Raw genomic sequence first — 56,308 nt, forward strand, 5'->3', positions numbered from 1 at the left:
TGCCGCGTCACCGGGGTGCGCAGGCGTGGCAGGTTCTCGGCCATTTCGCGGAAGTGCTGCAGGCGCTCGTAGCAGAGCGCCATTTCCCCGCTGTTGCTGTTGTACCAGGCGTCCGGTGCGCCGCAGCTGACCAGCTGGATCGTCAGTGGACGCGGCGGGCGGAACAGGCGGAACACCTCGTCCACCATCCGTTGCAGATGATCGCCGTCACGTAGCAGGGCGATCAGCGGCAGCGTCGCATCGCGGTCCACTGCCGGCGCGTCGTAGTTCAGACGCAGCGCGGCGCGGTGCTGGATCGACGAATGCCGTCGCGCGTGGCGAATCCACTCGAACGCCTTGCTGGCCTGCTGGAACTCCTGGTCGCAGTACACGGCACGTTCGTAGGGCAGCCCGGTCAGGGGTGGCAGCCAGTCCAGGCGCGCCATGTCGCTGCCGTAGAGCAGGCAGGCGATGTTGTAGTAGCGCTGTTCGTCCAGCGGATGGCTGTCCCAGGCCAGCACCTGGTCCGGCGGCGGCTTGGGGGTCTGCCATTCCAGGCGCCAGTAATCGGCGATGTCCAGCAGGCGCGCGTCCACCTCGTCGCGCGGCAGCTTCGCGTAAAGGCGGAACAGCAGGATGAAGCCGAGCTGGTCCGCCGCGTCCTCCTCGCGTCCGAGCACCGGAAGGTCGTACTCGGCGATCAGCATGTGCCCCATCTCGTGCATCACGCTGAATTCGGCGTTGGCCAGCACGAAGCGCGCGACGTTGGGCGGGAGCGGCTGCGGCGTCGGGTCAGCGAAAAGGAGGTTGGCGCAGAGCAGCAACAGCAACGCGAGGTACGAGCAGTGCATCCGGGGATGCCCGGAGAGCGGGGACGCTACGACAGTGACGGCGTACAAGGCGGGCATGGCGGCCACCGCGAGCGAGAGGCGCCTGACTTGACTCTAGCAGCCGCACCGCGCGGGCTGCGGGGCGTTTTGTCGGAAGTCCGTGCAGCGCTCGTTTGAGCCCTCTGCCCTGCAGGTTCGCGAGCAAGAACTGGGCGTCCCCCTCGCTCCTGCAGCTCGCCGGAGTGCCCAGTGGGCTTTTTGCAGGAGCGAGCTTGCTCGCGAACCGCCCTGCGCCCAATCGTCACCCACAAAAAAGCCCATCGCGAGATGGGCTTTCTTGTGGGTGAAAAACCGTCAGTCCTTGCGGCGCTTGAGCTGGTCCTGCAACTGCGTCGGCAGGCCGCGGATGATCAGCATGTCGCGCTCCTCGTCGTACTCCACCTTGCTGCCCAGCAGGTGCGCCTCGAAGCTGATCGACAACCCCTCGGCACGGCCGGTGAAGCGGCGGAACTGGTTGAGGGTGCGCTTGTCCGCCGGGAWYTCYGGCGACAGGCCGTAATCCTTGTTGCGGATGTAGTCGTAGAAGGCGCGCGGCGCCTGGTCGTCCATCAGYTCGGAGAGYGCGTCCAGGGCCATCGGCTCGCCGATCTTCGCCTGGCTGGTGGCGTAGTCCACCAGTACGTCGGTCTTCTCGCGGGCCTGCTCTTCGGGCAGGTCTTCGCTTTCCACGAAGTCGCTGAAGGCCTTGAGCAGGGTGCGAGTCTCGCTCGGCCCGTCGACGCCCTCGGTGCAGCCGATGAAGTCGCGGAAGTAGTCCGAGACCTTCTTGCCGCCCTTGCCCTTGATGAACGAGATGTACTGCTTGGACGTCCTGTTGTTGCGCCACTCGGAAATATTGATCCGCGCAGCCATGTGCAACTGGCCCAGGTCCAGATGGCGCGACGGGGTGACTTCCAGCGCCTCGGTGACCGCCACGCCTTCGCTGTGGTGCAGCAGGGCGATGGACAGGTAATCGGTCATGCCCTGCTGGTAATGGCAGAACAGCACGTGGCCGCCGGTGGAGAGGTTGGACTCCTCCATCAGCGTCTTCAGGTGTTCCACCGCCTGCTTGGAGAAGGCGACGAAGTCCTTGCCGTTGTCCAGGTACTCGCCCAGCCAACCGCTGAACGGGTAGGCGCCGGACTCGCCCTGGAACAGGCCCCAGGCCTTGTTCGGCTTGGCGTTGTAGCTCTCGTTGAGGTCGGCCATCAGGTTCTCGATGGCCTGGGAGTCGCCCAGCTCGGCATCGCGCGCATGCAGCGTCGCGGGGTTGCCGTCGGGCTTCTTGTCGATCAGGTGGACGATGGCGTGGCGAATCGGCATGGCGGACCCGGATGTTCAGTGCCGGCGCCGCCGCACGCATCGAAGCGGCGGCAGGGCGGGCGGATTGGAAAACGCCAGAGTTTACCCGACAAGGCGCCGGGATGCGCGACGCCGATCAGTCCGCCGCCGGTGCCAGCCCCTCGTCGCGCTCGCGCCGATTGCGGCGCAGCTGGCGCAGGCGGCGGATCACGTAGTTCAGGTGCAGGTGCAGCTCGTACAGCTCGTTGTAGTAGGACAGCGGCACCTCGACCTTGGCCAGCTCGGCTTCCAGTTGTTCCAGGCGTTCGATTTCGGTGCTCAGCTCGGCGCTGCCGGTACGTTCGTCCAGGCGCCGGTCGATTTCGCGCAGGTAACGGTACCAACGGTAGATGCGCGCGCGGATGCGCCAGCGGTACAGCGGGCCGATGGATTTGAGCAGCGGGATAAGGATGGCGATGAAGGGAATCAGCAGGATGATGTAGCGGTCCGCCAGCGAGGCGATGCGGAACGGCAGGAAGCGCTGCAGCAGCGGCGGTCCGCTCTTGTAATAGCGCTCGGCGTCTTCCTGCAGCGCCAGGGTGCGCGGCTCGGCGCTGGGGAAGGCGCCGGCCGGGTCCAGCAGGGTGCCGCTCTTCATCACGGCTCGCGCGGCCTCCAGGATCAGCGGAGTGAGCGCCGGGTGGAAGTCGCCATTGACCACCAGAGTGGCAACCGGCGAAAGCGTAGCGAGGTCCTGGTCGGGCACGTTCTGCGCGAGATTCAGCAGGCCCTCGCTGACATCGACGCGCTTGAGAAAGGGAATCCGCGCCTCGTACGCGTGGGCACGGCGAAAGCCGGTGAGCGTGAGCTCGGGGCTGGCCGCCAGGCGCTGCACCAGCGGGTTCTCCGCCGGGCCGACGAAGAAGGCCGCGTCCAGCTGGCCGGCCAGCAGTTCGTTGGCCACCGCGTTGCCGCCGCGCGCCTGCCAGCCTGCCGGCAGGGGCTCGGTGGGAATCTCGTTGGCCTTGAGGATGGCCTGGGTCACCGCTTCGGTGCCGCTGCCTTCGCCACCGATGGCGACGCGCAGGGCGAGCAGGTCGGCCAGGCGGTCGATCTTTGCCTCGCGGCGCTGGAACAGCCATAGCGGCTCCTGGAACATCGCGCCGAGGGTTTGCAGGTGCTCGCGCTGCTTGGGCTCAAGCTGCTGCTCCTGGCCGCTCTGCACCAGTGCCAGGTCCACACCGCTCTTGCCGTCCAGCAGCTTGCCCAGGTTCTCCCGCGAGCCGGCAGTGCGCACCAGTTGCAGGTCGAAGCCCTGTTTGGCCAGTTCCTCCTTCAGGCGCTGGCCGAACACCGCGTAGCCGCCGCCCGGTGCACCGGTGGCCAGGGTCGCGCTCATCGGCGGCGGCGGGGCGACGAAGTAGAAGACGGCGGCGACCAGTGCGGCCAGCACCGGCACCAGCCAGAGGTTGGCGCGGACCAGGATGGCGAGGTCCTTGAGCATGTTCAGAAGGCGTTGCATGGGAAGTCCTTGTGACGACGTGCTGTCCTGAAAAGATAGCCAGCCTGTGCGGCGGCGGCCGGCGAATACGCCCTCGATGGAGCTTGAACCGCTATCATCCCCAGCTTCGAAATACGGCTGCGGACTTCACGGCATGCGCATTCTCCATACCTCCGACTGGCACCTGGGCCAGCATTTCATGGGCAAGAGCCGCGAGGCCGAGCACCAGGCGTTCTGCTCCTGGCTGATCGAGCAGGTGCGCGAGCAGGCCGTGGATGCGGTGATCATCGCCGGTGACATATTCGACACCGGCGCGCCGCCCAGTTATGCCCGCGAACAGTACAACCGCTTCATCGTTGAGCTGCGGGACACTGGCGCGCGCCTGGTGGTATTGGGTGGAAACCACGACTCGGTGGCGATGCTGGAGGAGTCCCGCGACCTGCTCGCTTGCCTCGATACGCAGGTGATCGCCGCGGTCGGCACCGACCTCGAGCGCCAGTTGCTGGTGCTGCCGCAACGTGACGGCCAGCCCGGCGCGATTCTCTGCGCGATCCCCTTCATTCGCCCACGCGACGTGCTCACCAGCCAGGCCGGGCAGAGTGCGCAGGACAAGCAACTGGCGCTGCAGCAGGCGATCCAGGCGCACTACCACGAGCTGTTCGAGCGCGCCGAGGCGCAGCGCGACGCCCTCGGCCGGCACCTGCCGATCATCGCCACCGGCCATCTCACCACCGTGGGCGCGAGCGCCAGCGAGTCGGTGCGGGAAATCTACGTCGGTACCCTGGAAGCCTTTCCCACCAGCGCCTTCCCGGCGGCGGACTACATCGCCCTTGGCCACATCCACCGGCCGCAGAAGGTCGGCGGCCTGGAACACATCCGCTACAGCGGATCGCCCATTGCGCTGAGCTTCGACGAGGCCACACAGGGCAAGGAAGTACTGCTGGTGGACCTGGATGACAGTGGCCTGCGCAGCGTCACCGCGCTGCCGGTGCCGCGCTTCCAGCCGCTGAAATCGGTGACCGGCAGCCTTGCCGAACTGCCCGCCGAACTGGCCCGCGTCGCCCGTGAAGGCAGTGCGGAGCAACCCGTCTGGTTGGAAGTCATGGTGCACACCGATGACTACTTGACCGATATCCAGCTACGCGTCGAGAAGCTTTGCGAAGAGTTGCCGGTGATCGTCCTGCGCACCCGCCGCGAGCGCGGCACCGCGCAGGCGGCGCTGTTCAGCGAAGCGAAGGAAACCCTCGACGAGCTGAGCCCCGAGGATGTGTTTCGCCAGCGGCTGGACGCCGAGGAACTGGACGCACCGCTGCGCGAACGGCTGACCGGGCTCTACCGACAGGTCGTCGCCGACCTGCAGGAGGAGCGCTCGTGAGAATCCTCAGCCTGCGTCTGAAGAACCTCAATTCGCTGAAGGGCGAATGGAAGATCGATTTCACTGCCGAACCTTTCGCCGGCAACGGCCTGTTCGCCATCACCGGGCCGACCGGAGCGGGCAAGACTACCTTGCTCGATGCCATCTGCCTGGCGCTGTACCACCGTACGCCACGCATGAGCGTGCTGTCGCAGAGCGGCAACGAGCTGATGACCCGGCATACCGCCGACTGTCTCGCCGAAGTCGAGTTCGACGTGAAGGGACAGCCCTATCGCGCCTTCTGGAGCCAGCGTCGCGCCCGCGACAAGGCCGAGGGCGCGCTGCAGGCGCCGAAGGTGGAGTTGGTGCGCATCGACCGCGCCACCGGCGCGGGGCAGATCCTCACCGACAAGATCAACGACAAGCTCAAGCAGACCGAGACCCTCACCGGCCTCGACTTCGAACGCTTCACCAAATCCATGCTGCTGGCCCAGGGCGGGTTCGCCGCCTTCCTCGAGGCCAACGCCAACCAGCGCGCGGAGTTGCTGGAGGAACTGACCGGGACGGAAATCTACGGCCTGATTTCCCAGCGCGTCTTCGAGCGCACCCGTGAGGTTCGCGGAGCGCTGGACCAACTGCGCGCCCGCGCCGATGGCTTTGAACTGCTCAGCGCCGAACAGCGCAGCGAGCTGGAGCTGCAGGGCCGCGATGCTGCGGTGCAGGAAGCGGCTTTGCAGGCGCAGCAGTCGGCCCTCCAGGCGCAGCGTCGCTGGCGCGAAGACCTCAGCCGCGCGCAGCAGCAGGTCGAGCAGGCCGGCGCAAAAGAATCCGCTGCCCGCGAGGCGCTGGAGCAGGCGCGACCCGATCTGCAGCGCCTGGCGGACAGCGAGCCCGCTGCGCGTCTGCAGCCATTGCACCAGGCCTGGCGAAGCACCCGGGAGAATGTCGAACAGGGCCGCACGGCGCTGGAGGACAACCTCGCTCAGCAGGCGCTCCGGCGCGAAGAGATCGCCCAGGCGTTGTGGGCGGCGAACCAATATGCTCAGCAGGCGCTGGATGCCTGCGAGGGCGAGCGCAAGGCCCTTGGCGAGCAGCGGCAGGAGCTGCAGGCGCGCCTGGCGCAGTACCCGCAGCGAGCGAAGCTCGGTGAGCTGCTCGGCGGCTGGCGGGCACAGTTCGCCCAGCGTTCGCGCCTGGCCCAGGCCATTGCCGACTTGCAGCGGCAGGCGCAGACGGCCGACCAGGCATTGCAGAGCGCGACGACACAGCGGCAGACCCTGCAAGGCAACGTCGCTTTCATGCAACAGCAGGTCGAGTCGGCAGGCGCACAGGAGGGCCAGCATCAGCAGCAGCTCTCGGCGTTGCTGGGTGGAGCTACCGACGGTGAGCTGCGTGAGCGGCTGCAGCAAGGGCAATTGTACAGCCGTGGGCTGGACCGCCTGGAGCAACTGGCCCGGGCCCGCGCCGAGGCCGCCGCGCAACTGGCGCGCTGCCAGCCGGAGCTGGAGGCGCTGCACCAGCGCAAGGCCGAGCGCGAAACGGTTATCGTCGCGTTGCGCGAGCGTTATCAGACGACCAAGCAGCAGGTTGCCGACAAGGAAAAGCTCCTGCAGCAGGAACAGCGCATTCACCAGCTGGAGCACCTGCGTGCGCAGTTGCAGCCCGGCGAGGCGTGCCCATTGTGCGGCTCACAGGAACACCCGGCGGTGGCGGCCTACCAGGCGCTGGATGTGTCCTCGACACAGGCGGCGCTGGAGCAGGCGCGCCAGCAATTGGCCGAGCTGGAAAGCGAGGGCATTGCCCTGCGTGGCGAGCTGGCCGGGCTGGACGCACAACTGCAGCAGGGACAGCGCCAGCTGGACGACGCGCGAGCCGCGCTGGCACAGCATCAGCAGGCATGGCAGCAGCAGTGCACGGAGCAAGGAATCGCGCTGGACGACGACCAGCAGCTCCGCGCCGAACGTGAGCGCCACGAGGCCGCGCTGACGGCATTGCAGCAGCAGCTGAAAACCCTGGAAGAGCACCGGCACCAGCTCCAGCAGGCACAACAGCAACGCCAGCGCGCCGAGCGCGATCACGCCGAGGCCGTGCAGCAACTGGCGCTGTTCGACCAGCAACAGACTCATGAACGCCAGCGCCAGGAAGAGCGCGCGCAGCAGCTCGCGACCCAGCGCGCGGACCTGTTACAGCAGGACCAGGCGTTGGCCGCCACACTCGGCGAGCTGGGCTACAGCGTGCCGGAAGACGGCGAGCAGTGGCTGACCGAGCGCTCGGCTGAGTGGCAGCAATGGCAGCAGGACCAGCAGCGCAGCCAGGAACTGGCAGCGGCTGAGCGTGATGCCGAACAGGCTGCCCGCATGGCGCAACAGCTCGCAGCGCAATGGCAGCAGCGCTGGCAGGCCGCCGGCTTCGATGCGCGCCAGCCGCTGGTGATACAGGCGGCGCCGCAGCAGGCTCTGATGCAGGCGGAGGAGCAACTGGCCGCCGCACAGCGCCAGGCCGACGCCTTGCAGGGCCGTGAGCAGTCGCTGAGCGAGCGGCAGGAGCAGGAGCAGGCACGTCTCGCCGAGCACCTGGCAAGCTGGCAGCAGGCACTGGCGGCGAGCCCCTTTGCCGACGAGTCGACCTATCTTGCCGCGCTGCTGGACGATGCCCAGCGCAGCGAACTCAGCCAACTGCGCCAGCGCCTGGAAACGGCAATTACCGAAGCCGTCACCCTGCGTGCCGCTGCTGCGCAGGATGTCGAGCGCTTGCAGGCAGAACCCCACGGCGAACTGCCGCTGGAGGAACTCGACCTGCAATTGCAGGCGCTCGCTGCGCAGTTGCGCGAGCTGGGTCAGCGCCAGGGCGAAATCCGCGCCCAGTTGCAGGGCGACGACAACCGTCGCGCCAGCCAGCAGAGCCTGTTCGCGGATATCGCGCGGCAGGAGGAGGAGCACGACCTCTGGCAGCGCCTCAACAGCCTGATCGGCGCCTCCGACGGCGCGCGTTACCGGCGCTTCGCCCAGGGCCTCACCCTCGATCACCTGGTGCACCTTGCCAACCGCCAGTTGCAGCGCCTGCATGGACGCTACCAACTGGCGCGGCGCAGCGATGGCGAGCTGGAGCTGGAGGTGGTGGATACCTGGCAGGGCGACACGGCGCGCGACTGCAAGACGCTGTCCGGGGGCGAGAGCTTCCTGGTCAGCCTCGCGCTGGCGCTGGCGCTGTCCGACCTGGTCAGCCACAAGACCAGCATCGACTCGCTGTTCCTCGACGAAGGTTTCGGCACCCTCGATGGCGAGACCCTGGAGGTCGCGCTGGATGCCCTCGACAGCCTCAACGCCACGGGCAAGACCATTGGCGTGATCAGCCACGTCGAGGCACTGAAGGAGCGCATTCCGGTGCAGCTCAAGGTGCACAAGGGCGTTGGCATGGGCTACAGCCAGCTCGACCAGCAGTTCCGATTCGACCCGGAGAAAGCCTGATGGGCCTCTCCGTGCGCCACTGCGAAGAAGGGGATCTGCCTGACTGGATCGAGCTGCGCCTGCAACTCTGGCCGGGCGATCATGCAGACGCGTTCGTTGCGGAGGCGCGGGACATTCTCGCGCAGCCGCAACGCTACGGCGCCTGGCTGGCCCGCGACGAAAAGGGCAGGGCGCTGGGGCTGGCGGAGGCCTCGGTGCGCAGCGATTACGTGAACGGCACGGAAGGCTCGCCGGTGTTGTTTCTGGAGGGCATCTACGTCCGTGAAGACGCCCGCCGGCAAGGCGTGGCGCGGGCTCTGGTGGGTGTGGTGCAGGCTTGGGGCGGCACGCTCGGCTGCGTGGATTTCGCTTCCGATGCGGCGCTCGACAATGCCGACAGCCATGCCCTTCATCTCGCCTTGGGCTTCGTCGAAACCGAGCGTGTCGTGTACTTCAGAAAGCCGCTGCGGGGTTGATCCACATCAGGCGGAACGCGAGCGCGGCACTGCGGTCAACTTGCAATCGACGTCAGGCGAGATAGGCTCAAGACCGCGTAAGTCAGCCGCTCCCGCCTGGGTCGGCATCCACAGGTATCGTGATCTTTCGTAGAGGTGATTGGTGATGAAGAAATCCGCATCGGCTCCGAAGAAACCCGCAGCGGCCAAACCCGCCGCGAAGCCGGCTGCGAAAGCGGCCAGCAAACCTGCCGCAAAACCGGCCGCTGCCAAGCCGGCCGCCAAGCCCGCTGCCAGCAAACCCGCTGCCGCGAAGACGGCTGCTGCCAAGCCTGCCGCCGCAAAACCGGCTGCTGCCAAGGCCGTCCCGCGCCGTGCGCCCGCGCTGGCCACGCCGTCTGACCTGAGCAAGAACGCTACCCGCGATTTGTCTGCGGCGCTCAATCGCCTGCTGGCGGACGTCTTCGCGCTCTACCTGAAGACCAAGAACTTCCACTGGCACGTGAGCGGTCCGCACTTCCGCGACTACCACCTGCTGCTGGATGACCACGCCACCGAGATCTTCGCGATGACCGACGCGATTGCCGAGCGCAACCGCAAGATCGGCGGCAACACCATCCGCTCCATCGGTCACATCGCGCGCCTCAAGCGCATCCTCGACAACGATGCCGAGTTCGTGCAACCGCTGGACATGCTGGCCGAGCTGCAGGAGGACAACAAATCGCTGACCTCCTACATGCGCGAGGTCCATGGCCTGTGCGACGAGTACCACGACATCGCCACTGCCAGCCTGATCGAGAACTGGATCGACGAGACCGAGCAGCGCACCTGGTTCCTCTTCGAGACCAGTCGCCGTGGTGATAACACCGGGCACTGATCGGTACGACAAGAAATACCAAGGCCGCCTTCGGGCGGCCTTGTTCTTTGTGGGAGCGAGCTTGCTCGCGAACCGAGTCACATCGGGCTCACCGGCAGGATTGTTCGCGAGCAAGCTCGCTCCTACAGGTCAGGGCTGGCTCTGCCAGAAGGTCGAGAATTCCTCGAAGGGGTAACGTGTGCCGTCGTAGCTGACGGTTTTTCGCACTGTCTTAGGTGCGCCGACATCGTCGCCTTCCTGTTCGCGCTGCACCTTCGCACTGACGATCAGGTCGGCGTAGCCATGGTGGCTTTCATTGCCCATGGCCAGGGTGAGTTGCGAGCGTTCGATCACCGTGCGCCGATCACTGCAAGTCTGGCCCTCCAACGTCGTCCACTGCCGCAGGTAGGTGCGGAAGACTTCCTTGAGCTTGGCGCCCTGCGGCGCGTAGAGGCTGAAGTCGTCGTAGGACCAGGCGTCCGGGCAGCTCGCGCCGCGCGCCACGCTGCCAATGACCAGGCCGAAACCGCGCACATCCGGCGCCAGGCGATAGCGGGCGGTGTCGAGCCACAGGCTGGAGCTGTCGATCTCCACCATGGCGTCCTCGCCGATGCTGTCGTCGACGCGCGTCACCAGCTTGCCGCTGGCCGTGTCGAACTGGCCGACCAGCAGGTTCAGGTTGCGCTCGCCGGGCTCGCTCTTGTCGTCCGCCGTGCTGTAGGCGACTGCGACCACTTCGAGCTTTGGATCATCCGGCCAGGCCTTGCAGGCAGCAGCGACCACCGGCGTTGCCGCACCGGACTCCGGTGCCTGCCAGCCCTGCTGGCCGAGCAGCCCGGCCAGGGTCTGCAGGGTGGCGCCGTCGCAGGGCTGTGCGGTGCGCTCCGCTGCGCCAACGCTACCGGCAAGTACCAGCAGCGCGGCGCAGGTCCATTTCCCTATGGGGTACATCAGTGGCTCCTTGTGCGGGTGGAGGATCAGCGACCTTCGCTGTCCTTCCACTTGTTCATCAGGGTGTTGGAAACCTGGCTTTCGTCGAGCAGCTTCTTCGCCGTCTCCACGCCGGCCACCGGCAGGCCGGCAGGGTCGAGCAGGCCGATCTGCACCAGCACGCTGGCCTGGTCCCAGTAGATGTGTTCGTGGCACAGCTTGTCGCCGCGGAAGCGGATCACGCCGAGCATGGGGATTTCCACGTACTTGCCGGTAGGCGGCACGCCGGGGAGCATCCAGTCGATCTCGGTGGAGTGGGTGAAGCACATGACGAATTCGTCCACCACCTGCAGCGCGCCGACGGTGCGGGAGATCGGCACCAGTTTCATGTCCGGCGGATTGCCGTGGACGAAATGGTTGCGGTAGAAGCGCGCCAGTTCGTCCTGGCCGACGCCGCCGGTCATGGTGGGAATGTGGTTGACGTAGGGTTGGGCGACCATGGTTGCCATGGTGGCGGGCACGTCGCGGGCGGCGAATTCGTGGTGGATGTGGTCTTCCCAGAGTTTCGACAGGTCGAAGTCCGGGCCGATCTCGCGCTTGAGCGCGCCGATGCTGCGCTCGTGGGCCATCAGCGCGGCGGGCTTGTCGAAGTGCATGCCGTTGGGGCGGGCGAAGGCGTGGTCGACGCCGGGGTAGCTGTAGATCTCCGCCTTCGGCAGTTTGCCCAGCACCTCGCCGATGGCCGCGCGGGCGTTGGCGTCGCAATACACGTCCTGCTCGGCGAAGTGCAGCACCAGGCGACCCCGGATGTTCTGCGCCTCGTCCAGCATGTGCTCGATGCCCATGCCGTAGTAGCCGACCGAGCAAGCCGCGTCGGTGCGCGCGGCGGTGAGGTAGGCGAGCTTGCCGCCCAGGCAGAAGCCGACGTAGCCGATGCCGCGATCTTCCACTTCCGGCAGTGCGCGCAGGGCGTCCATGGCGGCGGCGATGTCGTCCACGCCCTTGTCCACGTCGAAGCGCTGGAACAGGCCGATGGCCTGGCCGAACTCGGCCTCGCTGTAGCCCAGTTCGAGGTTGGGCTGCAGGCGCCAGAACAGGTCGGGTACCAGGGCGACGTAGCCTTCCTCGGCGTAGTTGTCGGCGATGCTGCGCATGTTGGCGTTGACGCCGAAGATCTCCTGGCCGATCACCACGCCGGGGCCACGCCCGCTGGCCGGTACCGCGAGATAACCGCTGAAGCTGCCGCTGCCGTCACGCGCGGCGATGCTGATGCTCTTGCCCATGTTCCTTGTCTCCCAGGCTCGTTGTTGTGTTGTTCTGGCGCGGCATAGGGTGCGTGCTGGCGCGCCTTCTGCCAAGTGGCCGATGGTGCGATGGCGGTTGACAGCATGCCGCTGCGGGACCACAACTCGGGTTCGGATCTCGCGTTCCCATGCAAAGGAGGACACCCACGATGCTGCTGCGCGCCCAGGCTTCGACCCTGCTGATCATCGACATCCAGGAACGCCTGTTCCCGGCCATTCACGCCAACGAGTCGGTGCTGGAACACAGCGCCTGGTTGCTGGCCATTGCGCGGCGGCTGGGCGTGCCGGTGCTGGCCACCGAGCAGTATCCGCAAGGGCTCGGGCCGACGCTGCCGGCGCTGCGCGACGAGCTGAGCGAGGGCGAAGTGCTGGAAAAGATCGCCTTCTCCGCCGTCACCGATCCCGGCCTGTTGCAGATGCCCGGCGGCGATCGCCGGCAGTTCGTGGTGTGCGGCACCGAGGCGCATGTCTGTGTGCTGCAGACGGTCCTCGGCCTGTTGGCGGAAGATCGCGAAGTGTTCGTGGTGGAGGAGGCGCTCGGCTCGCGTCGTCCGCAGGACAAGGCGCTGGCGCTGGAGCGCATGCGTCAGGCCGGCGCGGTGGTCGTCTCGCGGGAGATGGTCGCCTTCGAGTGGATGGAGCGTGCGGGCACCGAGTCCTTCCGCGAGATCAGCAGGCAGTTCATCCGCTGACCTCTTTCAACGGCTGACGAACAGGCGGTCGCCAAGGAAGTCGAGGAACACCCGCAGCTTGAGCGGCATGCGCCGGCCTGCCGGCCACAGCGCGTGGAAGCTGCCCTGGTGCGCGGTGTGCTCGGCGAGCACCTGCACCAGCCTGCCGTCGTTCAGCGCACCGCGCACGGCGAAGTCGGGCAGGCAGGCGATGCCCATGCCCTGGCAGGCGACGTTGATCAGCATGTCGGCGGTATTGCAGATCAGGCCGCCCTCCAGGCGCGGCTCCGACTCACCCGGCGCAAGGTTCAGAGGCCAGCGCTGCACCAGCCCGCTGCTGGGATAGCGGTAATGCAGGCACAGGTGCTGGTTCAGGTCGGCCGGCCGGCGAGGCGTACCGTATTGGCGCAGGTAGCCCGGCGCGGCTACCAGCAGCAGGCTGAAATCGCCCAGCTTGCGCGCCTTGAGCCGTGAGTCGCGTAGTTCGCCACCGCGTACTACCAGGTCGAAACCTTCCTCGATGACGTCGACCAGGCGGTCGGTGAAGTCGATGTCCAGCTGGATGCGCGGATAGCAGCGCAGGAACTCCGGCAGCACCTGGGGCAGCAGGCCGGCCACCAGCGGCATGCTGATCTTCAGCCGACCACGGGCCTGCTGGGTGGACAGCGCCAGTTCCTGCTCTGCCGCCTCCAGCTCGTCGAGGATGCGCCGGCAGCGTTCGAGGAACAGCTGCCCCTCGTTGCTCAGGCTGAGGCTGCGCGTACTGCGATGGAACAGGCGCACGCCCAGGCGATCCTCCAGGCGCGCAATGCTCTTGCCCACCGCCGAGGCGGAGAGGCCGAGCAGTCGCGCGGCCTGGGCGAAGCTCAGGGTGTCGGCGACCTGAAGGAAGACCCGGAGCCCGTTGAGGCTGTCCATGTGGATGTATCCGTGTGGGCAGGCGGCCATTGTGCCGCTTGGCAGGGTATGAATTGCGGACAGAGGTGTCCGTTATGTTCGGAATCCTAGCCTGTTTTTCCGCAATGCCGGGTTGTTTAGGGTGCAGCGGGTCTTCTTCGGATCATCACGGACCCACCATGAATCCCTCCCACGACACTCGACAAGACGGCAATGACGTTTCGCGCTGGTTGCTGTTGCTCGCCGCCAGCCTGACGGCGGTGCTGATTCCCCTGTGCTTCACCGGCCCGGCCGTGGTGTTGCCGGCCATTGCCCATGAACTGGGCGGTTCGGCGGTGGCGCTGAACTGGATCGTCAACGGCTACGTACTCGCCTACGGCGCGGCGATGATGGCGGCGGGCAGCCTGGCCGACGTCTACGGGCGCAAGCGCATCTGGCTGGTCGGCCTGGCGCTGTTCTGCGCGACTACCCTGGCAATTCCCCTGGCACCTTCGGTGGTGGCCATCGATGGGCTGCGCCTGCTGCAGGGCGCCGGTGGTTCGGCAGCTTTTGCCGCCGCCATGGCGGCGCTCGCGCAGGAGTTCGACGGGCCGATCCGCACGCGGGTATTCAGCCTGCTGGGGACGACCTTCGGCGTTGGCCTGGCCTTCGGCCCATTGCTGGCCGGCTGGCTCACCGATGGGCCGGGCTGGCGCTGGGTGTTTCTGGTGCCGGCAGTCTGTGCGCTGGCTTCGGTGCCGGTAGTCGTGCACTTCTGCCGCGAGACCCGCGACCCACAGGCGCGTGGCCTGGACTGGCCCGGTGCGCTGAGCTTCACCGCCGCGCTCGGCCTGTTCACCTACGGTCTGTTGCTGGCACCGGAACAGGGTTGGAGCAGCATTGCGGTGATCGTCACGCTGGCGGCGAGTGCCGTGCTCCTGGCGACGTTCATCGCCATCGAGCGTCGTGTCCGGCGGCCACTGCTGGACCTCTCGCTGTTCAACCACTGGCGTTTCGTCGGCGTGCAACTGTTGGGTGCGTCGCCGGCCTTTGCCTACGTGGTGCTGATCGTGCTGTTGCCGGGACGCTTCATCGGCGTTGAGGGGCAGGGCGCGCTGCAGGCCGGCTGGACCATGCTGGCACTGTCGGCGCCGCTGTTGGTGGTGCCCTTCGTCGCAGCGCTTCTGGCAAAGCACTTCAGCGCTGGCAGCCTGTCGGCAATCGGCCTGCTGATCGTCGCGGGCGGGCTGCTCTGGCTGGCGCGCAACCTGGCTGAAGGCGTCGCGCCGGATGCGCCGCTGCTGATGATCGGCATCGGTATCGGCCTGCCCTGGGGGTTGATGGACGGGTTGGCAGTGAGTGTCGTGGAGCGCGAGCGCGCAGGCATGGCGACCGGCATCTTCAACACGGTGCGGGTGTCCGCCGATGCAGTGGCGATCGCGGTGGTCGGTGCCTTGCTGGCAACCTTGATCGCCGCGCAGCTGGAGCCGCTGGGATTGGCCCCGGCGGAGCGCCTGATGAGCGCCAACCAGTTGGCCATCGGCAACCTGGCGGCGGTGGTCGAGCAGCTTCCGCAAGTGCCGGTGGAGCAACTGCGCAGCGATTACACGGCAGTGTTCAGCCGCGTGCTGGAGTTGCTCGCCGGGATCACGTTCATTGTGGCGGGGCTGGTGTTCGTGCTGCTGGGCCGCGAGCGCATACCGGCCATGGCGGCCGAGGCCTGACGGACCACGCCGTGCGCTGGCTGACGGCGGATAACGCGTGCCGCGTTATGCGCCCTACGGCGAAGTTCGGCGGTGCTCCGGCTCCAGGAAGGTCCAGGCGACGAAGCGGCTCTGCTTCTGGCCCTGGGCCATGTCCACGGTGCGAATCGTGATGGCCCCGGCCTTCTTCAGGGCGCGGCGGAAGTCGTCGAGGTTGCCGGCCTTGGACACCAGGGAGCTGAACCAACGCACCTGCTGGCCGACTGTCGCGCTTTCCGTCGCCAGCTTGCGCAGGAAGGCGATTTCGCCGCCTTCGCACCACAGCTCGTTGCTCTGCCCGCCGAAGTTCAGCTTGGGCAGTTGGCGTGATGGGTCGAGCTTGCCGAGGTTCTTCCATTTGCGCCGGCTGCCGCTGCTGGCCTCTTCCGGTGAGGAGTGGAAGGGCGGGTTGCAGAGGGTCGCGGCAAAGCGCTCATCGGCGGCCAGCAGCCCCTGGAAGATGTGTTTCGGATCGTGCTGCTGGCGCAGTTCGATGGCCTCGCCCAGGCCGGGATTGCCATTGACGATGGCGCGGGCCGAGGCCAGGGCGGCCGGCTCGATGTCCGAGCCGAGGAAGCTCCAGCCGTAGTCGCGGTGGCCGATCAGCGGGTAGATGCAGTTGGCGCCGACGCCGATATCCAGCACGCGCACGTTCGGCCCGCGCGGCACGCTGCCCGCGTTGTCCTCGGCGAGCAGGTCGGCGAGGTAGTGCACATAGTCGGCGCGGCCGGGAATCGGCGGGCAGAGGAAGCCGGCGGGGATGTCCCACTGGTCGATGCCGTACTGCGCCTTGAGCAGCGCGCGGTTGAACACGCGCACGGCCTCCGGGTTGGCGAAGTCGATGCTCGGCTTGCCGTAGGGGTTGGTGATGACGAAGCGGCCCAGCTCCGGGCAACCCTCGATCAGCGCCGGGAAGTCGTAGTGCCCCTGGTGGCGGTTGCGCGGGTGCAGCAGGTTCGGCCGCTTCGCGGCAGGGTCGCGCAGGGGCTCGGGTTTGGCGGCAGGGCGTTTCGGCGGTTTCGGCATGGCAGGCGTGGGGCTGGAAAGCGGAGGGCGATTTTCCCACAGATGCGCTCGCCGCGCCTCAGCCGATCAGCAGGCTGCCCAGGCGGTCGAACAGCAGGCAGCACAGCAGCAGCGGAATCGGCAGGCCGAGCGCCGTACCGAGCATGTAGGGCCCGAACCCGATGCCGGAGAGGGCCAGGCTGTAGTTCAGCGTCGGCGAGGTGATGAAGGCGTGGCGCAGGAGAAACACGCTGGTCGCCGGGCGCTGGTCGAGGTGGCTGAAGATGGCGCGGGTCATCTTGTTGTTCAGTAGCCGCAGGCCATTGCCGCCCACGGCGCGCACGATGAGGAAGGTGAATCCGCAGGAAAACAGGGCGGCGGCATAGGTGGTCAAGCCGCCCCAGAGCTTGCCCATGGCCAGCACGGCGGCGGCGAGGAACAGCAGGCCGGGGATGTGCAACAGGTTGCCCAGGGCGAACAGGCCGACGAACAGCAGCAGGCCGCGCAGGCGGTTGTCGGCCAGTTCGTTGCGCAGGTAATCGAGGCTGAATTCCTCGTGCAGGCCGCTGGCGCGGTAGAGCAGGACCAGCACCACGGCGAAGGCCAGCAGCAGGATCAGTCGGCGAAAGCGCCAGAGGGCGGGCGGGACGGCAAGCATGATGGCGGCTCAGGGGTACTGCAGGATGTCCTTGATCTTAGGCAGGTGCGCGGCAATCCAGCGCGGATCGATGGCGCCCCAGTCGCGGATGCGGTAGTGGCCGGCGTTGTTGCGCTCGCCGTCGTGCTGCTCGAAGGCGCAGTCGATGTCCAGGTCGGCCAGCGCAGCCAGGGTGTCCTGGGCGGTGCGCCGGGGCATGCCGGTGGCTTCCATCAGCGCCGGGACGCTGGTGGCGGTGCCGCTGTCGATCAGCCAGGCGACGTACAGGCGGCGGTAGAAACTGCTCTTGGTCTTGCTCACTTCCATCGTGACGTTTCCTTGGTGATCTTGTAGTTGGCGGCTACAGCGGCAGCAGCCAGGGTACCAGCACAACGCTGACGATCATCACCAGAATGGTGAAGGGTACGCCAACCTTGACGAAATCTCCGAAGCGATAGCGGCCGGGGCCGAGCACCAGAGTATTGACCGGCGAAGAGATCGGCGTCATGAAGGCGGCCGACGCGGCCAGCGCGACGATCATCGCGAATGACTCGGGCGAGGCGCCCAGCGCCTTGGCCGTGGCGATGGCGACCGGGGCCATGAGCACGGCGGTGGCGGTGTTGGAGATGAACAGGCCGATCATCGCGGTGAGTGCGAACAGGCTGGCGAGGATTGCGTAGGGGCCTGCACCGCCCAGCGCGCCCACCAGCCCATTGACCGCCAGGGTGATGCCGCCGGTCTTCTGCAGCGCCAGGGCGAAGGGCAGCATGCCGACGATCAGCAGCAGGCTCTGCCAGTGGATGGCGCGGTAGGCGCTGTCCATGTCGATACAGCGGAAGGCGCCCATCAGCAGGCAGGCGATCAGCGCGGCCATGACGTTGGGCACCAGGCCGCTGACCATCAGGATCACCATCACCGCCAGGCTGAACAGCGCGTGGGGCGCCTGGCTGGCGGCGGGCGCCGCCTCGTCGACTTCGGCCGGCAGGCTGAGCACCAGGAAGTCGCGGCTGCGCGCCTGCAGCTGGCGGATTTCCTTCCAGTCGCCGATCACCAGCAGGGTGTCGCCGACCTTCAGCTTGGCCTCCAGCAGTCCTTCCACCAGCGCCTCGCGGTTGCGCCGCAGGCCGACCACGTTGAGACCGAACTGGCTGCGGAACTCCAGGTCGCGCACGCTCCTGCCCAGCAACCCGGACTCCGGCGGCAGGGTGACTTCGGCCATACCCACCTCGTGGGCACGTTCGGTGAAATAGTCGCCCTGCAGGCTCAGCGGCTCCAGGCCGTATTCGTGGTACATGCCGAGCAGGTCGTTGCGTTCGCCGGAAATATCCACCAGCAACACGTCACCGGCGTGCAGCACGATGTTGGCGCTGGGCGTCAGGATCTTCAGGCGGAAGTGCACCATGCGCTCGATGGCTACTACGTTGGTCCCGGCGCGGGCGCGCAGCTCCACGTCGGCCAGGCTCATGCCCACCAGTTGCGAGTCGGCGCGGATGCGCAGGCGGCGCTCGCGACCGGCCAGCTGGTAGTCGCGGATCAGGTCGCTGAGGGTGCGGCGCTTGACGCTCTGCTTGTCGTCGCCGGCGTCATCGCCCAGCCAGCGCCGCGCCACCAGCATGTAGCCGACGCCGAGCACCAGCACGACCAGGCCGAACGGCGTGAAGCTGAAGAAGCTGAAACCTTTCGAACCTTCACGCACCAGCTCGCTGTGCACGACCACGTTGGGTGCGGTGGCGACCAGCGTGAGCATGCCGCTGATCAGCCCGGCGAAGCTCAGCGGCATCATCAGCCGGCGCGGCGACACGTGCAGGCGCGCGGCGATGCTCAGCACCACGGGAATGAAGATGGCGACCACGCCGGTTGAACTCATCACCGAACCGAGGCCGGCAACGGCGAGCATCAGCAGTACCAGCAGGCGCGTCTCGCTGGAGCCGGCGCGGCGGGTCAGCCATTCGCCGATGCGGTAGGCCACGCCGGTGCGCACCAGGCCTTCGCCGATGACGAACAGCGCGGCGATCAGGATGACGTTGGGATCGGCGAAGCCGGCCAGCGACTCCTGCACGCTGAGCACACCGGACAACGGCAGGGCGACCATCACCAGCAGGGCGACCACGTCCATCCGCGGGCGGTTGGCGACGAACAGCCCGACCGCGCTGGCGAGGAGGGCGAGGACCCAGATCAGTTGCAGACTCATGCGCTTCCCTAGCTTTATTTCGGCGCGCCATTGTGCCCGTTGTGGCAGGCACGTTGCGTTGATCCGATGCAGCTTAGCGAAGCGTGACGCCCCGCGCGCGGGGCGTTCGCCGGGTCATGGCAGGCGCGAAACCGGGGTGATCTGCTGCGGATCGGTGCGCAACTCGATCAGCGCCGGCTTGCCGCTGGCCTGGGCACGCTCGAAGGCGGCGGCGAAGTCCTCGGTACGTTCGACCAGCTCGCCGTGGGCACCGAAAGCGCGGGCGAGGGTGACGAAGTCCGGGTTGCGCAGCTGCGTGGCACTGATGCGGCCGGGGTATTCGCGTTCCTGGTGCATGCGGATGGTGCCGAGCATGCCGTTGTTGACCACGATGACGGTCAGCACGGCGCCGTACTGCACAGCGGTGGCCAGCTCCTGCGGGTACATCATGAAGCAGCCGTCACCGGCGAAGCACACCACGCTGCGTTGCGGGTCGCGCAGCTTGGCAGCGATGGCGGCGGGGAAGCCGTAGCCCATGGCGCCGTTGGTGGGGGCGAGCTGGCTGCGCGGCGTGCGATAGCGGTAGAAACGGTGCACCCAGACGGCGTAATTGCCGGCGCCGTTGCTGATCACCGCATCGTCCGGGAGCGTTTCGTTGAGGTGCTGGACGACTTGCGTAAGGTCTACGCCTTGCGGTGGTTCGGCTTGCTTGGGTGGAGTGACGTAGCTCAGATAGTCGGCGCGGGCCGCGGCGGTCCACTCCGCCCAGGGTGTTTCGCGCAGGGGAGCGAGGCCGGCCAGGGCAGTGGCGATCTCCGGCATGCCGGCCTCGATCATCTGGTCGGCCTGGTAGACGCGGCCCAGCTCGCTGGCATCGGCGTATACGTGGATCATGCTCTGCAGCGGGCGGGGACTCCGGATCAGGGTGTAGCCGGCGCTGGGCGTTTCGCTCAGGCGCGAGCCGAGTACCAGCAGCAGGTCTGCTTCCTGCACCCGCGCGGTGAGCTTGGGCGAGGCGCCGAAGCCGAGCTGGCCGGCGTACTGCTCGTCGCGGTTGTCGATCAGGTCCTGGCGGCGGAACGAGGCCACCAGCGGCAGGCGGTTGGCGCGGGCGAAGGCGCGTACCTGCTCGCAGGCCTCGGAGGTCCAGCCGGTGCCGCCGACGATCAGCAGCGGGCGCCGGGCCTGGCTCAGCCGTTCATGCAGTTCGGCCAGCGCGCTGGACGTCGGCACGGCGCGGGTGATGGGCGACGGCGCCACATCGGCGACCTGTGCCGAGCCGAACAGCACCTCCTCCGGCAGCCCGATCACCACCGGACCGGGCCGCCCTGACTGGGCGACGCGGAAGGCGCGGGCGACGATCTCGGGAATGCGGTGGATGTCGTCGACTTCGGTGGCCCATTTGGCCAGGCCGCCGAACATCTGCCGATAGTCCACTTCCTGGAAGGCTTCGCGGCCCTTGAAGGCGCTTTCCACCTGGCCGATGAACAGGATCATCGGCGTCGAGTCCTGCATCGCCGTGTGCACGCCGTTGGCCGCATGGGTCGCGCCCGGCCCGCGGGTGACGAAGCAGATACCGGGGCGGCCGGTGAGCTTGCCGTAGGCATCGGCCATGTTCGAGGCGGCGCCCTCATGGCGGGTGACGATGGTCTGGATGCCGCTGGCATCGTGCAGGGCATCGAGCACCGGCAGGTAGCTTTCGCCGGGGATGCAGTAGACGGTATCCACCGCGTGGCGCAGCAGGGCTTCGACGAGGATCTGGCCGCCGTTGCGGGCCGGAAGATCGGACATGGGCATGGGGTTCCTGGAAGGGGCAGGGTGGGCTGATCTTCGGGCAACTGCCTCGGCGATCCAAGCGAGCATTCTTCGCAAGGTCATTCCTCCGAGGAATGCATGGGCCGCCGTAGAGCGGGCGCGACGACGAACCGCGCTGGCATTTCCCCAGGGTTGACTATGGTTGATGCACGGACGCACCTGCGCCCGCAGGACGTTTTGCTGCAGAAGGAGAACCTCCCATGTACCACCTCTCGTCCCGAGCGCTGCTCGCCGGCCTCTTCGCCACCTCAAGCCTGCCCCTCTACGCCGCCCTGCCTTCGGCGCCGGGGTATGTCGATGACAGCGGCTACAGCGCCGCGGCCAAGACCCGCATCCTGCCGGCGATGTTCGAGCAGAAGCTCGCCAGTACGAAGTACATCGCCAAGTCTGACAATCCGCTGGTCACTCTGGCCGAGTCCAGCGGCTTCAAGGAAACCTCCGACTATCACCAGACCCGCGCCTGGCTGCAGAAGCTGGCGGATGCATCCGGCGGCACCATCACCCTGAGCGACCTGCCGGAGAACAGCGCCACTGGCGAGCCGATGCTGTTGGTCACGGCCAGCCGCGAGGCGGACAAGTCGGCGGCGGGGCTGAACAAGTCCGGCAAACCGACCATCTTCGTCGAGGCGGAAATCCACCCCGGTGAGGCCAACGGCAAGGACGCGATGTTCATGCTGCTGCGCGACATGACTACCGGCGACAAGCCATTGGCGGGGCTGCTGGACAAGGTCAACATCCTCTTCATCCCCACCGTGAACATCGACGGCGACCTGCGCCGCAGCTCCTACGGGCGGATCAACCAGAACGGCCCGGAAGTGACCGGCTGGCGGGTCAACGGCCTGAACTACAACCTCAACCGCGACTTCACCAAGCTCGACAGCGCGGAAATCCGCAACGTCGCCTCGGTGTTCAACCAGTACGACCTGAGCTTCTTCGCCGACACCCACTCCACCGACGGCGCCATGTACCCCTACGACAGCTCCTATTGCCACAACGGCAATGGCTGGTCGCCGGCCTCCAGCGAGTGGATGGACAAGGTCATGCGGCCGCCGGTCTACAAGGAGCTGGAAGGCGAAGGCCACGTGGTCCACGAGTGCATCAGCTTCAACGACAACCAGGACCCGACCAAGGGTTACTACCCCTATCGCACCGACCTGGCGCGGTTCTCCAACCAGTACGGCGACATCCGCAACGTGCCGTCGATCCTCATCGAACAGCACGCGCTGCATCCCTACGAAACCCAGGTGTTGGGCAACTACGTGATGCTCAAGGCGATGTTCCAGGTGATCGGTGATAACGCCGACTCGCTCAAGCAGGCCATCACCAAGGACCGCGAGCGCCTGGCCGCGCAGAAGGACGTGATCCTCACCTGGAAGCCCGGCAAAGAGCAGCACACGCCGTTCACCGTGGGCGACTACCGCTACGAGGAATCTCCGATCACCGGCAAGAAGACCATCGTCTGGAGCAACAAGCCCAAGCAACTCAATGTGCCGATCAGCGACAACTCGGTGCCGGACCTGGTGGTGAAACGACCGAAGCAGTTCGTGGTGCCGGTGCAGTGGAGCGAAGTGATTGCGCGCCTGAAGTCCCACGGCATCCAGATGAAGACCCTGGACAAGGCCACGCCCATCGAGGTGACCCTGAACCGTATGGACGATATCAAGCTGGCCGGCGGCTTCGAGCCGGACCGCGCCGCCACCAACGAGATTCCCGGCTACGAGGGGCACCTGCTGGTCAGTGGCGTGGGCAAGCCGTTCCAGCGCCTGCAGACCTACCCGGCAGGCTCGGTGGTGATCGATACCGACCAGCCGCTGGGCGTGCTGGCGATCAACCTGCTGACGGCGGAAAGCCCGGACTCGTTCTGGGCCTGGGGCTTCTTCAACTCGACCCTGGTGGTTGCCGAGGAGCCGGAGGAGTACGTGATGGAACCGATGGCGCGGAAGATGCTCGCCGAGGACCCGAAGCTCAAGGCCGAGTTCGAGAAGAAGCTCAAGGACGACAAGGCCTTCGCCAAGGACGCCCAGGCGCGCCTGCAGTGGTTTTACCAGCGCACGCCGTTCTATGACGTGAATGCCTACGTGTATCCGGTGGGGACGGTGTACTGAAGCCAGACCCGCAGAAATGACAACGGCGCCCGCGGGCGCCGTTGTTTTTACCTTTCCAGAACTTACAGGCTGGCGATCTTCTCGCGCTGCTGGATCAGGTTGGTCACCGCCTGTTCCGCTTCAGCCAGTTTGGCGCGTTCCTTCTCGATCACATCCGCCGGGGCCTTGGCGACGAAGCCTTCGTTGGCGAGCTTGCCGCCGACGCGTTTGACTTCGCCTTCAAGACGCTGGATTTCCTTGTCCAGGCGGGCCATTTCGGCGGCCTTGTCGATCAGGCCAGCCATCGGTACCAGCACCTGCAGGTCGCCGACCAGCGCGGTGGCGGACATCGGCGGTTCTTCGCCTTCGTCCAGCACGCGGATGGTCTCGAGCTTGGCCAGCTTCATCAGTAGCGGCTCGTTGTCGGCCAGGCGTCGGTGGTCTTCGGGCGATGCGTTGTTCAGCACCAGGTCGATGCGCTTGGCCATGGAGATGTTCATCTCGCCGCGGATCTGGCGGATGCCCAGCATCAGCGCCTTGACCCACTCGATGTCGCCTTCGGCGGCGGCGTCGATCTTCGCCTCGTCGGCGATCGGCCAGGGTTGCAGCATCAGGGTGTCACCGGATTTGCCAGCGGCGGTCTTGATGCGCTGCCAGATTTCCTCGGTGATGAACGGCATGAACGGGTGCGCCAGGCGCAGTGCGGTTTCCAGCACGCGCGCCAGGGTGCGACGGGTACCGCGCTGGCGTTCGATCGGCGCGTTCTCGTCCCACAGCACTGGCTTGACCAGTTCCAGGTACCAGGCGCAGTACTCGTCCCAGATGAACTCGTAGAGGGCCTGGGTGGCCAGGTCGAAGCGGAAGGCGTCGAGCTGACGGGCGACTTCGATCTCGGTGCGCTGCAGGGCGGAGATGATCCAGCGGTCCACTGAGGACAGCTCGACCGGCTCGCCATTCACGCCAGTGTCCTTGCCATCGGTGTTCTCGATGACGAAGTTGGCGGCGTTCCACAGCTTGTTGCAGAAGTTGCGGTAGCCCTCGACGCGGCCCATGTCGAACTTGATGTCACGACCGGTGGACGCCAGCGAGCAGAAGGTGAAGCGCAGGGCGTCGGTGCCGTAGCTGGCGATACCTTCGGGGAACTCGGCCTTGGTCTGCTTGGCGATCTTCTCGGCAAGCTTGGGCTGCATCATGCCGCTGGTGCGTTTCTCCAGCAGCTCGTCGAGGGTGATGCCGTCGACGATGTCCAGCGGGTCGAGGACATTGCCCTTGGACTTGGACATCTTCTGGCCCTGGCCATCGCGCACCAGACCATGGACATAGACGGTCTTGAACGGAATCTGCGCGGTGCCATCGCCATTCTTGATCAGGTGCATGGTCAGCATGATCATGCGCGCAACCCAGAAGAAGATGATGTCGAAGCCGGTCACCAGCACGTCGGTGGGGTGGAAGGTCTTCAGGTATTCGGTCTGTTCCGGCCAGCCAAGGGTGGAGAAGGTCCACAGGCCCGAGCTGAACCAGGTGTCCAGTACGTCTTCGTCCTGGCGCAGGTTGGCGTCGCCCAGGTTGTGCTTGGCGCGGACTTCGGCCTCGTTGCGGCCGACGTAGACGTTGCCGGCGTCGTCGTACCAGGCCGGGATGCGGTGGCCCCACCACAGCTGACGGCTGATGCACCAGTCCTGGATGTCGCGCATCCAGCTGAAGTACATGTTTTCGTACTGCTTTGGCACGAACTGGATGCGGCCGTCTTCCACGGCGGCGATGGCGGGTTCGGCCAGCGGCTTGGTGGAGACGTACCACTGGTCGGTCAGCCACGGCTCGATGACGGTGCCGGAGCGGTCGCCCTTGGGCACTTTCAGCGCGTGGTCGTCGATCTTCTCGAGCAGGCCGGCGGCTTCGAAGTCGGCGACAATCTGCTTGCGTGCGACGAAGCGGTCGAGGCCGGCATAGGCGGCGGGCAGGCTGGCGTCGAACTCGGCGTTGACGCTGCCGTCGAGCTGGAACACCTGGGCGGTGCCGAGCACGGCGGCGTTCTTGTCGAAGATGTTGATCAGCGGCAGGTTGTGGCGCTTGCCGACTTCATAGTCGTTGAAGTCGTGGGCCGGGGTGATCTTCACGCAGCCGGTGCCGAACTCGCGGTCGACGTAGTCGTCGGCGATGATCGGGATGCGGCGGCCCACCAGCGGCAGGTCGATGAAGGTGCCGATCAGGGCGGCGTAGCGCTCGTCTTCCGGGTGCACGGCGACCGCGCTGTCACCCAGCATGGTTTCCGGACGGGTGGTGGCGACGATCAGGTGGTCCTTGCCGTCGGCGGTCTTGTTGCCGTCGGCCAGCGGGTAGCGCAGGTGCCAGAGGTGGCCCTTCTCGTCGTGGTTCTCCACTTCCAGGTCGGAAATGGCGGTGTGGAACTTGGTGTCCCAGTTGACCAGGCGCTTGCCGCGGTAGATCAGGCCGTCGTCGTGCAGGCGCACGAAGGCTTCCTTGACTGCTTCGGAGAGGCCGTCGTCCATGGTGAAGCGCTCGCGCGACCAGTCCACGGAGGAGCCCAGGCGACGAATCTGGCGGGTAATGGTGCCGCCGGACTGGTCCTTCCATTCCCAGACCTTCTCCAGGAACTTCTCGCGGCCCAGGTCATGGCGGGCGATGCCCTGCGCGGCCAGCTGGCGCTCCACCACCATCTGGGTGGCGATGCCGGCGTGGTCGGTACCCGGCTGCCACAGGGTGTTGCGGCCCTGCATGCGGCGGTAGCGGATCAGCGCGTCCATGATGGCGTTGTTGAAGCCGTGACCCATGTGCAGGCTGCCGGTGACGTTCGGCGGCGGGATCATGATGGTGTACGGCTCGCCGGAACCTTGCGGGGCGAAGTAGTTCTCTTTCTCCCACAGGGGGTACCAGTGGGATTCGATGGCGTGGGGCTGGTAGGTCTTGTCCATGAGCGCGGCGGGACCCTGATAAGGCTAGACGGAAAACCGCTGAGTATAACGGGAGGCGGGGCGCTCAGGCCACCGGCGCGGATGGCCGTGTGCCCGCAAAGAGGCATGTAGGAGCGAGCTGGCTCGCGAAGCGCCCTTACTGCGAGCTTGCAGAAGAGCGTCCGCGAGCAAGGGCCAGGCGCCCCCTCGTTCCTACAGAAGGGTATGGGGTGCAGCGGTCAGGGCTTGCGCTGGGCCAGCAGGCGCTGCATCCGCGCTTCCAGGCGGCGCTGCAGTTCGGCTTCGATCCGCGGGGCGAAGTCGTCGATGACATCCTGCAGGATCAGTTGAGCGGCGGCGCGCAGCTCCAGGTCCAGGCGATTCAGCTCGCTGGACTGGGGCACGGCGTTCGGCTCGACCGGTTGGATGGCAGGCGGCGCCGGAGCCTGGGGCGCGGGCGTGACGACGTCGGAGAGCAACGGGATGTTGTCCGGCTCGAAGGATTCGGTGAGCAGGGGCGGCTCGGCCCCCGATTCGTCCAGCAGGTCCTGGATCTTCTTCAGGTCTTCCAGCAGGTGGTCGGGGTCGTGCGGGGGCTTGCGGTTGTCCATGGTCTTGGCGGTGACGCTCTCAAGGGCGCGGCAGGCGATGGTCCTGCAAAGGATAGCCCTGCTCGCGGTAGCGACGGAAATTCTCCCGCGCGGCCTGACGAATCGCCGGTTCCTCGATCACCAGTTCGGCGACCCGGTTGAAGCGGTCGACGAACGCGGGAATGGCCAGGGTCAGGTTGATCAGCAGGTCCCGGTGGCTCTCCGGCGGCTCGCCCAGGGCCAGCACGATGGGCGAGTCGGCGTCTTCTTCCACCGCGTTGTGTGGGATGAAGGTTTCCCCACGGAAGTTCCACAGCCGGGCATCCAGCGCGTCGCGCTGGGCCTCGTCGCTGCACAGCACGAAGATACGCATGCCTTGCCGCCAGGCCTTTTCGGCCAGGCGGCAGGCGATGGTCAGGCGTGCGTCGGGATCGGCGCTGGGAATGACGTAGAAATCCACACGTGTCATGCGCTCGATCCCATCGGCAGATTGCACTGTGCCATTACTTGGCGCGGTCCAGCAGGTACTGGGTCAGCAGTGGAACCGGGCGGCCAGTGGCGCCCTTGTCCTTGCCGCCGCTGATCCAGGCGGTGCCGGCGATGTCCAGGTGCGCCCAGTGGAACTTCTTCGCGAAGCGCGACAGGAAGCAGCCGGCAGTGATGGTGCCGGCCTTCGGCCCGCCGATGTTGGCGATGTCGGCGAAGGGGCTGTCCAGCTGCTCCTGGTACTCGTCGAACAGCGGCAGTTGCCAGGCGCGGTCGTCGGCGACTTCGCCGGCCTTCAGCAGTTGCTTGATCAGCGCGTCGTTGTTGCCCATCAGGCCCGAAGTGTTGGAGCCCAGGGCGACGATGCAGGCGCCGGTCAGGGTGGCGATGTCCACCACCGATTGCGGCTTGAAGCGCTCGACGTAGGTCAGCGCGTCGCACAGCACCAGGCGGCCTTCGGCGTCGGTGTTGAGGATCTCGACGGTCTGGCCGCTCATGGTGGTGACGATGTCGCCCGGACGGGTGGCGCCGCCGCTGGGCATGTTCTCGGCGCAGGCCATCACGCCGACCAGGTTGATCGGCAGCTGCAGCTCCAGCACGGCGCGGAAGGTGCCGAACACGGAGGCGGCGCCGCACATGTCGAACTTCATCTCGTCCATGCCCAGGCCGGGCTTGAGGCTGATACCGCCGGTGTCGAAGGTGATGCCCTTGCCGACCAGGACGTGCGGAGCTTCGTCCTTCTTCTTCGCGCCGTTGTACTGCAGCACGATCAGGCGGGGCGGCTGGTCGCTGCCCTGGGCGACGGCGAGGAACGAGCCCATGCCCAGCTCGCGGAGTTTCTTCTCGTCGAGGACCTCGACTTTGAGACCTTTGTATTCCTTGCCCAGCGCCTTGGCCTGTTCGCCGAGGAAGGTCGGGTGGCAGAGGTTTGGCGGCAGGTTGCCCAGGTCGCGGGTCAGCGCCATGCCGTTGGCGATGGCCTGGGCTTCCTTGGCGCCCTGTTCGACAGCGGCGGCGTCGGCCTTGTCGGCGAGCAGGGTGATCTTCTTCAGCTTCGGCGCTTCGGCCCTCTGGCTCTTGAAGCGGTCGAAGACGTAGGTGCCGTCGGCCAGGGTTTCCACCTGCAGGCGGGCCTTGCCGTGGGCATTGCGGCCTTTCACGGCCAGGTCGCCCAGGGCCAGCACGGCGTCGGCGCCGCCCAGGTTCTTCAGATTACCGAGGACGGCGGAAACCAGTTTGCGGTAGGCGCGGTCGGAGAGTTCGCGCTCTTTGCCGGCGCCGACCAGCAGCACGCGCTCGGCCTTAAGGTTGGGTAAATCTTGCAACAGTAGAGTCTGGCCCACCTTGCCTGCCAGGTCGCCGCGCTTGAGCAGGTTGGCGATGGCACCGCCGGTGGCTTCGTCGACGGCCTTGGCGCTGGCGCCGAGCTTGCGGCCTTCGCCCACGGCGATGACCAGGGTGGCGGTCTTCAGGGTTTCCGGACGTACGCTTTTTACAAGGAATTCCATGGCTGAGTGTCCCCGGGACAAAGAGCAGAAGGGTCTGCGAATGAAGATGGACTGCGCAGTGACAGGCCTGGCGAATCGCAGGATAATGCCGGCTATTTGCGCTGGGTCGCGTCCGCGCGCACCCGGCAATGCTTCACGGCGGCTAGTTTGAGCGTAGCCGCCTGAGCGTGACAACCCTGGAGTGTCCGGTTTGATTGTCTTCCGTTACCTGTCCCGTGAAGTGCTGATCACCATGAGCGCGGTGAGCGCCGTGCTGCTGGTCATCATCATGAGCGGCCGTTTCATCAAGTACCTGGCGCAGGCGGCCCAAGGCCTGCTCGATCCGGGTTCGCTGTTCATGATCATGGGCGTGCGCCTGCCGGGCTTCCTGCAGCTGATCCTGCCGCTGGGCCTGTTCCTCGGCATCCTGCTGGCCTATGGCCGCCTGTACCTGGACAGCGAGATGACCGTGCTCACCGCCACCGGCATGAGCCAGCAGCGCCTGCTCGCCATCACCCTGGCGCCGGCATTGTTCATCGCCCTGCTGGTGGCCTGGCTGAGCCTGTGGCTGGCGCCCCAGGGCATCACCCAGATGCAGCTGCTGTTGAACAAGCAGGATGCGATGACCGAATTCGACACCCTGGCGCCGGGACGCTTCCAGTCGATGCGCGACGGTACGCGGGTGACCTATACCGAGACCCTGGCCAACGAACGCACCGAGCTGGGCGGGGTGTTCATCTCGGACAAGAACCGCCCGCGCAACGGCAAGGACGGCGGCACTTCGGTGCTGGTCGGCGCCACTGGCGTGCAGGAAATCCATGCCGACGGCAGCCGCTACCTGATCCTCAAGGACGGCTACCGCTACGACGGCACGCCTGGCCAGGCTGATTACCGCGAGATCAAGTACGACACCTACGCCGCTTTGCTACCCAAGCCGGAAGTGAGCAGCGAGATCGACGACCGCGATGCCATTCCCACGTCCGACCTGCTGGGCAGCGATGATCCGCGCATGAAGTCCGAGCTGCAGTGGCGCCTGTCCATCCCGCTGCTGGTGTTCGTGGTGACTGTGCTGGCGGTGCCGCTGTCGCGCGTGAACCCGCGCCAGGGCCGCTTCCTCAAGCTGCTGCCGGCGGTGCTGCTGTACATGGCCTACCTGGCGCTGCTGATCGCCGGGCGCGGCATGCTCGACAAGGGCAAGATCCCCATGGCCCTCGGCCTGTGGTGGATCCACGGGATATTCCTGGCCATCGGCCTGCTGTTGTTGTACTGGGAGCCGCTGCGTCTGAAGCTGGCCGCCAAGCGAGCGAAGTCGGGCGGGGAGCTGAAGCATGCGTAAGCTGGATCGTTACATCGGCACGACTGTCTTCGTTTCCATTCTCGCGGTACTCGGGGTGATCCTCGGCCTGGCCGAGCTGTTCGCCTTCGTTGACCAACTGGGGCAGATCGACGAAAGCTACACCCTGACCGAAGCCCTCAAGTTCGTCCTGCTGACCGCGCCGAGCCGCGGCTACGACATGCTGCCCATGGCGGCGCTGATCGGCTGCCTGGTGGGGCTGGGTACCCTGGCCAGCAACAGTGAACTGACCATCATGCGCGCCGCCGGCGTGTCGCTGCAGCGCATCGTTTGGGCGGTCATGAAGCCGATGCTGGTGCTGATGTTCGCCGGCATCCTGGTGGGCGAGTATGTGATTCCCTACACCGAAACCGCCGCCCAGAGCGGGCGCGCCCTGGCGCAGAGCGGCAACGGCTCGCAGAGTTCCAAGTCTGGCTTGTGGCACCGCCAGGGGCATGAATTCATCCACATCAACGTGGTGCGCCCGGATGGCGTGCTGCTGGGGGTGACGCGTTACGACTTCGACGAGAACCGTCGCCTGCAGACCGCGAGTTTCGCCCGCCAGGCGGTCTTCGAGAATAACCAGTGGCAGTTGCAGGACGTGTCCACCACGGTGCTGCATGCTGCGGAAAAACGCAGTGAGGTCGTGAGCAAGCCCAGCGAGGCCTGGAATATCCAGCTTAGCCCGCAACTGCTCAATACGGTGGTGATGGAGCCCGAAGCGCTGTCGATCACCGGCCTGTGGAGCTATATCCACTACCTCCAGGACCAGGGCCTGAGCTCCAACCGCTACTGGCTGGCGTTCTGGACCAAGATCCTGCAGCCGCTGGTGACGGCGGCGCTGGTGCTGATGGCGATCTCGTTCATCTTCGGCCCGCTGCGTAGCGTGACCCTCGGCCAGCGCGTGTTCACCGGCGTGCTGGTGGGCTTCACCTTCCGTATTGCCCAGGACCTGCTCGGCCCGTCCAGCCAGGTCTTCAACTTCCCGCCGCTGCTGGCGGTGCTGGTACCGGCGGCGATCTGTGCTTTCCTCGGCACCTTGCTGTTGAAGCGGGCCGGATAAGCCTTGCAGGAGCGAGCTTGCTCGCGAACCTCTCGGCTCCGAGTGGATTTTGTTCGCGAGCAAGCTCGCTCCTAGGCAAAACAAAAAGCCGGCAATCGCCGGCTTTTTTGTGTGTCGAGGTCAGCCTCGGCCTTGTGTTGCCTTGCGCACCGCCTTGGGGATCTGGACCACCACGCTTTCCGAGTAGCGGTCCTGCCAGGTTCGCTTGTCCTTGTCCCAGAGCATCCAGAGGAAGCCCAGGCCGACGCAGCCCCAGGAAGCAATGGCAATGACGAAGCGCAGCAGTGCCTGCATCAGGCTGATGCGCGTCCCGTCCGCGTTCTGCACGCGCACGCCCCAGACCTGCATGCCCAGGGTCTGGCCACTATGGGTCCAGAACTTCGCGAAGAAGGCGAACACGCTGATGAACAGCAGGCTGGACAGCAACGGGTCGCCGGTCAGCGCGCCCTGGTCGGCCAGCATGCGGAGTTTCTCGCTGCCATAGATCAGGCGCAGGAAGCCTTGCTGGTAGATGAGCGTCACCACCATCAGCAAGGCCACGCAGAGCAGGAAGTCGTAGAACATCGCGGCAAAGCGACGGACGAGCGTGGCGGGCGGGAAATCTCCCACGGGCTGGAGCTGCTGCTTGGGCATGAGCGTCTTCTATGGAGGCTGGGATCGATGGGGCCGGGATTATACGGATTCCTTTGCACGGCGCCCTGCGGCGGAGGCTGTTCTAAGCTCAAACCACGTCGCTGCCCATGGGGGAGTGGCAATGCGCCGCAGGTCGCGGTGCCGTCGAGCAAGGATCAAGGATGCCGCTACGCAGCTACACCCGGCGCAGGCTGCTGCCCCGCCTGGTCTTTTCACTTTCCATGGCGCTGCTGCCGCTGCTGTTGGGCAGCGCCATCATCTACTGGCAGGCCTTGCGCAGCCTGACTGTCGAGGCCAGTACCGCTGCGAACGAAGCCGTGCGCCTGTTCGATGTGATGCTCGGCAATGCCAATGGCGCGGCCCGCGTGGCGCTACTGCACGCCGATGAGTCCTGCGACGAGGCGACCCTGGTGCTCAGGGAGCAGGTCGCCGTGGTGCCGTTCGTCCGCTCGGTCAACCTGGCCCGCGACGACGACATCTACTGCACGTCGCTGTTTGGCGAGTTCGACGAGTTGCTGGACCCTTCTCTCTATGCGCAGGGGCAGTTGCGGATGATGGCTGGGAACCGGGTCACGCCGGACTCTGCCCTGTTGATCCTGCGTCGCCCCCAGGGCAGCTACGCAGCGCTTGCCACCGTGGATGGCCGCTACCTGAGCAATACCCTGCAACTGGTCGATCAGCGCAGTGACCTGCAACTGCAGGTCGGACGGCAGTGGATGGACGAGGAGGGCGCGGTGCGCGACGGCGAGCCGTTGCCGTTGCCGCTGGGGCACGTCGAGCGGCGCTCGGAGCAGTTTCCGTATGCGGTGATCGGTGGCTTTCCTGCCGGGGCGCAGTGGCGGCATATCCGCGAAGACTCGCTGCCGCTGGTGGCGCTGATGCTCATGCTGGGCGGTGTCTCCGGCCTTGCCTGTTTCTGGCTCTGGGGGCGTTCCGCCACCCCGAGCCTGGAGCTGGAGAGAGCCTTGCTGGCGGGGGAGTTCGTCCCTTACCTGCAGCCGCTGGTGGACGCACAGGACGGCCGCTGGATCGGTGCAGAGGTACTGATGCGCTGGATTCACCCGCGCGAAGGGATGGTCGGGCCGGATCTGTTCATTCCCATGGCCGAACGCTCCGGGCTCATCGTGCCGATGACCCGCGACCTGATGCACCAGGTTGCCGATGGCCTGGCGCCACACGGCGAGTTGCTGGGCGATGGCTTCCACCTGGGCTTCAACATCAGCGCTCGGCACTTTGCCGAACCGGGGTTGTTCGAGGAGTGCCAGGAGTTCCAGGCGCGATTCCTGCCGCATCGTCCTGAGTTGACCCTGGAGCTGACCGAACGTGAGCTGATCGTCTCCAGCGCGGCCATCGATGAGCTGTTCGACAATCTCCATGCCCAGGGGGTCTGCCTGGCGATCGACGACTTCGGCACCGGTAACTCCAGCCTGGCCTATCTGCACCGCTTCAAGGTGGATGCGCTGAAGATCGACCGCAGTTTCGTCGCAATGATCGGAGTGGATGCGCTGTCTTCGCACATCCTCGACAGCATCGTCGAACTGTGCGGCAAGCTGAATCTGCGGATCGTTGCCGAGGGCGTGGAGACCGAAGAGCAGTGGCGCTACCTGGCGCAATGCGAGGTGGACGTGCTGCAGGGCTATCTGTTCGGCAAGCCGATGGCGCTGGCGGCCTTCATCGAAGCGCTGCAGGCCAGAAACGAAAAAGCCCGCTGAATGAGCGGGCTTTCAAGTGTTCCCTCCACTGAGGAGAGGGAGGATGGTGCCCCGGGAGAGACTCGAACTCTCACTCTGTCGCCAGAAACGGATTTTGAATCCGCCGCGTCTACCATTCCGCCACCGAGGCAATGGGCGCGCAGTATAGGGAGCCGCTCTGCGCCGGTCAATCGGCTCGAATGGTCAGAATTTGGCATTTCCAGTAAGATACGCGCCCCTTCGAGATAGCTCTTCCCATGCGCGTCGCTGACTTTCATTTCGACCTGCCCGAGGCGTTGATCGCCCGCCATCCGCTTCCCGAGCGCCGCTCCAGCCGTCTGCTGGTGCTGGACGGTCCGAGCGGCGAGCTCAGCCATCGGCAATTCGCTGACGTCCTCGGCTACCTCCAGCCGGGTGACCTGATGGTGTTCAACAACACTCGGGTGATTCCTGCCCGCCTGTTCGGCCAGAAAGCTTCTGGCGGCAAGCTGGAAATCCTCGTGGAGCGCGTGCTGGACAGCCATCGCGTGCTGGCCCACGTGCGTTCCAGCAAATCCCCCAAGCCGGGCTCGAAGATCCTCATCGACGGCGGTGGCGAGGCTGAAATGCTGCAACGCCATGATGCGCTGTTCGAGCTGGGCTTCAGCGAGGATGTGCTGCCGCTGCTGGAGCGCGTCGGTCACATGCCGTTGCCGCCCTATATCGACCGCCCCGACGAGGACGCCGACCGCGAGCGTTACCAGACCGTCTACGCCGAGCGCGCGGGCGCTGTTGCTGCGCCGACTGCCGGCCTGCACTTCGATGAGGCGCTGCTGGAGTCCATCCGCGCCAAGGGCGTGGAAACTGCGTTCGTGACCCTGCACGTCGGCGCCGGTACCTTCCAGCCGGTGCGCGTCGAGCGCATCGAAGACCACCACATGCACAACGAATGGCTGGAAGTCAGCCAGGACGTGGTCGATGCCGTGGCCGCCTGCAAGGCGCGTGGCGGCCGGGTGGTCGCCGTCGGCACCACCAGCGTGCGCTCGCTGGAAAGCGCCGCCCGTGACGGCGTCCTCAAGCCGTTCAGCGGCGACACCGACATCTTCATCTTCCCGGGCCGGCCGTTCCACGTGGTCGACGCCCTGGTGACCAATTTCCACCTGCCCGAATCCACCCTGCTGATGCTGGTCTCCGCCTTCGCCGGCTATCCCGAGACCATGGCTGCCTATGCGGCGGCAGTGGAGCAGGGCTATCGCTTCTTCAGCTACGGCGATGCCATGTTCATCACCCGCAACCCGGCACCGCGCGGCCCCGAGGACTGATCCATGAGTTTCATGAAATTCGAACTGCTGGCCACTGAGGGCAAGGCCCGTCGCGGTCGCCTGACCTTCCCCCGTGGCGTGGTGGAAACCCCGGCCTTCATGCCGGTGGGCACCTACGGCACCGTGAAGGGCATGCTCCCGCACGACATCGAGGGCATCGGCGCGCAGATCATCCTCGGCAATACCTTCCACCTGTGGCTGCGCCCGGGCACCGAGGTGATCCAGAAGCACGGCGACCTGCATGACTTCATGCAGTGGAAAGGCCCGATTCTCACCGATTCCGGCGGCTTCCAGGTGTTCAGCCTGGGCGCGCTGCGCAAGATCAAGGAAGAGGGCGTGTACTTCGCCTCGCCGGTAGACGGCGCCAAGGTCTTCATGGGCCCGGAAGAGTCCATGGCCGTACAGCGCGCACTGGGCTCGGACATCGTGATGATCTTCGACGAGTGCACCCCGTACCCGGCCGAGTTCGACGTGGCCAAGCGCTCCATGGAGCTGTCGCTGCGCTGGGCCAAGCGCTCGAAAGCTGCTCACGGCGACAGCCCGTCGGCGCTGTTCGGTATCGTCCAGGGCGGCATGCACGAGGAACTGCGCATGCGCTCGCTCGAGGGCCTGCAGGAAATCGGCTTCGACGGCCTGGCTATCGGTGGCCTGTCGGTGGGCGAGCCCAAGGAAGAGATGATCCGCGTGCTGGACTTCCTGCCCCAGCACATGCCGGCTGACAAACCTCGTTACCTGATGGGTGTGGGCAAACCCGAGGACCTCGTGGAAGGTGTGCGCCGGGGCGTCGACATGTTCGACTGCGTCATGCCCACCCGCAATGCGCGCAATGGCCACCTTTTCGTTGACACCGGGGTGATCAAGATCCGCAACGCGGTGCACAAGCACGACGAATCTCCGTTGGACCCGACCTGCGATTGCTACACCTGCAAGCACTTCTCCCGCGCCTACCTCTACCACCTGGACAAGTGCGGCGAAATGCTCGGCAGCATGCTCAATACCATCCACAACTTGCGGCATTATCAGCGGCTTATGGCTGGTTTGCGCGAGGCAATCCAACAGGGTACATTGGCGAACTTTGTCGACGCCTTCTACGCCAAGCGCGGCCTACCCGTGCCGCCGCTGGCGGACTGACCTTATTCATCGAAAAAGCTTTGAGACAGGAGTTTCCAATGAGTTTTCTGATCCCCGCTGCCTACGCTGACGCCGCAGCCCCGGCCGCTGCTGCTGGCCCGGCCGGTACCGGCTTCGAGTGGATTTTCCTGGTCGGTTTCCTGGTCATCTTCTACCTGATGATCTGGCGTCCCCAGGCCAAGCGCTCCAAGGAGCACAAGAACCTGCTGTCCGGCCTGCAGAAGGGCGATGAAGTCGTCACTTCCGCCGGTATCGCCGGCAAGGTGACCAAAGTGGCCGATGACTTCGTCGTCGTCGAGGTTTCCGACAACGTCGAGCTGAAGTTCCAGAAGGCCGCGATCGCCGCGACCCTGCCGAAAGGCACCCTGAAGGCGATCTGATCCACCTCTTAGAAACCCAACCGACGGGGCGCAAGATGCGCCCCGCGTCATAACGGGCGGTGTCATGCTCAACAAGTATCCCCTGTGGAAGTATCTGCTGATCCTGGCGGTCCTGGCCGTCGGTTTCATCTATTCCGCACCCAACCTCTATCCTGACGATCCGGCCGTCCAGATCAGCGGCGCGAGCACTGCGCTGCAGGTCACCCAGGCCGACGTGGACAAGGCCAGCAAGGCGCTCGCCGACGCCGGTATCGCCGTGAAGGCGGGCTCGCTGGGCAAGAACAGCGGCCTGATCCGCCTGGTCAAGCAGGAAGACCAGTTGCCGGCCAAGGACATCGTCCGCCGTGCGCTGGGTGACGACTACGTAGTCGCCCTGAACCTGGCCCAGACCACGCCGAACTGGCTGCGCAACATCGCCGCCCACCCGATGAAGCTGGGTCTGGACCTGTCCGGTGGTGTGCACTTCCTGCTGGAAGTGGACATGGACAAGGCCGTCGACGCTCGTATGAAGGTCTACGAGAACGAGGTCAAGAGTGCCCTGCGTAAAGAGCGCGTGCGCTACCGCAGCCTGCCGGTACAGGACGGCGGCATCCAGCTGGGCTTCACTGAAGAAGCCGACCTGGACAAGGCCAAGTCGATCATCGCCAAGGATTTCCGCGATTTCGAAACCGCCCAGAGCGAGCGCAATGGCATGCAGGTCCTGCGCCTGGCCATGACCGCCACCAAGCTGGCCGAAATCCGCGAATACTCGATCAAGCAGAACCTCACCACCGTCCGCAACCGTGTGAACGAGCTGGGCGTATCCGAGCCGCTGGTACAGCGCCAGGGCGCCAACCGCATCGTCGTCGAGCTGCCGGGCGTGCAGGACACCGCCGAAGCCAAGCGTATCCTCGGCAAGACCGCGAACCTTGAGTTCCGCCTGGCCGCCGAGCCGGATGCGATCAAGTCCTCCACCGAAACCTTCGATTTCCGCGAGCCGCGTCGCCCGCCGGCGACCCTGGAGCGTGGCGTGATCATCACCGGTGACCAGGTCACCGACGCCAGCGCCAGCTTCGACGAGAACGGCCGTCCGCAGGTGAACATCCGTCTGGATGGCCACGGCGGCGAGCTGATGAACCGCGCGACCCGCAACAACGTCGGCCGCAGCATGGCGGTGGTATTCATCGAGCAGAAGCCGATCACCCGCTATACCAAGCAGGTCGTCGACGGCGTCGAGCAGGAAGTCGCCGTACAGGCGTTCAAGGAAGAGAAGCAGATCATCAGCCTGGCGACCATCCAGTCGCCGCTGGGTAACCAGTTCCGCATCACTGGCCTGGACGCTCCGGGCGAGTCCTCGGAACTGGCCCTGCTGCTGCGTGCCGGTGGCCTGGCTGCGCCGATGTACTTCGCTGAAGAACGCACCATCGGCCCGAGCCTGGGTGCCGACAACATCGCCAAGGGTATCGACGCCTCCCTGTGGGGTATGGTCTTCGTTTCCCTGTTCATCATCGTCATCTACCGCTTCTTCGGCGTGATCGCCACCGTCGCCCTGGCCTTCAACATGGTCATGCTGGTGGCGCTGATGTCGATCCTCGGTGCGACCCTGACCCTGCCGGGTATCGCGGGTATCGTGCTGACCATGGGCATGGCGGTGGACGCCAACGTGCTGATCTTCTCGCGGATACGCGAGGAGCTGGCGGCGGGCATGTCGACGCAGCGGGCGATCCACGAGGGCTTCAACCGTGCCTTCACCGCGATCATCGACGCCAACCTGACCTCGCTGCTGGTCGGCGGCATCCTCTACGCCATGGGCACCGGCCCGGTGAAGGGCTTCGCCGTCACCATGTCCCTGGGTATTCTCACCTCGATGTTCACTGCCATTCTGGTCACCCGCGCAATGGTGAACCTGATCTACGGCGGCCGCGACGTTAAGAAGCTGTGGATCTAAGGGGCCAGAGATGAATATCAAGATCGGTACTATCAACTTCATGGGCGTGCGCAACATTGCGTTCGCCGCGACCCTGATCCTGACCCTGATCGCCCTCGGCAGCTGGGTCTTCAAAGGCATCAACTTCGGCCTGGACTTCACCGGCGGTACGTCGATCAAGCTGAACTACGAGCAGCCTGCCGACCTGTCCAAGGTGCGTGAGCAACTGGTCGCTGCTGGTTACAGCGAAGCCGTGGTGCAGAGCTTCGGTGACACCCGCGACGTGCTGGTGCGCATGCCCAGCGAAGACCCGGAACTGGGCAAGAAGGTCGCCACTGCGCTGCAGAAGGCCGACGCTTCCAACCCGGCCAAGGTCAACGGCGTCGAGTACGTCGGTCCGCAGGTGGGTGAAGAGCTGCGCGACCAGGGCGGCCTTGGCATGCTCCTGGCGCTGGGCGGCATCCTCCTGTACGTGGGCTTCCGCTTCCAGTGGAAGTTCGCCCTGGGGGCGATCCTCTCGCTGATCCACGACGCCATCATCGTGATGGGCGTGCTGTCGTTCTTCCAGATCACCTTCGACCTGACCGTGCTGGCTGCGGTGCTGGCGGTGGTGGGCTACTCGCTGAACGACACCATCGTGATCTTCGACCGGGTACGCGAGAACTTCCGCGTGCTGCGCAAGGCCAGCCTGATCGAGAACATCAACATCTCGACCAGCCAGACCCTGTTGCGGACCATTGCCACCTCGGTATCGACCCTGCTGGCTATCTCCGCCCTGCTGTTCTTCGGCGGCGACAACCTGTTCGGTTTCTCCATCGCCCTGTTCGTCGGCGTAATGGCGGGTACCTACTCGTCGATCTATATCGCCAACGTGGTACTGATCTGGCTGAACCTGTCCAGTGAGGACCTGATTCCTCCGCCGAGCAAGGAGGTCGACGAGCGCCCGTAATAGAGCGTTCCGCGCCTTCGACAGAACTCCCGCTTCGGCGGGAGTTTTTGTTTGTGGGCAGTGGCTCACGGATTTGTTGGAACTTTCTTACAAAACCGCCGCTCCAAGGCAGGGTAAAGGGCAACGCCCGAATGAGAAGAAAGACCAGGAGAACCCTATGAACAAGTCGTTGCTAATCGGTACCGTGCTGGGCGCTGTAGGCGTGACTGCCGGTGGCGCCGTGGCTACCTACAGTCTGGTGGACCGTGCGCCGCAATACGCCGAGGTGCTCGCCGTTCAGCCGGTCAAGGAAACCATCAAGAATCCGCGCCAGGTCTGCAAGGACGTGGCAGTGACCCATCAGCGCCCGGTCAAGGACCAGCATCAGATCGCCGGTACCGCCATCGGTGCCATTGCTGGCGGCCTGCTCGGCAACCAGATCGGCGGTGGCAACGGCAAGAAGATCGCTACCGTGGCGGGCGCCATCGGCGGCGGCTACGCGGGTAACAAGGTGCAGGAAGGTATGCAGGAGCGTGATACCTACACCACCACCGAAACCCGCTGCAGCACCGTTAACGATACCAGCGAGAAAGTCGTCGGCTACGACGTGAAGTACCTGCTCGATGGCAAGGCTGGTCAGGTCCGCATGGATCGTGACCCGGGCTCGCAGATTCCGGTCGACAAGAGCGGTCGGCTGGTCCTGGGGCAGCAGTAAGCTGTCGCCGGCTGCGGAACGAAAAAGGCGCCCAATGGGCGCCTTTTCTTTTGGAGCTCTTTGTAGGAGCGAGCTTGCTCGCGAACAGCCCCACGTCGTGGCGGCAGAAGAAAGGGCAGCAGCTTCGCGAGCAAGCTCGCTCCTACAGGAAGTGCGTTCTCGCAGGCACAAAAAAGCCCGGCATTGCCGGGCTTTTTCTCGCGTCACTCAGGCTCAGCGCTTGAGCGAGGCCGGCAGGTGCGGCTGGATGCTGGTCAGCAGCGCCTTGAAGCACTTGGTGTTGCCGGCGACGATCTGGCCCTTCTCGAGGAACTCGTGACCGCCGGTGAAATCGCTCACCAGGCCGCCTGCTTCCTGGATCAGCAGGGCGCCGGCTGCCATGTCCCACTCGGACAGGCCGAATTCCCAGAAGGCGTCGTAGCGGCCGGCGGCGACGTAGGCCAGGTCCAGGCTGGCGGCACCGGCGCGGCGGATGCCGGCGGTCTGGCCGACCAGGCTGCGGAACATGCCCAGGTAGGCGTCCAGGTTGTCCATCTGGCTGTCGCGGAACGGGAAGCCGGTGCCGAGGAGGGCGCCTTCCAGGCTCTTGCGGTTGCTGACGCGCAGGCGACGACCGTTCAGCGCGGCGCCACGGCCACGGCTGGCGGTGAATTCTTCCTGGCGGACCGGGTCGAGGACCACGGCGTGCTCAAGGCGACCGCGGTATTTGCAGGCGATGCTGACGGCGTAGTGCGGAACGCCGTGAATGAAGTTGGTGGTGCCGTCCAGTGGGTCGATGATCCACAGATAGTCGGCGCCTTCGCCACTGCCTTCGAGCATGCCGCCTTCTTCGCCCATGATCCCGTGGTTCGGGTAGGCCTTGCGCAGGGCGGTGACGATGGAGAGTTCGGCTGCGCGATCGACTTCGGTCACGTAGTCCTTGGCTTCTTTCTCGTTGACCGACAGGGTATCCAGGCGTTCGATGGAGCGGAAGATCAGTTCACCGGCGCTGCGAGCGGCGCGCAGGGCGATATTCAGCATAGGCTGCATGGAGAGGTCACCTGGGTCGTTAAAGAAAGCCGAACATTCTAGCAGAAAGCGCTGACGTTCATAGAGCGACCTGTCGCCTGCGTGGCGCAAGACCCACTGCTGCGGTAGGATTCCCTCCCTTTTTCGCTTTATGTGTGGAGTCGCGCGTTGCTCGACAAAATTCGCGTGGTGCTGGTCAACACCAGCCATCCCGGCAATATCGGCGGTACGGCCCGTGCGATGAAGAACATGGGCCTGTCGCGCCTCGTGCTGGTGGATCCGATGGATTTCCCCAGCGGTGAAGCCCGTGCCCGCGCATCCGGCGCCGATGACATTCTCGACGCGGCCGTGGTCGTTCCTACCCTGGAAGATGCCCTGGCGGGTTGCAGTCTGGTACTGGGCACCAGCGCGCGCGATCGTCGCATTCCCTGGCCGCTGCTGGATCCCCGCGAGTGCGCCACCACCAGCCTGGAGCACGTCCAGCAGGGTGGTGAGGTCGCGCTGGTGTTCGGCCGCGAATATGCCGGCCTGACCAATGAAGAGCTGCAGCGATGTCAGTTCCACGTGCATATCCCGGCCAATCCCGAGTTCAGCTCGCTGAACCTGGCGACGGCGGTGCAGGTGCTGGTCTACGAGGTGCGTATGGCGTGGCTGGCTGCTGAAGGTCAGCCGACCAAGCACGAGAAGGTCGAGTCGACGGCGATGCTCAACAGCGTCCCGGTAACGTCGGATGAGCTGGAGCGCTTCTATGCGCACCTGGAATCGACCCTGGTGGATATCCAGTTCCTCGATCCGCAGAAGCCGCGCCACCTGATGTCGCGCCTGCGTCGCCTGTACGGCCGCAGCGGCGTCAGCAAGCTGGAGATGAATATCCTGCGGGGTATTCTCACCGAGACACAGAAGGCTGCCCGCGGGGAGCTTTCCAAGCGGAGTGATGAAGATGTTTGAGCGTGTACGCGAGGATATCCAGAGCGTATTTCATCGTGACCCGGCGGCGCGCAACGCCTTCGAGGTGCTGACCTGCTACCCGGGGCTGCATGCCGTCTGGCTGCATCGCCTGGCCCATGGCTTGTGGACTTCCGGCTGGAAGTGGCTGGCGCGCATGGTGTCGAACTTCGGTCGCTGGATGACCGGCATCGAGATCCATCCGGGTGCGAAGATCGGTCGCCGGTTCTTCATTGACCACGGCCTGGGCATTGTCATCGGCGAAACCGCCGAAATTGGCGATGACGTGACCATTTATCAGGGTGTGACCCTGGGTGGCACCAGTTGGAACAAGGGCAAGCGCCATCCGACCCTGGCCGATGGCGTGGTGGTGGGGGCGGGTGCCAAGGTGCTCGGTCCTTTCACGGTGGGTGCTGGCGCCAAGGTCGGTTCCAATGCAGTGGTGACCAAGGAGGTACCGCCTGGGGCGACCGTTGTGGGTATTCCGGGTCGCATCATCGTCAAGGATGACGCGGATCAGGCGGCCAAGCGCCAGGCCATGGCAGAAAAGCTCGGGTTCGATGCCTATGGCGTCAGCCAGGACATGCCCGACCCGGTAGCGCGCGCCATCGGTCAGTTGCTCGATCACCTGCAGGCGGTCGATGGGCGTCTGGAGGGCATGTGCAAGGCCCTGACGGCCTTGGGCAGTGACTACTGTGCCAAGGATCTTCCGGTCCTGCGGGAAGAGGACTTTGCCGGGGTCAAGGACCAGGAGAGCAGCCAGTCGGCGCAGTGATGCGCCGGCGCCGGTATTGCTGTTAGAATACGGCGCCGTTCGCTGGCTAAATCCGACTAAAGTAATAGGTCTTATAGTTGACTTAAATAGTCGGAAAAGAGCATACTCCCGCCATACCAGCGATTCTTCCGGATTTCCCCATGCGATTGACCACCAAAGGCCGCTATGCCGTCACCGCCATGCTCGACCTGGCGTTGCACGCCCAGCGTGGCCCGGTTTCTCTCGCCGATATCTCCGAACGCCAGGGTATCTCCCTGTCCTACCTGGAACAGCTGTTCGCCAAGTTGCGCCGTGGCAACCTGGTGGTCAGCGTGCGCGGTCCGGGCGGCGGCTACCAGTTGTCCCGCGACATGACCGGCATCCACGTCGCCCAGGTGATCGATGCGGTCAATGAGTCGGTCGACGCCACCCGCTGTCAGGGTCAGGGCGACTGCCACTCCGGCGACACCTGCCTGACCCACCACCTGTGGTGCGACCTCAGTCAGCAGATTCACGAGTTTCTCAGCGGCATCAGCCTGGCCGACCTGGTCGAGCGCCGCGAAGTTCAAGAGGTCGCCCAGCGCCAGGACGAGCGTCGCTGCTCCGGCAGCAAGTCGCTGCGCCTCGACAAGATTGAAGCGTCCGCCATCGATTGAGCGAACGCCCGCCTGTAGGAGTTACCTGATGAAATTGCCGATTTACCTCGACTACTCCGCCACCACCCCGGTGGATCCGCGTGTCGCTCAGAAAATGGCCGACTGCCTGCTGGTTGACGGCAATTTCGGCAACCCGGCCTCGCGCTCCCACGTCTTCGGCTGGAAGGCCGAGGAAGCGGCTGAGAATGCTCGTCGCCAGGTCGCCGAACTGGTCAATGCCGACCCCCGCGAGATCGTCTGGACGTCCGGTGCCACCGAGTCCGACAACCTCGCCATCAAGGGTGTCGCGCACTTCTACGCGACCAAGGGCAAGCACATCATCACCTCGAAGATCGAGCACAAGGCGGTCCTGGATACCTGCCGCCAGCTGGAGCGCGAAGGTTTCGAAGTGACCTACCTGGAGCCGACTCCCGAGGGCATCATCACCCCGGCGATGGTCGAGGCCGCCCTGCGTGACGACACCATCCTGGTTTCGGTCATGCACGTGAACAACGAAGTCGGCAGCATCAACGACATCGCCGCCATCGGCGAGCTGACCCGCGCGCGTGGCATTCTGCTGCACGTCGATGCCGCCCAGTCCGCCGGTAAAGTCGACATCGACCTGGAGAAACTCAAGGTCGATCTGATGTCCTTCTCCGCCCACAAGGTCTACGGCCCCAAAGGCATGGGCGCTCTGTACGTGCGCCGCAAGCCGCGTGTACGTCTGGAAGCCCAGATGCACGGTGGCGGCCACGAGCGCGGCATGCGTTCGGGCACCCTGGCGACGCACCAGATCGTCGGCATGGGCGAAGCCTTCCGCATCGCCAAGGAAGAAATGCACCAGGAAATGGCCCGCATCGAAGGCCTGCGCAAGCGCTTCTTCGATCAGGTTCAGGACCTGGAAGAGCTGTACCTCAATGGCAGCCCGGTTTCCTACGCGCCGAACATCCTCAACGTCAGCTTCAACTACGTCGAAGGCGAGTCGCTGATGATGTCGCTCAAGGACCTGGCCGTTTCGTCCGGTTCCGCCTGCACCTCGGCCTCGCTGGAGCCGTCCTACGTGCTCCGCGCCCTGGGTCGCAATGACGAGCTGGCGCACAGCTCCATCCGTTTCAGCTTCGGCCGCTTCACCACTGAAGAAGAGGTCGATTACGCCGCCAAGAAGGTGGTGGAAGCCGTTTCCAAGCTGCGTGAACTCTCGCCGCTGTGGGATATGTTCAAAGAGGGTGTCGACCTGTCCAAGGTCGAATGGCAGGCCCACTGACCCGCCCCATAGAAGTGAGGATTAGCCATGGCTTACAGTGACAAGGTCATCGACCACTACGAAAACCCGCGCAACGTCGGCAAGCTCAACGCCGAAGATCCGGATGTCGGCACCGGCATGGTCGGTGCTCCCGCTTGCGGCGACGTGATGCGCCTGCAGATCAAGGTCAACGAGCAGGGCGTCATCGAAGACGCCAAGTTCAAGACCTACGGCTGCGGTTCGGCCATTGCCTCCAGCTCCCTCGCCACCGAGTGGATGAAGGGCAAGACCCTGGACGAGGCCGAATCGATCAAGAACACCACCATCGCCGAAGAACTGGCCCTGCCGCCGGTGAAGATCCACTGCTCGGTACTCGCCGAGGACGCCATCAAGGCGGCCGTGCGCGACTACAAGCAGAAGAAAGGTCTGCTCTGAAGCGATTCGTTGAGTAAGGAGTTCCCATGGCCATCAGCATGACCGAAGCCGCCGCCAACCACGTTCGCCGCTCCCTCGAAGGGCGCGGCAAGGGCGAGGGCATTCGTCTTGGCGTGCGTACCACCGGCTGTTCGGGCCTTGCCTACGTGCTGGAGTTCGTCGACGAACTGGCAGCCGAGGACGAGGTGTTCGAGAGCCACGGCGTGAAGGTCATCATCGACCCGAAAAGCCTGGTCTACCTCGACGGCACGGAGTTGGACTTCACCAAGGAAGGCCTCAACGAGGGCTTCAAGTTCAACAACCCGAACGTGCGCGGTGAGTGTGGCTGCGGCGAAAGCTTCAACGTCTGAGGCTGGGTGTGGGTAGTCCCTGTCACTTCGCGCTGTTCGACCTGCAGCCGGGCTTCCGGATCGATCTGGAAGCCCTCGGCAATCGCTATCGGGAGCTGGTGCGAACCGTCCATCCGGACCGCTTCGCCGATGCTTCCGAGCGCGAGCAACGACTGGCGCAGTCCAAGGCCGCCGAGCTCAACGATGCCTACCAGACGCTGAAGAGCGTCCCGCGTCGCGCTCTGTACCTGCTGGCCCTGCGTGGCGATGCGTTGCCGCTGGAAGCCACTGTGCAGGATCCGGAGTTCCTGCTGCAGCAGATGCAGTTGCGCGAGGATCTGGAGGATCTGCAGGACAGCGCCGATCTCGATGGCGTGGCACAGTTCAAGCGTCAGCTGAAATCCGCCCAGCAGCGTCTGGAAGAGGATTTCGCCGATTGCTGGGATGATGCCGCCCGTCGTGAGTTGGCCGAGCGCCTGGTTCGCCGCATGCAGTTCCTCGACAAGCTGGCGCAGGAAGTGCGGCAGCTCGAAGAGCGACTCGACGATTAATCCGCGCGGCCCGCGCCGCGCCCGATAGCCTGATTAGAAACCGCATGGCCCTACTGCAGATCGCCGAGCCCGGACAAAGTCCCCAGCCACACCAGCGTCGCCTGGCGGTAGGGATTGACCTGGGCACCACGAATTCCCTGGTCGCTGCCGTGCGCAGCGGCGTCGCAGCACCCTTGCCCGATGATCGCGGCGAAGTGATCCTGCCGTCTGCGGTGCGCTATCTCGCCGATCGCATCGAGGTGGGTGAGAGCGTTCGCGCCAACGCCTCGCAGGACCCATTGAACTCCATCATCTCGGTCAAGCGCTTCATGGGGCGCGGCCTGGAAGATGTGAAGCAACTGGGCGGTCAACTGCCGTACCGCTTCACCCAGGGCGAATCGCACATGCCCTTCATCGAGACTGTCCAGGGTGCCAAGAGCCCGGTGGAAGTCTCGGCTGAGATCCTCCGCGTCCTGCGTCAACGCGCCGAGTCCACCTTGGGTGGCGAACTGGTCGGCGCGGTGATCACCGTTCCCGCCTATTTCGACGACGCCCAGCGTCAGGCCACCAAGGATGCTGCGCGTCTGGCTGGCCTGCATGTATTGCGCCTGCTCAACGAGCCGACCGCCGCGGCGGTCGCCTACGGCCTCGACAAGAACGCCGAGGGCGTGGTCGCCATCTATGACCTGGGTGGCGGTACCTTCGATATTTCCATCCTGCGCCTGACCCGTGGCGTCTTCGAGGTCCTGGCCACTGGCGGCGATACCGCCCTGGGCGGCGACGACTTCGACCATGCCATTGCCGGTTGGATCATCGAGCAGGCCGGTCTCTCGGCCGACCTCGATCCGGGTGCCCAGCGCCGCCTGCTGCAGACTGCCTGCGCCGCCAAGGAAGCGCTGACCGACAGCGCCGGCGTGGCCGTTGCTTATGACGGCTGGTCTGGTGAACTGACCCGCGCCCAGCTCGAGGCCCTGATCGATCCGCTGATCCAGCGCAGCCTCAAGTCCTGCCGTCGCGCAGTTCGTGATTCCGGTGTCGAGCTGGAAGAAGTCAGTGCCGTCGTCATGGTGGGCGGCTCGACCCGCGTACCTCGTGTACGCGAACTGGTGGGCGACCTGTTCGCTCGCGACCCGCTGACCGACATCGATCCGGACCAGGTTGTCGCCATCGGCGCAGCCATCCAGGCTGATGCCCTGGCCGGCAACAAGCGCGGCGAAGAGTTGCTGCTGCTTGACGTGATTCCCCTGTCGCTCGGCCTGGAAACCATGGGCGGGCTGATGGAGAAGGTGATCCCGCGCAATACCACCATTCCGGTGGCCCGCGCCCAGGAATTCACCACCTACAAGGATGGCCAGACGGCCATGATGATCCACGTGCTGCAAGGTGAGCGCGAGCTGGTCAAGGACTGTCGGTCTCTGGCGCGCTTCGAGCTGCGCGGCATTCCGCCGATGGTGGCTGGCGCGGCGAAGATTCGCGTCAGCTTCCAGGTCGACGCCGACGGGTTGCTGGGCGTTTCCGCCCGCGAATTATCCTCGGGCGTCGAGGCGAGCATTCAGGTCAAGCCTTCCTACGGCCTGACCGATGGCGAAATCGCCCGCATGCTGCAGGACTCCTTCCAGTATGCCGGCGATGACCTTGCTGCCCGCGCCCTGCGTGAACAGCAGGTCGAGGCCCAGCGCCTGCTGGAGGCCGTGCAGTCGGCTCTGGACGCTGACGGCGAGCGCCTGCTGGACGCCGACGAGCGCCTGGTCATCGATGCCGGCATGGACTCGCTGCGCGAGCTGGCCACCGGCAGCGATACCGTCGCCATCGAACAACAGATCAAGCGTCTGTCCCAGCTGACCGACGCCTTTGCTGCGCGCCGTATGGACGCCACCGTCAAAGCCGCACTGGCCGGTCGCCGGCTCAACGAAATCGAGGAATAAGCGAAGATGCCGCAGATTGTCTTTCTGCCCCACGCCGAACACTGCCCCGAGGGCGCGGTGATCGAAGCCCAGCCGGGCGAAACCATCATGAAGGCAGCGCTGCGTAATGGCATCGAGATCGAGCATGCCTGCGAGATGTCCTGCGCCTGCACCACCTGCCACGTGATCGTGCGCGAGGGCTTCAATTCGATGGAAGCCTCCGACGAACTGGAGGACGACATGCTGGACAAGGCCTGGGGTCTGGAAGCGGATTCGCGCCTGTCCTGCCAGGCGGTGGTCGGCGAGACGGACCTGGTGGTGGAGATTCCGAAGTACACCATCAACCAGGTGTCCGAAGGTCACTGAGGCGGAGCGTTCACATGAGTCTGAAATGGGTTGATGTGCTCGAAATCGCTATCCAGCTGGCCGAGTCCAAGCCGGATGTCGATCCGCGCTACGTGAATTTCGTCGATCTGCACCGCTGGGTGCTGGCATTGCCGGAGTTCAGCGACGATCCTTCCCGCGGCGGGGAAAAGGTCCTGGAGGCCATTCAGGCCGCCTGGATCGACGAAGCCGACTAAGGGGGCGGCTCACCAGAGCCGCGTACCCATTTGTCATGAACCCGCGTATAATTCGCGGGTTTTATCTTTAGGTGAGCTGTTGAAAATTTCCCCAGGGGAATTTTCCAGTCGCCGGCCTTGTCGCAGTCGGGCCGGTTTCGCGGCTGCCGCCCAACGGGCGTGGCGCGCGGCAAACCCTAGAATCGCAGGAGCTCCTGGCCACGCCAGGGGCTTCTTGGCATTACCAACCTTGCTTTTCGGAGTTATTTCCATGGCCCTGCAACGTACCTTCTCCATCATCAAGCCCGACGCCGTTTCCAAGAACGTCATCGGCGAAATCCTGACCCGCTTCGAGAAAGCCGGTCTGCGCGTTGTCGCTTCGAAGATGGTTCAGCTGTCCGAGCGCGAAGCTGGCGGTTTCTACGCCGAGCACAAAGAGCGTCCCTTCTTCAAGGACCTGGTTTCCTTCATGACCTCCGGCCCGGTCGTCGTTCAGGTTCTGGAAGGCGAAGACGCCATCCTGCGCAACCGTGAGCTGATGGGCGCCACCGATCCGAAGAAAGCCGACGCCGGCACCATCCGCGCCGACTTCGCTGTTTCCATCGACGAGAACGCCGTACACGGTTCCGACTCGGAAGCTTCGGCTGCCCGCGAAATCGCTTACTTCTTCTCCAGCACCGAGGTGTGCGAGCGCATTCGCTGATCCGTCAGTGAATGAGCGAGGGTGAATCCATGACTGATACCGCTGTAAAGGCCAACCTGCTGGGCATGACCAAGCCCCAGCTCGAGGAATTCTTCGAGTCCATCGGTGAAAAGCGCTTCCGCGCCGGCCAGGTGATGCAATGGATTCACCACTTTGGCGCCGTCGATTTCGACGCCATGACGAACGTCGGCAAGGCCTTGCGCGAAAAGCTCAAGGCCGTTGCCGAAATTCGTCCGCCGGAGATCGTCAGCCAGGACATTTCCTCTGACGGTACCCGCAAGTGGGTCGTGCGCGTGGCCTCGGGCAGTTGCGTCGAGACCGTGTACATCCCGCAGGGCGGCCGCGGCACTTTGTGCGTGTCGTCCCAGGCCGGTTGCGCGCTGGACTGCAGCTTCTGCTCCACCGGCAAGCAAGGCTTCAACAGCGACCTGACCTCCGCCGAGATCATCGGCCAGGTGTGGATCGCCAACCAATCGTTCGGGACCATCCCGGGCAAGATCGACCGTGCCATCACCAACGTGGTGATGATGGGCATGGGCGAGCCGCTGCTGAACTTCGATAACGTCGTGACTGCCATGAGCATCATGATGGAGGACCTCGGCTACGGCATTTCCAAGCGCAAGGTGACTCTGTCCACCTCCGGCGTGGTGCCGATGATCGACAAGCTCGCCGAGGTGACCGACGTGTCCCTGGCCCTGTCGCTGCACGCGCCCAACGACGAACTGCGCAACAAGCTGGTGCCGATCAACAAGAAGTACCCGCTCGAGATGCTGCTCGACTCCTGCTACCGCTACATCACGCGCCTGGGCAAGGAGCGCGTGCTGACAATCGAGTACACCCTGCTGGCCGGCGTCAACGACCAGCCCGAGCATGCCGAGCAGTTGATCGCATTGCTCAAGGATTTCCCTTGCAAGATCAACCTGATTCCGTTTAATCCGTTCCCGCATTCCGGCTACGAGCGGCCGAGCAACAATGCCATCCGCCGTTTTCAGGACATGCTGCACAAAAGCGGCTTCAACGTTACGGTTCGCACCACTCGCGGAGACGACATCGATGCCGCCTGTGGTCAGCTGGTAGGCCAGGTGATGGACCGCACCCGCCGCAGCGAACGCTATATCGCCGTACGACAGTTGGCCGCGGAAGCCGAACAGGCTCCGACCAACGCCAATCGAAACTGAACTAGGGAGGATTCCGATGACCCTGCGCGCCGCGCTGTTCTTGCTGTTGGCAACCGTGCTGACGGGTTGCGTGACGACTGGTAAACAGGATCCTCTGAAAACCGACAAGGGCCGGAACGAGGCGCGTGACGCCTATATCCAGCTCGGCATCGGTTACCTGCAGATGGGCAATACCGAGCAGGCCAAGATACCGCTGCGTCAGGCGCTGGAGATCGACTCGTCCAGCGCTGATGCCCACGCTGCGCTGGCGGTTGTCTACCAGACCGAAATGGAACCCAAGCTCGCCGAGAGCGAGTACCGCAAGGCGTTGTCCGCGCGTTCGGGAGATGCCCGTATCCTGAACAACTACGCGAGTTTCCTGTTCGAGCAGAAGCGGTACAAGGAAGCCTACGACACCTATATGAAGGCCACCGAAGACGGCCTTTACTCCGAGCGCTCGCGCATCTTCGAGAATCTCGGCATCGTCAGCCTCAAGCTCAACGACCGAGTCCAGGCCAAGCAGTACTTCGAGAAGGCCGTGCGCCTGAATCGCAATCAGCCGGGGGCGCTGATCGAGCTGGCTGACCTGAACTACCAGGATCGCGAGTACGTACCGGCCCGGACTTTCTACGAGGAATACCTCAAGCAGGGCCCGCAGACCGCGCGCAGCCTGCTGCTGGGGATTCGACTGGCGAAGATTTTCGACGACCGGGATACCGCTGCCAGCTACGGGCTGCAACTCAAGCGCCTGTATCCCGCTTCTCCTGAATACCAGGCATACCAGGCGGATAAATGATGAATACGTCGCAGTCCGATGTCATCGGCACGACCCGCGCCAATCCTGGCGAGACCCTGCGCCAGGCGCGCGAGAACAAGGGCTGGAGTACCGCTCAGGTCGCCGGTCAGCTGAATCTCACCGAGAATGCGCTGCGCCAGCTGGAACAGGGCTCCTTTGACCAGTTGCCGGGCCACACCTTCGCCCGTGGCTATATCCGCGCCTACGCCAAGCTGCTGGGCATGGACCAGGCCCAGATGGTCACTGCCTTCGATCAGTACACCGGCACCGATGCCAGCGGCAGCAACGTCCAGGCGCTCGGCCGCGTGGTCGAGCCGGTGCGCCTGTCGCGCAACCTGTTGCGCCTGTTCAGCCTGGCCCTGTTGGCCGTGCTGATCGGCTTCGGTTACTTCTGGTGGCAGGAACGCTCCGCGCGTCCGGCCGAGACCGGCAGCCTGAATATGGAGCACGTCGAGGTCGAGAGCGCCGACGGCACCACTGAAATTCACACCCTTGACGAGCCGGAAGACCAGGCCGTCGCCGAGGACCAGGCCAATACTCCGCCGGTTCCGTCCGAACCCGCTGGCGACAGCGGCAATGCCGAGGCTCCGGCCGAAGGTACCCCGCCGGCCGCTGCCGCTCCGGGCGTACCCACCGCTCCTGAAGCCGTACCGGCTCCCGCACCGGCAGCTCCAGCCCTGGCACAACCGCCGGCTGCGCAGCAGCCCGCCGTACCGGCGAACCCCGCTGCACCGGCCGAGGCGCCGGCTGCTCCTGTGGTCGCGGCCGCCGGGCAGGGCGTGGTCAAGGTTCAATTCATCGCCGATTGCTGGACCCAGGTGACCGATGCCGACGGCAAGGTCATCCTCGAGGGCCTCAAGCGCAAGGGTGATTCGCTCGAAGTCGCCGCCAAGGCGCCGGTCCAACTGCGCCTTGGCTTTGCCCAGGGGGCACAGGTCAGCTACAACGGCCAGCCAGTCGAAGTCACGCCAGCGCGCGGTGGTACCGCTCGCCTGAAGTTGGGTGGACAGTAAGATGCATTGCGAGTCTCCGATCAAACGTCGCCTGTCCCGGAAAATCTGGGTGGGTAACGTGCCGGTAGGTGGGGATGCCCCCATTGCCGTGCAGAGCATGACCAACACCGACACCCTGGATGTGGCGGCCACCGTGGCCCAGATCCGCCGTCTGGAGGACGCCGGCGCCGACATCGTCCGCGTCTCCGTGCCGGACATGGACGCCGCCGAGGCGTTCGGCAAGATCAAGCAGCAGGTGAAAGTCCCGCTGGTGGCCGATATCCACTTCGACTACAAGATCGCCCTGCGCGTGGCCGAACTGGGTGTTGACTGCCTGCGAATCAACCCCGGCAACATCGGTCGCGAAGATCGGGTCAAGGCCGTGGTCGATGCCGCCCGCGAACGCAATATCCCGATCCGCATCGGCGTCAACGCTGGCTCGCTGGAAAAGGATCTGCAGAAGAAATACGGCGAACCGACTCCCGAAGCACTGCTGGAATCGGCCCTGCGCCATGTCGATCACCTCGATCGCCTGGACTTCCAGAACTTCAAGGTCAGCGTGAAGGCCTCCGACGTGTTCATGGCCGTCGCCGCCTACCGCCTGCTGGCGAAAGAGATCGAGCAACCCCTGCACCTGGGCATCACCGAAGCCGGTGGCCTGCGTTCGGGTACCGTGAAGTCGGCCGTGGGCCTGGGCATGCTGCTCGCCGAAGGCATTGGCGACACCATCCGCATTTCCCTCGCTGCCGACCCGGTGGAAGAGATCAAGGTCGGCTTCGACATCCTCAAGTCGCTGCGCCTGCGCTCCCGTGGCATCAACTTCATCGCCTGCCCGAGCTGCTCGCGGCAGAACTTCGATGTGGTGAAGACCATGAACGAGCTGGAAGGCCGCCTGGAGGACCTGCTGGTCCCGCTGGACGTCGCCGTGATCGGCTGCGTGGTCAACGGCCCGGGCGAAGCCAAGGAGGCCCATATCGGCCTTACCGGTGGTACGCCGAACCTGATCTACATCGACGGCAAGCCGGCGCAGAAGCTGCAGAACGATAACCTGGTGGATGAGCTGGAACGGCTGATCCGCGAAAAAGCGGCCGAGAAGGCCGAGGCCGACGCCGCACTCATCGTGCGCGGCTGACCGCAACAAGGATCCTAAGTGAGCAAGTCCCTGCAAGCCATCCGTGGCATGAACGACATCCTGCCGGACCAGACCCCGGCCTGGCGCTATCTGGAGCGCACCTTTGCCGATCTGCTGGACGCCTATGGCTACAGCGAGATCCGCATGCCGATCCTGGAATTCACCGAACTCTTCGCCCGCGGCATCGGCGAAGGCACCGACGTGGTCGACAAGGAGATGTACACCTTCCTCGACCGCAACGGCGAATCCCTGACCATGCGTCCGGAAGGTACTGCCGGTTGCGTGCGCGCCGTGCTGGAGCACGGTCTGTCCGGTGGCGGCCAGGTACAGAAACTCTGGTACACCGGCCCGATGTTCCGCTACGAGAAGCCGCAGAAGGGCCGCTACCGCCAGTTCCACCAGATTGGCGTGGAAGTCTTCAACCTGCCCGGCCCGGACATCGACGCCGAGCTGATCATCCTCACCTGGCGCCTGTGGCAGAAGCTGGGCATGGCCGACGCCGTGACCCTGCAGCTGAACACCCTGGGCTCCAGCGAAGCTCGGGCGCGTTTCCGCGAGGACCTGGTGGCCTACCTGCAGGAGCGCTTCGACCAGCTCGACGAAGACAGCCAGCGCCGTATGACCACCAACCCGCTGCGTATCCTCGACAGCAAGGTGGAGGCCACCCAGGCCCTGCTGGTCGGTGCACCGAGCCTGCACGATTACCTGGACGAAGAGTCCATCGCCCACTTCGAGGGCCTGAAGGCCCGCCTGGACGCGGTCGGCCTGCGCTACGAAATCAACCAGAAACTCGTGCGTGGCCTCGACTACTACTGCCGCACCGCTTTCGAGTGGGTTACCGACAAGCTCGGCGCCCAGGGCACCGTTTGCGGCGGGGGCCGCTACGACGGCCTGGTCAGCCAGTTCGGCGGCAAGCCGACGCCGGGTGTGGGCTTTGCCATGGGCGTGGAGCGCCTGGTGCTGCTGCTGGAAACCCTGGGCGTGGTCCCGTCCGAACTCAACCGCCCGGCCGACCTCTACGTCTGCGCCTTCGGCGAGCCGGCAGAGCTGGCTGCGCTGACCCTGGCCGAAAAGCTGCGTGAGGCCATTCCGGGCCTGCGCCTGCTGGTCAACGCCGGTGCCGGCAGCTTCAAGAGCCAGTTCAAGAAGGCCGACAAGAGCGGCGCACAGTTCGCAATGATTCTGGGTGACGACGAACTGGCCAACCGCGTGGTAGGTTTCAAGCCCCTGCGTGGCGAGGGCGAACAACAGAATATCGCCTGGGATGCTCTGCCCGAGCACCTGGCTGCCTGCCTCCAGCAGGCCTGAATCGAGCGGATAGGAGTATTGGGGTGAGTAACCGTACCGAAGAAGAACAGATCGCTGACATCAAGGACTGGTGGCAGCGTAACGGCATGCCCCTGCTGACCGGCGCCGCTCTGGCGTTGATCGTGGTGTTCGGCTGGCAAGCCTGGAAAAAGTACCAGACCAATCAGTCCCAGGGCGCTTCCATCATTTACCAGGCCCTGCTGGAAACCGCGCTGAACCCGGCCGGCAAGCCCGACACCGCCAAGGTCGCCGAGCTGGCCGGCAAGCTGACCACCGAGTACCCCGGTACTCCGTATGCCCAGTACGGCCGCCTGTTCGTCGCCAAGGTCGCGGTGGACAACGGCAAGCTGGACGACGCCGCTCTCGAACTCAAGGCTGTGGTCGACAAGCCGGTCGACGCTACACTTGGCGAGCTGGCGCGTCAGCGCCTGGCTCGTGTCCTGGCTGCCCAGGGCAAGGCCGAAGACGGCCTCAAGCTGCTCGACGGCAACGTCGACAAGGCCTATGTAGCCACTCGCGAAGAACTGCGCGGCGACCTGCTGCTGCAACTCAAGCGCAATGATGACGCCCGTGTCGCCTACGAGAAGGCCAAGGCTGCCCTGCCGGAAGATGCCGCCGTTGGCGCCCTGCAGATGAAACTCGACGACCTGGCCAAGGGAGACGCCTGAGATGTTGCGTTGGAAACACGTTGCACTGCTGGCACTGACCCTGATGGCTGTGGGTTGCAGCAGCAATAGCAAGAAAGAACTGCCGCCGGCCGAACTGACCGATTTCAAGGAAGAGGTTCGCCTGGAGAAACAGTGGAGCCGTTCGGTCGGTGACGGCCAGGGCGACCTGTACAACCTGCTCGAACCCGCCGTGGATGGCCAGACCATCTATGCCGCGTCTGCCGAAGGTCGCGTCATGGCCATGCAGCGCGAAACCGGGGAAGTGCTCTGGAAGAAAGATCTCGACCTGCCGATTTCCGGCGCCGTTGGCGTGGGTAACGGCATGGTCCTGCTGGGCACCCTGCGCGGTGACGTGATCGCCCTGGATTCCGGTTCGGGCGAGCAGAAGTGGCGCGCCAAGGTCAGCAGCGAAGTACTGGCTGCCCCGGCCACCAACGGTGACGTGGTGGTCGTGCAGACCCAGGACGACAAACTGATCGGCTTCGATGCCGCTACCGGCAACCAGCGCTGGATCTACGAAGGTACCGTGCCGGTGCTGACCCTGCGTGGTACCGGCGCTCCGCTGATCGCTGGTCGCCTGGCCCTGGCCGGCCTGGCCAGCGGCAAGGTCGTCGCTGTGGACGTCGAGCGCGGCCTGCCGGTCTGGGAACAGCGCGTTGCCATTCCGCAAGGTCGTTCCGAGCTGGATCGTGTCGTCGACATCGACGGCGGCCTGCTGCTGGTCGACAACGTTCTCTACGTAGCCAGCTACCAGGGCCGCGCCGCGGCACTGGACGTCGGCACCGGCCGCGTACTCTGGCAGCGTGAAGCTTCCAGCTACGTCGGCGTCGCCGAAGGGACTGGCAGCGTGTTCATCAGCCAGGCCAGCGGCACCGTGGAAAGCCTCGATTCCCGTGGTTCGTCCTCGCTGTGGAGCAACGACGCCCTGGCTCGCCGCCAGCTGTCCGCTCCGGCCGTGCTGTCGAGCAACGTGGTCGTCGGTGACCTGGAAGGTTATGTGCACCTGCTGAGCCAGGTGGACGGTCGTTTCGTTGGCCGCGAGAAGGTCGACGGTGACGGCGTGCGGGTTCGCCCGCTGGTAGTCGGCAGCTGGATGTACGTGTTCGGCAACAGCGGTAAGCTGGCCGCCTACACGACTCGCTAAGCTGAGTGTTACTGCCGGCCGCTGCCGTGAAAAACGGCAGCGGCCGTCGTGTTTTCTGAAAATCAAATTTCCTGGAGAGCCGCATGGTTCCCGTTATAGCCCTGGTGGGCCGCCCGAACGTCGGCAAGTCCACCCTGTTCAACCGCCTGACCCGCACCCGTGACGCCATCGTCGCCGAGTACGCAGGTCTGACCCGAGACCGCCAGTACGGCGAGGCCAAGTGGCAGGGCAAGAAATTCATCGTCATCGATACCGGTGGTATTTCCGGTGACGAAGAGGGTATCGACGCCAAGATGGCCGAGCAGTCGCTCCAGGCCATCGAAGAGGCCGATGCCGTCCTGTTCATGGTCGACTCCCGCGCTGGCCTTACCGCCGCCGACGAGATGATCGGCGAGCACCTGCGCAAGAAGAACAAGCGCACCTATCTGGTGGCCAACAAGGTCGATACCGTCGATCCGGACATCGCCCGCGCCGAGTTCAGCCCGCTGGCCCTGGGACACGCGATCCCGATCGCCGCCGCCCACGGCCGTGGCA

At 65.1% G+C, this 56,308-nt stretch carries 52 protein-coding genes and 1 tRNA gene (2 of these 53 cut by a window edge); 35 read left to right on the forward strand and 18 right to left on the reverse strand.

Annotation, left to right across the window (positions count from 1 at the left end; genetic code table 11):
* The 3 genes from A6723_RS13690 to A6723_RS13700 form a co-directional block, all read right to left on the reverse strand.
* Positions 1-887, reverse strand: the 5' portion of a protein-coding gene (locus A6723_RS13690) for a DUF4344 domain-containing metallopeptidase (protein ID WP_233299049.1). The gene continues 40 nt to the left of window position 1, outside the view; the window shows 887 of its 927 coding nt (coding positions 1-887); its start codon is at positions 885-887; its stop codon lies off the left edge, out of view.
* 276 nt (positions 888-1,163) lie between these two features.
* Entirely contained in the window at positions 1,164-2,171 is a 1,008-nt protein-coding gene (gene yejK / locus A6723_RS13695) for a nucleoid-associated protein YejK (protein WP_064979756.1), read from the reverse strand.
* Positions 2,172-2,286: 115 nt separating this feature from the next.
* On the reverse strand, positions 2,287-3,651 hold the full coding sequence (locus A6723_RS13700; protein ID WP_054909113.1) for a TAXI family TRAP transporter solute-binding subunit: 1,365 nt from the start codon (positions 3,649-3,651) through the stop codon (positions 2,287-2,289).
* Positions 3,652-3,784: 133 nt separating this feature from the next.
* On the opposite strand from A6723_RS13700, the gene sbcD reads away from it, so the two are divergent.
* The 4 genes from sbcD (at position 3,785) to A6723_RS13720 (ending at position 9,762) form a co-directional block, all read left to right on the forward strand.
* On the forward strand, positions 3,785-5,005 hold the full coding sequence (gene sbcD / locus A6723_RS13705) for an exonuclease subunit SbcD (RefSeq protein WP_054909112.1): 1,221 nt from the start codon (positions 3,785-3,787) through the stop codon (positions 5,003-5,005).
* Positions 5,002-8,451 carry an AAA family ATPase gene (locus tag A6723_RS13710; RefSeq protein WP_054909111.1) on the forward strand — a complete coding sequence of 1,150 codons (3,450 nt, stop codon included), beginning with the start codon at positions 5,002-5,004 and terminating at the stop codon, positions 8,449-8,451. Before sbcD ends, A6723_RS13710 begins: the two co-directional genes overlap by 4 nt.
* Complete coding sequence (gene aac(6') / locus A6723_RS13715; protein WP_054909110.1) at positions 8,451-8,906, forward strand: aminoglycoside 6'-N-acetyltransferase; 456 nt, start codon at positions 8,451-8,453, stop codon at positions 8,904-8,906. Before A6723_RS13710 ends, aac(6') begins: the two co-directional genes overlap by 1 nt.
* A 145-nt stretch (positions 8,907-9,051) precedes the next feature.
* Complete coding sequence (locus A6723_RS13720) at positions 9,052-9,762, forward strand: DNA starvation/stationary phase protection protein (RefSeq protein WP_082450711.1); 711 nt, start codon at positions 9,052-9,054, stop codon at positions 9,760-9,762.
* Between the two features lie 129 nt (positions 9,763-9,891).
* On the opposite strand, the gene A6723_RS13725 is transcribed toward A6723_RS13720, so the two are convergent.
* On the reverse strand, positions 9,892-10,692 hold the full coding sequence (locus A6723_RS13725) for a hypothetical protein (RefSeq protein WP_064979757.1): 801 nt from the start codon (positions 10,690-10,692) through the stop codon (positions 9,892-9,894).
* A 26-nt stretch (positions 10,693-10,718) separates the two neighbouring features.
* Entirely contained in the window at positions 10,719-11,954 is a 1,236-nt protein-coding gene (locus A6723_RS13730; protein WP_054909109.1) for a dienelactone hydrolase family protein, read from the reverse strand.
* Between the two features lie 170 nt (positions 11,955-12,124).
* Here A6723_RS13730 and A6723_RS13735 point away from each other — a divergent pair, with 170 nt between their 5' ends.
* Complete coding sequence (locus A6723_RS13735) at positions 12,125-12,667, forward strand: hydrolase (protein WP_054909108.1); 543 nt, start codon at positions 12,125-12,127, stop codon at positions 12,665-12,667.
* Between the two features lie 6 nt (positions 12,668-12,673).
* Here the strand turns inward: A6723_RS13735 and A6723_RS13740 are convergent, their stop codons facing one another.
* Positions 12,674-13,564, reverse strand: coding sequence for a LysR family transcriptional regulator (locus A6723_RS13740; RefSeq protein WP_054909107.1), 891 nt, complete (start codon positions 13,562-13,564; stop codon positions 12,674-12,676).
* A gap of 158 nt (positions 13,565-13,722) precedes the next feature.
* Here A6723_RS13740 and A6723_RS13745 point away from each other — a divergent pair, with 158 nt between their 5' ends.
* Positions 13,723-15,246 (forward strand): MFS transporter, encoded by a 1,524-nt coding sequence (locus tag A6723_RS13745; RefSeq protein ID WP_054909106.1) that lies wholly within the window; start codon positions 13,723-13,725, stop codon positions 15,244-15,246.
* Between the two features lie 54 nt (positions 15,247-15,300).
* On the opposite strand, the gene rlmF is transcribed toward A6723_RS13745, so the two are convergent.
* The 5 genes from rlmF to A6723_RS13770 form a co-directional block, all read right to left on the reverse strand.
* A complete protein-coding gene (gene rlmF, locus A6723_RS13750; RefSeq protein WP_054909105.1) occupies positions 15,301-16,290 on the reverse strand; it encodes a 23S rRNA (adenine(1618)-N(6))-methyltransferase RlmF in 990 nt (329 codons plus the stop codon).
* 58 nt (positions 16,291-16,348) lie between these two features.
* Positions 16,349-16,927 carry a VTT domain-containing protein gene (locus A6723_RS13755; RefSeq protein WP_054909104.1) on the reverse strand — a complete coding sequence of 193 codons (579 nt, stop codon included), beginning with the start codon at positions 16,925-16,927 and terminating at the stop codon, positions 16,349-16,351.
* Positions 16,928-16,936: 9 nt separating this feature from the next.
* Entirely contained in the window at positions 16,937-17,233 is a 297-nt protein-coding gene (locus A6723_RS13760; RefSeq protein ID WP_024762881.1) for a helix-turn-helix domain-containing protein, read from the reverse strand.
* A 34-nt stretch (positions 17,234-17,267) separates the two neighbouring features.
* Complete coding sequence (locus A6723_RS13765; protein ID WP_054909103.1) at positions 17,268-19,097, reverse strand: SLC13 family permease; 1,830 nt, start codon at positions 19,095-19,097, stop codon at positions 17,268-17,270.
* 114 nt (positions 19,098-19,211) lie between these two features.
* Positions 19,212-20,867, reverse strand: coding sequence for a thiamine pyrophosphate-binding protein (locus tag A6723_RS13770; RefSeq protein WP_054909102.1), 1,656 nt, complete (start codon positions 20,865-20,867; stop codon positions 19,212-19,214).
* A gap of 224 nt (positions 20,868-21,091) precedes the next feature.
* On the opposite strand from A6723_RS13770, the gene A6723_RS13775 reads away from it, so the two are divergent.
* Positions 21,092-22,996 (forward strand): M14 family metallopeptidase, encoded by a 1,905-nt coding sequence (locus A6723_RS13775; protein ID WP_054909101.1) that lies wholly within the window; start codon positions 21,092-21,094, stop codon positions 22,994-22,996.
* A 62-nt stretch (positions 22,997-23,058) separates the two neighbouring features.
* On the opposite strand, the gene A6723_RS13780 is transcribed toward A6723_RS13775, so the two are convergent.
* From A6723_RS13780 to A6723_RS13795, 4 genes are all read right to left on the reverse strand, one after another.
* Positions 23,059-25,908 (reverse strand): valine--tRNA ligase, encoded by a 2,850-nt coding sequence (locus A6723_RS13780; protein ID WP_054909100.1) that lies wholly within the window; start codon positions 25,906-25,908, stop codon positions 23,059-23,061.
* 218 nt (positions 25,909-26,126) lie between these two features.
* Positions 26,127-26,498 (reverse strand): hypothetical protein, encoded by a 372-nt coding sequence (locus A6723_RS13785; protein WP_054909099.1) that lies wholly within the window; start codon positions 26,496-26,498, stop codon positions 26,127-26,129.
* 19 nt (positions 26,499-26,517) lie between these two features.
* Complete coding sequence (locus tag A6723_RS13790; protein ID WP_024762886.1) at positions 26,518-26,946, reverse strand: DNA polymerase III subunit chi; 429 nt, start codon at positions 26,944-26,946, stop codon at positions 26,518-26,520.
* Between the two features lie 34 nt (positions 26,947-26,980).
* On the reverse strand, positions 26,981-28,471 hold the full coding sequence (locus A6723_RS13795; protein ID WP_054909098.1) for a leucyl aminopeptidase: 1,491 nt from the start codon (positions 28,469-28,471) through the stop codon (positions 26,981-26,983).
* A gap of 190 nt (positions 28,472-28,661) precedes the next feature.
* On the opposite strand from A6723_RS13795, the gene lptF reads away from it, so the two are divergent.
* On the forward strand, positions 28,662-29,786 hold the full coding sequence (gene lptF / locus A6723_RS13800; RefSeq protein ID WP_024762888.1) for an LPS export ABC transporter permease LptF: 1,125 nt from the start codon (positions 28,662-28,664) through the stop codon (positions 29,784-29,786).
* Positions 29,779-30,846 carry an LPS export ABC transporter permease LptG gene (lptG, locus tag A6723_RS13805; protein ID WP_054909097.1) on the forward strand — a complete coding sequence of 356 codons (1,068 nt, stop codon included), beginning with the start codon at positions 29,779-29,781 and terminating at the stop codon, positions 30,844-30,846. The genes lptF and lptG overlap by 8 nt, the downstream gene beginning before the upstream one ends.
* 120 nt (positions 30,847-30,966) lie before the next feature.
* On the opposite strand, the gene A6723_RS13810 is transcribed toward lptG, so the two are convergent.
* Positions 30,967-31,479 (reverse strand): RDD family protein, encoded by a 513-nt coding sequence (locus tag A6723_RS13810; protein WP_054909096.1) that lies wholly within the window; start codon positions 31,477-31,479, stop codon positions 30,967-30,969.
* Between the two features lie 161 nt (positions 31,480-31,640).
* Here A6723_RS13810 and A6723_RS13815 point away from each other — a divergent pair, with 161 nt between their 5' ends.
* Positions 31,641-33,191: a cyclic diguanylate phosphodiesterase gene (locus A6723_RS13815; RefSeq protein ID WP_054909095.1), complete on the forward strand. Its 1,551-nt coding sequence runs from the start codon at positions 31,641-31,643 to the stop codon at positions 33,189-33,191.
* Positions 33,192-33,235: 44 nt separating this feature from the next.
* Here the strand turns inward: A6723_RS13815 and A6723_RS13820 are convergent.
* Positions 33,236-33,321 (reverse strand) — tRNA-Leu (locus A6723_RS13820).
* Positions 33,322-33,427: 106 nt separating this feature from the next.
* Between A6723_RS13820 and queA the strand changes: the two genes are divergently transcribed.
* From queA to A6723_RS13850, 6 genes are all read left to right on the forward strand, one after another.
* Positions 33,428-34,471 (forward strand): tRNA preQ1(34) S-adenosylmethionine ribosyltransferase-isomerase QueA, encoded by a 1,044-nt coding sequence (gene queA, locus A6723_RS13825; protein WP_054907344.1) that lies wholly within the window; start codon positions 33,428-33,430, stop codon positions 34,469-34,471.
* Between the two features lie 12 nt (positions 34,472-34,483).
* The gene (gene tgt, locus A6723_RS13830) at positions 34,484-35,602 is read left to right on the forward strand and encodes a tRNA guanosine(34) transglycosylase Tgt (RefSeq protein ID WP_139092989.1); all 1,119 of its coding nucleotides are present in this window, start codon (positions 34,484-34,486) and stop codon (positions 35,600-35,602) included.
* 38 nt (positions 35,603-35,640) lie between these two features.
* Complete coding sequence (gene yajC, locus A6723_RS13835) at positions 35,641-35,982, forward strand: preprotein translocase subunit YajC (protein WP_024762947.1); 342 nt, start codon at positions 35,641-35,643, stop codon at positions 35,980-35,982.
* A 64-nt stretch (positions 35,983-36,046) separates the two neighbouring features.
* Entirely contained in the window at positions 36,047-37,909 is a 1,863-nt protein-coding gene (gene secD / locus A6723_RS13840) for a protein translocase subunit SecD (protein WP_024762948.1), read from the forward strand.
* Positions 37,910-37,919: 10 nt separating this feature from the next.
* A complete protein-coding gene (gene secF, locus A6723_RS13845; RefSeq protein ID WP_054907346.1) occupies positions 37,920-38,837 on the forward strand; it encodes a protein translocase subunit SecF in 918 nt (305 codons plus the stop codon).
* A gap of 157 nt (positions 38,838-38,994) precedes the next feature.
* A complete protein-coding gene (locus A6723_RS13850) occupies positions 38,995-39,531 on the forward strand; it encodes a glycine zipper 2TM domain-containing protein (protein WP_037010115.1) in 537 nt (178 codons plus the stop codon).
* A 213-nt stretch (positions 39,532-39,744) separates the two neighbouring features.
* On the opposite strand, the gene suhB is transcribed toward A6723_RS13850, so the two are convergent.
* Entirely contained in the window at positions 39,745-40,560 is an 816-nt protein-coding gene (suhB, locus tag A6723_RS13855; RefSeq protein ID WP_024762950.1) for an inositol-phosphate phosphatase, read from the reverse strand.
* 147 nt (positions 40,561-40,707) lie between these two features.
* On the opposite strand from suhB, the gene trmJ reads away from it, so the two are divergent.
* The 19 genes from trmJ to der form a co-directional block, all read left to right on the forward strand.
* On the forward strand, positions 40,708-41,487 hold the full coding sequence (gene trmJ / locus A6723_RS13860) for a tRNA (cytosine(32)/uridine(32)-2'-O)-methyltransferase TrmJ (RefSeq protein ID WP_045210545.1): 780 nt from the start codon (positions 40,708-40,710) through the stop codon (positions 41,485-41,487).
* Positions 41,480-42,259 (forward strand): serine O-acetyltransferase, encoded by a 780-nt coding sequence (gene cysE / locus A6723_RS13865; RefSeq protein WP_054907347.1) that lies wholly within the window; start codon positions 41,480-41,482, stop codon positions 42,257-42,259. Before trmJ ends, cysE begins: the two co-directional genes overlap by 8 nt.
* A gap of 140 nt (positions 42,260-42,399) precedes the next feature.
* Positions 42,400-42,894, forward strand: a complete 495-nt coding sequence (gene iscR, locus A6723_RS13870) for a Fe-S cluster assembly transcriptional regulator IscR (protein WP_024762953.1) — start codon at positions 42,400-42,402, stop codon at positions 42,892-42,894.
* 28 nt (positions 42,895-42,922) lie between these two features.
* On the forward strand, positions 42,923-44,137 hold the full coding sequence (locus A6723_RS13875; protein WP_054907348.1) for an IscS subfamily cysteine desulfurase: 1,215 nt from the start codon (positions 42,923-42,925) through the stop codon (positions 44,135-44,137).
* A gap of 27 nt (positions 44,138-44,164) precedes the next feature.
* Positions 44,165-44,551 carry a Fe-S cluster assembly scaffold IscU gene (gene iscU, locus A6723_RS13880; RefSeq protein ID WP_015478505.1) on the forward strand — a complete coding sequence of 129 codons (387 nt, stop codon included), beginning with the start codon at positions 44,165-44,167 and terminating at the stop codon, positions 44,549-44,551.
* Between the two features lie 26 nt (positions 44,552-44,577).
* A complete protein-coding gene (iscA, locus tag A6723_RS13885) occupies positions 44,578-44,901 on the forward strand; it encodes an iron-sulfur cluster assembly protein IscA (RefSeq protein WP_024762955.1) in 324 nt (107 codons plus the stop codon).
* An 8-nt stretch (positions 44,902-44,909) separates the two neighbouring features.
* On the forward strand, positions 44,910-45,431 hold the full coding sequence (hscB, locus tag A6723_RS13890) for a co-chaperone HscB (RefSeq protein WP_054907349.1): 522 nt from the start codon (positions 44,910-44,912) through the stop codon (positions 45,429-45,431).
* A gap of 44 nt (positions 45,432-45,475) precedes the next feature.
* A complete protein-coding gene (gene hscA / locus A6723_RS13895; RefSeq protein WP_054907350.1) occupies positions 45,476-47,335 on the forward strand; it encodes a Fe-S protein assembly chaperone HscA in 1,860 nt (619 codons plus the stop codon).
* 6 nt (positions 47,336-47,341) lie between these two features.
* A complete protein-coding gene (gene fdx / locus A6723_RS13900) occupies positions 47,342-47,680 on the forward strand; it encodes an ISC system 2Fe-2S type ferredoxin (RefSeq protein WP_024762958.1) in 339 nt (112 codons plus the stop codon).
* A 14-nt stretch (positions 47,681-47,694) separates the two neighbouring features.
* Positions 47,695-47,895 carry a Fe-S cluster assembly protein IscX gene (gene iscX / locus A6723_RS13905; RefSeq protein WP_024762959.1) on the forward strand — a complete coding sequence of 67 codons (201 nt, stop codon included), beginning with the start codon at positions 47,695-47,697 and terminating at the stop codon, positions 47,893-47,895.
* A gap of 250 nt (positions 47,896-48,145) precedes the next feature.
* A complete protein-coding gene (ndk, locus tag A6723_RS13910; RefSeq protein WP_024762960.1) occupies positions 48,146-48,577 on the forward strand; it encodes a nucleoside-diphosphate kinase in 432 nt (143 codons plus the stop codon).
* Positions 48,578-48,606: 29 nt separating this feature from the next.
* Positions 48,607-49,755, forward strand: a complete 1,149-nt coding sequence (rlmN, locus tag A6723_RS13915; protein WP_054907486.1) for a 23S rRNA (adenine(2503)-C(2))-methyltransferase RlmN — start codon at positions 48,607-48,609, stop codon at positions 49,753-49,755.
* A 16-nt stretch (positions 49,756-49,771) separates the two neighbouring features.
* Positions 49,772-50,530 (forward strand): type IV pilus biogenesis/stability protein PilW, encoded by a 759-nt coding sequence (pilW, locus tag A6723_RS13920; protein ID WP_054907351.1) that lies wholly within the window; start codon positions 49,772-49,774, stop codon positions 50,528-50,530.
* Entirely contained in the window at positions 50,527-51,543 is a 1,017-nt protein-coding gene (locus tag A6723_RS13925) for a RodZ family helix-turn-helix domain-containing protein (protein ID WP_054907352.1), read from the forward strand. Before pilW ends, A6723_RS13925 begins: the two co-directional genes overlap by 4 nt.
* A gap of 1 nt (position 51,544) precedes the next feature.
* The gene (ispG, locus tag A6723_RS13930) at positions 51,545-52,654 is read left to right on the forward strand and encodes a flavodoxin-dependent (E)-4-hydroxy-3-methylbut-2-enyl-diphosphate synthase (RefSeq protein ID WP_054907353.1); all 1,110 of its coding nucleotides are present in this window, start codon (positions 51,545-51,547) and stop codon (positions 52,652-52,654) included.
* 18 nt (positions 52,655-52,672) lie between these two features.
* Complete coding sequence (gene hisS, locus A6723_RS13935) at positions 52,673-53,962, forward strand: histidine--tRNA ligase (RefSeq protein WP_054907354.1); 1,290 nt, start codon at positions 52,673-52,675, stop codon at positions 53,960-53,962.
* Positions 53,963-53,985: 23 nt separating this feature from the next.
* A complete protein-coding gene (locus A6723_RS13940) occupies positions 53,986-54,630 on the forward strand; it encodes a tetratricopeptide repeat protein (RefSeq protein ID WP_082450529.1) in 645 nt (214 codons plus the stop codon).
* A gap of 1 nt (position 54,631) precedes the next feature.
* On the forward strand, positions 54,632-55,774 hold the full coding sequence (gene bamB, locus A6723_RS13945) for an outer membrane protein assembly factor BamB (RefSeq protein WP_054907355.1): 1,143 nt from the start codon (positions 54,632-54,634) through the stop codon (positions 55,772-55,774).
* 83 nt (positions 55,775-55,857) lie between these two features.
* Positions 55,858-56,308, forward strand: partial view of a ribosome biogenesis GTPase Der gene (gene der / locus A6723_RS13950; RefSeq protein WP_045210518.1) — the 5' portion only. 1,037 nt of this gene lie beyond the right edge of the window; only the first 451 of its 1,488 coding nucleotides appear in the window; its start codon is at positions 55,858-55,860; its stop codon lies off the right edge, out of view.

The sequence above is a fragment of the Pseudomonas sp. AU11447 genome, assembly GCF_001672555.2.
Lineage (GTDB): Bacteria > Pseudomonadota > Gammaproteobacteria > Pseudomonadales > Pseudomonadaceae > Pseudomonas > Pseudomonas nitroreducens.

What these genes read in the sequence shown, in the direction of transcription:
- A6723_RS13775 (WP_054909101.1), top strand. Translation starts at nt 21,092, where the DNA reads ATGTACCACCTCTCGTCCCGAGCGCTGCTCGCCGGCCTCTTCGCCACC.
- A6723_RS13725 (WP_064979757.1), bottom strand. Translation starts at nt 10,692, where the DNA reads ATGTACCCCATAGGGAAATGGACCTGCGCCGCGCTGCTGGTACTTGCC.
- hscA (WP_054907350.1), top strand. Translation starts at nt 45,476, where the DNA reads ATGGCCCTACTGCAGATCGCCGAGCCCGGACAAAGTCCCCAGCCACAC.
- fdx (WP_024762958.1), top strand. Translation starts at nt 47,342, where the DNA reads ATGCCGCAGATTGTCTTTCTGCCCCACGCCGAACACTGCCCCGAGGGC.
- ndk (WP_024762960.1), top strand. Translation starts at nt 48,146, where the DNA reads ATGGCCCTGCAACGTACCTTCTCCATCATCAAGCCCGACGCCGTTTCC.
- ispG (WP_054907353.1), top strand. Translation starts at nt 51,545, where the DNA reads ATGCATTGCGAGTCTCCGATCAAACGTCGCCTGTCCCGGAAAATCTGG.
- A6723_RS13730 (WP_054909109.1), bottom strand. Translation starts at nt 11,954, where the DNA reads ATGGGCAAGAGCATCAGCATCGCCGCGCGTGACGGCAGCGGCAGCTTC.
- rlmF (WP_054909105.1), bottom strand. Translation starts at nt 16,290, where the DNA reads ATGCCGAAACCGCCGAAACGCCCTGCCGCCAAACCCGAGCCCCTGCGC.
- A6723_RS13785 (WP_054909099.1), bottom strand. Translation starts at nt 26,498, where the DNA reads ATGGACAACCGCAAGCCCCCGCACGACCCCGACCACCTGCTGGAAGAC.
- yajC (WP_024762947.1), top strand. Translation starts at nt 35,641, where the DNA reads ATGAGTTTTCTGATCCCCGCTGCCTACGCTGACGCCGCAGCCCCGGCC.
- A6723_RS13765 (WP_054909103.1), bottom strand. Translation starts at nt 19,097, where the DNA reads ATGAGTCTGCAACTGATCTGGGTCCTCGCCCTCCTCGCCAGCGCGGTC.
- A6723_RS13875 (WP_054907348.1), top strand. Translation starts at nt 42,923, where the DNA reads ATGAAATTGCCGATTTACCTCGACTACTCCGCCACCACCCCGGTGGAT.
- A6723_RS13735 (WP_054909108.1), top strand. Translation starts at nt 12,125, where the DNA reads ATGCTGCTGCGCGCCCAGGCTTCGACCCTGCTGATCATCGACATCCAG.
- tgt (WP_139092989.1), top strand. Translation starts at nt 34,484, where the DNA reads ATGAAATTCGAACTGCTGGCCACTGAGGGCAAGGCCCGTCGCGGTCGC.
- sbcD (WP_054909112.1), top strand. Translation starts at nt 3,785, where the DNA reads ATGCGCATTCTCCATACCTCCGACTGGCACCTGGGCCAGCATTTCATG.
- iscR (WP_024762953.1), top strand. Translation starts at nt 42,400, where the DNA reads ATGCGATTGACCACCAAAGGCCGCTATGCCGTCACCGCCATGCTCGAC.
- iscX (WP_024762959.1), top strand. Translation starts at nt 47,695, where the DNA reads ATGAGTCTGAAATGGGTTGATGTGCTCGAAATCGCTATCCAGCTGGCC.
- bamB (WP_054907355.1), top strand. Translation starts at nt 54,632, where the DNA reads ATGTTGCGTTGGAAACACGTTGCACTGCTGGCACTGACCCTGATGGCT.
- pilW (WP_054907351.1), top strand. Translation starts at nt 49,772, where the DNA reads ATGACCCTGCGCGCCGCGCTGTTCTTGCTGTTGGCAACCGTGCTGACG.
- A6723_RS13795 (WP_054909098.1), bottom strand. Translation starts at nt 28,471, where the DNA reads ATGGAATTCCTTGTAAAAAGCGTACGTCCGGAAACCCTGAAGACCGCC.
- secD (WP_024762948.1), top strand. Translation starts at nt 36,047, where the DNA reads ATGCTCAACAAGTATCCCCTGTGGAAGTATCTGCTGATCCTGGCGGTC.
- A6723_RS13790 (WP_024762886.1), bottom strand. Translation starts at nt 26,946, where the DNA reads ATGACACGTGTGGATTTCTACGTCATTCCCAGCGCCGATCCCGACGCA.
- lptG (WP_054909097.1), top strand. Translation starts at nt 29,779, where the DNA reads ATGCGTAAGCTGGATCGTTACATCGGCACGACTGTCTTCGTTTCCATT.
- A6723_RS13780 (WP_054909100.1), bottom strand. Translation starts at nt 25,908, where the DNA reads ATGGACAAGACCTACCAGCCCCACGCCATCGAATCCCACTGGTACCCC.
- suhB (WP_024762950.1), bottom strand. Translation starts at nt 40,560, where the DNA reads ATGCAGCCTATGCTGAATATCGCCCTGCGCGCCGCTCGCAGCGCCGGT.
- A6723_RS13700 (WP_054909113.1), bottom strand. Translation starts at nt 3,651, where the DNA reads ATGCAACGCCTTCTGAACATGCTCAAGGACCTCGCCATCCTGGTCCGC.
- A6723_RS13810 (WP_054909096.1), bottom strand. Translation starts at nt 31,479, where the DNA reads ATGCCCAAGCAGCAGCTCCAGCCCGTGGGAGATTTCCCGCCCGCCACG.
- A6723_RS13770 (WP_054909102.1), bottom strand. Translation starts at nt 20,867, where the DNA reads ATGTCCGATCTTCCGGCCCGCAACGGCGGCCAGATCCTCGTCGAAGCC.
- A6723_RS13760 (WP_024762881.1), bottom strand. Translation starts at nt 17,233, where the DNA reads ATGGAAGTGAGCAAGACCAAGAGCAGTTTCTACCGCCGCCTGTACGTC.
- A6723_RS13850 (WP_037010115.1), top strand. Translation starts at nt 38,995, where the DNA reads ATGAACAAGTCGTTGCTAATCGGTACCGTGCTGGGCGCTGTAGGCGTG.
- iscA (WP_024762955.1), top strand. Translation starts at nt 44,578, where the DNA reads ATGGCCATCAGCATGACCGAAGCCGCCGCCAACCACGTTCGCCGCTCC.
- A6723_RS13745 (WP_054909106.1), top strand. Translation starts at nt 13,723, where the DNA reads ATGAATCCCTCCCACGACACTCGACAAGACGGCAATGACGTTTCGCGC.
- iscU (WP_015478505.1), top strand. Translation starts at nt 44,165, where the DNA reads ATGGCTTACAGTGACAAGGTCATCGACCACTACGAAAACCCGCGCAAC.
- A6723_RS13740 (WP_054909107.1), bottom strand. Translation starts at nt 13,564, where the DNA reads ATGGACAGCCTCAACGGGCTCCGGGTCTTCCTTCAGGTCGCCGACACC.
- rlmN (WP_054907486.1), top strand. Translation starts at nt 48,607, where the DNA reads ATGACTGATACCGCTGTAAAGGCCAACCTGCTGGGCATGACCAAGCCC.
- secF (WP_054907346.1), top strand. Translation starts at nt 37,920, where the DNA reads ATGAATATCAAGATCGGTACTATCAACTTCATGGGCGTGCGCAACATT.
- A6723_RS13815 (WP_054909095.1), top strand. Translation starts at nt 31,641, where the DNA reads ATGCCGCTACGCAGCTACACCCGGCGCAGGCTGCTGCCCCGCCTGGTC.
- A6723_RS13755 (WP_054909104.1), bottom strand. Translation starts at nt 16,927, where the DNA reads ATGCTTGCCGTCCCGCCCGCCCTCTGGCGCTTTCGCCGACTGATCCTG.
- A6723_RS13925 (WP_054907352.1), top strand. Translation starts at nt 50,527, where the DNA reads ATGATGAATACGTCGCAGTCCGATGTCATCGGCACGACCCGCGCCAAT.
- cysE (WP_054907347.1), top strand. Translation starts at nt 41,480, where the DNA reads ATGTTTGAGCGTGTACGCGAGGATATCCAGAGCGTATTTCATCGTGAC.
- A6723_RS13720 (WP_082450711.1), top strand. Translation starts at nt 9,052, where the DNA reads ATGAAGAAATCCGCATCGGCTCCGAAGAAACCCGCAGCGGCCAAACCC.
- queA (WP_054907344.1), top strand. Translation starts at nt 33,428, where the DNA reads ATGCGCGTCGCTGACTTTCATTTCGACCTGCCCGAGGCGTTGATCGCC.